46 protein-coding genes (1 of these 46 only partly in view) are annotated in these 53,400 nt (G+C 56.7%); 25 read left to right on the top strand and 21 right to left on the bottom strand.

Annotated features, from left to right (window positions below):
• On the top strand, nt 1-108 hold a 108-nt coding region (locus CHB88_RS09880; protein ID WP_217900150.1), incomplete at its 5' end, for a hypothetical protein.
• 117 nt (nt 109-225) lie between these two features.
• Here the strand turns inward: CHB88_RS09880 and CHB88_RS09875 are convergent.
• From CHB88_RS09875 to CHB88_RS25130, 3 genes are all read right to left on the bottom strand, one after another.
• Nucleotides 226-1,365, bottom strand: a complete 1,140-nt coding sequence (locus CHB88_RS09875; protein WP_245844868.1) for a choice-of-anchor Q domain-containing protein — start codon at nt 1,363-1,365, stop codon at nt 226-228.
• 362 nt (nt 1,366-1,727) lie between these two features.
• The gene (locus CHB88_RS09870; protein ID WP_143131206.1) at nt 1,728-4,316 is read right to left on the bottom strand and encodes a right-handed parallel beta-helix repeat-containing protein; all 2,589 of its coding nucleotides are present in this window, start codon (nt 4,314-4,316) and stop codon (nt 1,728-1,730) included.
• Between the two features lie 207 nt (nt 4,317-4,523).
• On the bottom strand, nt 4,524-4,826 hold the full coding sequence (locus CHB88_RS25130; RefSeq protein ID WP_176442398.1) for a hypothetical protein: 303 nt from the start codon (nt 4,824-4,826) through the stop codon (nt 4,524-4,526).
• Nucleotides 4,827-4,899: 73 nt separating this feature from the next.
• Here CHB88_RS25130 and CHB88_RS09865 point away from each other — a divergent pair, with 73 nt between their 5' ends.
• From CHB88_RS09865 to CHB88_RS09775, 19 genes are all read left to right on the top strand, one after another.
• Nucleotides 4,900-7,107, top strand: coding sequence for a polysaccharide biosynthesis tyrosine autokinase (locus CHB88_RS09865; protein ID WP_176442397.1), 2,208 nt, complete (start codon nt 4,900-4,902; stop codon nt 7,105-7,107).
• 198 nt (nt 7,108-7,305) lie between these two features.
• Entirely contained in the window at nt 7,306-8,754 is a 1,449-nt protein-coding gene (locus CHB88_RS09860) for an oligosaccharide flippase family protein (RefSeq protein WP_089399140.1), read from the top strand.
• A gap of 37 nt (nt 8,755-8,791) precedes the next feature.
• On the top strand, nt 8,792-9,769 hold the full coding sequence (locus CHB88_RS09855) for a GNAT family N-acetyltransferase (RefSeq protein WP_089399139.1): 978 nt from the start codon (nt 8,792-8,794) through the stop codon (nt 9,767-9,769).
• Nucleotides 9,769-11,142, top strand: a complete 1,374-nt coding sequence (locus CHB88_RS09850; RefSeq protein WP_089399138.1) for a polysaccharide deacetylase family protein — start codon at nt 9,769-9,771, stop codon at nt 11,140-11,142. The genes CHB88_RS09855 and CHB88_RS09850 overlap by 1 nt, the downstream gene beginning before the upstream one ends.
• Before the next feature lie 14 nt (nt 11,143-11,156).
• Entirely contained in the window at nt 11,157-12,533 is a 1,377-nt protein-coding gene (locus CHB88_RS09845; protein ID WP_143131205.1) for a hypothetical protein, read from the top strand.
• 55 nt (nt 12,534-12,588) lie between these two features.
• Nucleotides 12,589-14,136, top strand: coding sequence for a hypothetical protein (locus CHB88_RS09840; protein ID WP_143131204.1), 1,548 nt, complete (start codon nt 12,589-12,591; stop codon nt 14,134-14,136).
• 251 nt (nt 14,137-14,387) lie between these two features.
• Entirely contained in the window at nt 14,388-16,415 is a 2,028-nt protein-coding gene (locus CHB88_RS09835) for a polysaccharide biosynthesis protein (protein ID WP_245844867.1), read from the top strand.
• An 81-nt stretch (nt 16,416-16,496) separates the two neighbouring features.
• The gene (locus tag CHB88_RS09830; RefSeq protein ID WP_089399134.1) at nt 16,497-17,867 is read left to right on the top strand and encodes a nucleotide sugar dehydrogenase; all 1,371 of its coding nucleotides are present in this window, start codon (nt 16,497-16,499) and stop codon (nt 17,865-17,867) included.
• Nucleotides 17,868-17,885: 18 nt separating this feature from the next.
• Nucleotides 17,886-18,971 (top strand): Gfo/Idh/MocA family protein, encoded by a 1,086-nt coding sequence (locus tag CHB88_RS09825; RefSeq protein WP_089399133.1) that lies wholly within the window; start codon nt 17,886-17,888, stop codon nt 18,969-18,971.
• Between the two features lies 1 nt (nt 18,972).
• Entirely contained in the window at nt 18,973-19,632 is a 660-nt protein-coding gene (locus tag CHB88_RS09820) for an acyltransferase (protein ID WP_425436085.1), read from the top strand.
• Nucleotides 19,619-20,746, top strand: coding sequence for a DegT/DnrJ/EryC1/StrS family aminotransferase (locus tag CHB88_RS09815; RefSeq protein WP_089399132.1), 1,128 nt, complete (start codon nt 19,619-19,621; stop codon nt 20,744-20,746). The genes CHB88_RS09820 and CHB88_RS09815 overlap by 14 nt, the downstream gene beginning before the upstream one ends.
• Nucleotides 20,747-20,864: 118 nt before the next feature.
• Complete coding sequence (gene asnB / locus CHB88_RS09810) at nt 20,865-22,748, top strand: asparagine synthase (glutamine-hydrolyzing) (protein WP_089399131.1); 1,884 nt, start codon at nt 20,865-20,867, stop codon at nt 22,746-22,748.
• Entirely contained in the window at nt 22,745-23,866 is a 1,122-nt protein-coding gene (locus tag CHB88_RS09805; protein WP_089399130.1) for a glycosyltransferase, read from the top strand. The genes asnB and CHB88_RS09805 overlap by 4 nt, the downstream gene beginning before the upstream one ends.
• 261 nt (nt 23,867-24,127) lie before the next feature.
• Nucleotides 24,128-25,396 (top strand): glycosyltransferase family 4 protein, encoded by a 1,269-nt coding sequence (locus CHB88_RS09800; RefSeq protein ID WP_089399129.1) that lies wholly within the window; start codon nt 24,128-24,130, stop codon nt 25,394-25,396.
• Nucleotides 25,389-26,120 carry a class I SAM-dependent methyltransferase gene (locus tag CHB88_RS09795; protein WP_089399128.1) on the top strand — a complete coding sequence of 244 codons (732 nt, stop codon included), beginning with the start codon at nt 25,389-25,391 and terminating at the stop codon, nt 26,118-26,120. The genes CHB88_RS09800 and CHB88_RS09795 overlap by 8 nt, the downstream gene beginning before the upstream one ends.
• A 13-nt stretch (nt 26,121-26,133) precedes the next feature.
• On the top strand, nt 26,134-27,288 hold the full coding sequence (locus CHB88_RS09790; RefSeq protein ID WP_089399127.1) for a DegT/DnrJ/EryC1/StrS family aminotransferase: 1,155 nt from the start codon (nt 26,134-26,136) through the stop codon (nt 27,286-27,288).
• Nucleotides 27,285-27,896, top strand: coding sequence for a sugar transferase (locus CHB88_RS09785; protein WP_217900148.1), 612 nt, complete (start codon nt 27,285-27,287; stop codon nt 27,894-27,896). The genes CHB88_RS09790 and CHB88_RS09785 overlap by 4 nt, the downstream gene beginning before the upstream one ends.
• 251 nt (nt 27,897-28,147) lie before the next feature.
• Nucleotides 28,148-29,404 (top strand): NAD(P)-binding domain-containing protein, encoded by a 1,257-nt coding sequence (locus CHB88_RS09780; RefSeq protein ID WP_245844865.1) that lies wholly within the window; start codon nt 28,148-28,150, stop codon nt 29,402-29,404.
• Nucleotides 29,405-29,687: 283 nt separating this feature from the next.
• Nucleotides 29,688-30,899, top strand: coding sequence for an ATP-grasp domain-containing protein (locus CHB88_RS09775; protein WP_089399124.1), 1,212 nt, complete (start codon nt 29,688-29,690; stop codon nt 30,897-30,899).
• A 311-nt stretch (nt 30,900-31,210) separates the two neighbouring features.
• Here the strand turns inward: CHB88_RS09775 and CHB88_RS09770 are convergent, their stop codons facing one another.
• The gene (locus CHB88_RS09770) at nt 31,211-32,185 is read right to left on the bottom strand and encodes a LysR family transcriptional regulator (RefSeq protein ID WP_089399123.1); all 975 of its coding nucleotides are present in this window, start codon (nt 32,183-32,185) and stop codon (nt 31,211-31,213) included.
• A gap of 1,784 nt (nt 32,186-33,969) precedes the next feature.
• Between CHB88_RS09770 and CHB88_RS09765 the strand changes: the two genes are divergently transcribed.
• A complete protein-coding gene (locus CHB88_RS09765; RefSeq protein ID WP_089399122.1) occupies nt 33,970-34,551 on the top strand; it encodes a GAF domain-containing protein in 582 nt (193 codons plus the stop codon).
• Between the two features lie 120 nt (nt 34,552-34,671).
• Nucleotides 34,672-35,163, top strand: coding sequence for a hypothetical protein (locus CHB88_RS09760; RefSeq protein WP_143131203.1), 492 nt, complete (start codon nt 34,672-34,674; stop codon nt 35,161-35,163).
• A gap of 80 nt (nt 35,164-35,243) precedes the next feature.
• Here the strand turns inward: CHB88_RS09760 and CHB88_RS09755 are convergent, their stop codons facing one another.
• The gene (locus CHB88_RS09755) at nt 35,244-35,648 is read right to left on the bottom strand and encodes a hypothetical protein (RefSeq protein ID WP_089399120.1); all 405 of its coding nucleotides are present in this window, start codon (nt 35,646-35,648) and stop codon (nt 35,244-35,246) included.
• 247 nt (nt 35,649-35,895) lie between these two features.
• Between CHB88_RS09755 and CHB88_RS09750 the strand changes: the two genes are divergently transcribed.
• Nucleotides 35,896-37,896: a helicase-related protein gene (locus CHB88_RS09750; protein WP_089399119.1), complete on the top strand. Its 2,001-nt coding sequence runs from the start codon at nt 35,896-35,898 to the stop codon at nt 37,894-37,896.
• Nucleotides 37,897-38,941: 1,045 nt separating this feature from the next.
• Nucleotides 38,942-39,241 (top strand): hypothetical protein, encoded by a 300-nt coding sequence (locus tag CHB88_RS09745; protein WP_089399118.1) that lies wholly within the window; start codon nt 38,942-38,944, stop codon nt 39,239-39,241.
• A gap of 110 nt (nt 39,242-39,351) precedes the next feature.
• On the opposite strand, the gene CHB88_RS09740 is transcribed toward CHB88_RS09745, so the two are convergent.
• The 10 genes from CHB88_RS09740 to CHB88_RS09710 all read right to left on the bottom strand — a co-directional run bounded on the left by CHB88_RS09740 (nt 39,352) and on the right by CHB88_RS09710 (nt 44,042).
• Nucleotides 39,352-39,684, bottom strand: a complete 333-nt coding sequence (locus CHB88_RS09740; protein WP_089399117.1) for a hypothetical protein — start codon at nt 39,682-39,684, stop codon at nt 39,352-39,354.
• A 149-nt stretch (nt 39,685-39,833) separates the two neighbouring features.
• A complete protein-coding gene (locus tag CHB88_RS09735) occupies nt 39,834-40,142 on the bottom strand; it encodes a hypothetical protein (RefSeq protein WP_089399116.1) in 309 nt (102 codons plus the stop codon).
• Nucleotides 40,143-40,472: 330 nt separating this feature from the next.
• Nucleotides 40,473-40,952: a hypothetical protein gene (locus CHB88_RS09730; RefSeq protein ID WP_089399115.1), complete on the bottom strand. Its 480-nt coding sequence runs from the start codon at nt 40,950-40,952 to the stop codon at nt 40,473-40,475.
• Between the two features lie 34 nt (nt 40,953-40,986).
• Entirely contained in the window at nt 40,987-41,121 is a 135-nt protein-coding gene (locus tag CHB88_RS25855) for a hypothetical protein (protein ID WP_281255007.1), read from the bottom strand.
• A gap of 28 nt (nt 41,122-41,149) precedes the next feature.
• Nucleotides 41,150-41,641: a BON domain-containing protein gene (locus CHB88_RS09725; protein WP_089399114.1), complete on the bottom strand. Its 492-nt coding sequence runs from the start codon at nt 41,639-41,641 to the stop codon at nt 41,150-41,152.
• A 78-nt stretch (nt 41,642-41,719) separates the two neighbouring features.
• A complete protein-coding gene (locus CHB88_RS24380; protein ID WP_143131202.1) occupies nt 41,720-42,028 on the bottom strand; it encodes a hypothetical protein in 309 nt (102 codons plus the stop codon).
• Nucleotides 42,029-42,037: 9 nt separating this feature from the next.
• Nucleotides 42,038-42,172 carry a hypothetical protein gene (locus CHB88_RS25850; protein WP_281255006.1) on the bottom strand — a complete coding sequence of 45 codons (135 nt, stop codon included), beginning with the start codon at nt 42,170-42,172 and terminating at the stop codon, nt 42,038-42,040.
• Nucleotides 42,173-42,305: 133 nt separating this feature from the next.
• Complete coding sequence (locus CHB88_RS09720) at nt 42,306-42,626, bottom strand: hypothetical protein (RefSeq protein WP_143131201.1); 321 nt, start codon at nt 42,624-42,626, stop codon at nt 42,306-42,308.
• A gap of 219 nt (nt 42,627-42,845) precedes the next feature.
• Nucleotides 42,846-43,121 (bottom strand): hypothetical protein, encoded by a 276-nt coding sequence (locus CHB88_RS09715; protein ID WP_089399112.1) that lies wholly within the window; start codon nt 43,119-43,121, stop codon nt 42,846-42,848.
• Between the two features lie 417 nt (nt 43,122-43,538).
• Nucleotides 43,539-44,042: a phasin family protein gene (locus tag CHB88_RS09710; RefSeq protein WP_245844863.1), complete on the bottom strand. Its 504-nt coding sequence runs from the start codon at nt 44,040-44,042 to the stop codon at nt 43,539-43,541.
• A 228-nt stretch (nt 44,043-44,270) separates the two neighbouring features.
• On the opposite strand from CHB88_RS09710, the gene CHB88_RS09705 reads away from it, so the two are divergent.
• Nucleotides 44,271-44,969, top strand: coding sequence for an esterase/lipase family protein (locus CHB88_RS09705; RefSeq protein WP_089399111.1), 699 nt, complete (start codon nt 44,271-44,273; stop codon nt 44,967-44,969).
• Nucleotides 44,970-45,180: 211 nt separating this feature from the next.
• Here the strand turns inward: CHB88_RS09705 and CHB88_RS09700 are convergent, their stop codons facing one another.
• The 6 genes from CHB88_RS09700 to CHB88_RS09675 form a co-directional block, all read right to left on the bottom strand.
• Nucleotides 45,181-46,443 (bottom strand): TolC family protein, encoded by a 1,263-nt coding sequence (locus tag CHB88_RS09700; RefSeq protein WP_176442395.1) that lies wholly within the window; start codon nt 46,441-46,443, stop codon nt 45,181-45,183.
• A gap of 5 nt (nt 46,444-46,448) precedes the next feature.
• Nucleotides 46,449-46,766, bottom strand: coding sequence for a DUF3240 family protein (locus CHB88_RS09695; protein WP_089399109.1), 318 nt, complete (start codon nt 46,764-46,766; stop codon nt 46,449-46,451).
• Entirely contained in the window at nt 46,763-49,849 is a 3,087-nt protein-coding gene (locus tag CHB88_RS09690; RefSeq protein ID WP_089399108.1) for an efflux RND transporter permease subunit, read from the bottom strand. The genes CHB88_RS09695 and CHB88_RS09690 overlap by 4 nt, the downstream gene beginning before the upstream one ends.
• A complete protein-coding gene (locus CHB88_RS09685; RefSeq protein WP_089399107.1) occupies nt 49,849-51,006 on the bottom strand; it encodes an efflux RND transporter periplasmic adaptor subunit in 1,158 nt (385 codons plus the stop codon). The genes CHB88_RS09690 and CHB88_RS09685 overlap by 1 nt, the downstream gene beginning before the upstream one ends.
• Before the next feature lie 215 nt (nt 51,007-51,221).
• Nucleotides 51,222-52,205, bottom strand: coding sequence for an alpha/beta fold hydrolase (locus tag CHB88_RS09680; protein WP_089399106.1), 984 nt, complete (start codon nt 52,203-52,205; stop codon nt 51,222-51,224).
• A gap of 2 nt (nt 52,206-52,207) precedes the next feature.
• Nucleotides 52,208-53,400, bottom strand: partial view of a flavin-containing monooxygenase gene (locus tag CHB88_RS09675; protein ID WP_089399105.1) — the 3' portion only. Its footprint extends 391 nt past the window's final position; 1,193 of the gene's 1,584 nt are visible here — the last part of the coding sequence; its start codon lies off the right edge, out of view; it ends in the stop codon at nt 52,208-52,210.

Below are 53,400 nucleotides of genomic sequence, written 5' to 3'. Positions count from 1 at the left end.
CTGGAGAACCCGGGCAAGCTGCCGCTGGAGTTGATCGAGGTGCAGTCGGGCGCCTACCTGGGCGAGGATGACATCGTCCGCTTCGAGGATAAGTATGGGCGGGCGTGAGATGTGAAGGCGCCGTAATGGGGCATACGTGGACTAACCTGCCCGGTCCCACGGTAAAAGAGGCGGAGCCAACTGAAGCCCCCTTGTCGACATTCAGCGTCGAAGGTTCGGAAAACGTTATTTGAATTCGTAGGCGCCGATGTCGACACTCGTGCCTTGAGGTCGACGTGTTCCGTCGAGATCCGTGGAAGGGGACATGGTTGATGTGCCCTTGTCGATGGCGGGTGAGCCTGGTGAAAGATGATAGTCGCCGCCGCCCGATCGAAGATAGTTGATGAACAGTGGATCGAGATTCACGTCAGCAGAATGAACAAGGTCGTTCTGAAGTTCCCAGTCTAAGCCGCTATTCATGTACAACAGATTGTTGACGTATGTATTGTGTATCCCCGTGAATCCGGTTTCCTTGATTCCAAAGACGTTATCCATCACGATATTGTTTGAGACATGAATATTGTCGGCGGGCGCATCGGAATGATAAAAGTCGCCTCCGCCAACTAGAATCCCATAGGTGGAAGCAAACACCGTATTGTTCGTGATAACGATACTGGTCGCATCGTGCCAGAGATGGATTGCCGCATATCCGATCTGATACACAAGATTATTAGCCACCATTCCCGACGTTCCGGCGTAGACACCATGGATGAAATCGCAGCCGACAGAGCCGATGTGGTGAATGACATTGCCGACCACATCGTTATTGGTCCCGAAATAGTAGTGGTCGGTAACGACTGCAGCACCGCCATCGTTTGTGCATAGTGTGGGATCAGTCGCAATATCGTGTATGCGATTGTTCTTTACCGCGGAAAAAGAGCCGGGTAGGTAGATACCCGAGGTCCATGCCAGGCCACCGCGGAAATTGGTGCCGTCAATCTCAAACCCCTCTATGTCGACATAGTCTCCCTCATTGATCCATGCGGAGCGATCGGTCGAGTTTTCAGGGGGAACAATTTTTACAGACGAAGGAATATCGGCAATATAGCGGATGCGTGCCGCCCCCGTGCCGCTAGCCGATGTTTTAAAACTGCCTTCATATTCACCGGGGGCAACATGTACTGTAGTTCCAGGGACGGCAACCGTGGAGGCCTTCGATATCGTTTTGAACGGGGCTGCAAGCGTTCCTGAATTCGCGTCGGAACCAGACGTTGCGACAAAGATATCGGCTGGGCTATCTACGGCCGTAGTATCTCGTGTGTTCGCCGTTGAGTCGATGGGTTCTGGTCCATTCGATCCTCCACCGCAGGCGTTGAGAAAGAGCACTAAGAAAACGCATAAACCCGTTGGCTTGGCTGCTCGAATGGAACATGGATGAAACACATCAATGCTCCTTGGGTTGATGGTCGTTGTATAACGAGACTGATATCTGGGTCCTTAGTTCGGATAGATCCAAGAATTGGATCAACTTCGTAATATCGGCGAAATATTTGATTGATTACCCAATGTGCTGTTTAAGGAGAAATCCAAATAGGTTCTAAAATCGCGGGCGGTTTGAGGCATTGCCCACACCGGCCTTGAAATGACTAGGCGCCCGAGAATTCGTCATTCCTCATGTAAATAAGGCATTCCGGAGATACCCGGAATGCCTTACTTGGTCAGCAAACAGGTGATGTTGCGACGAAAGCTTACTGAGCTATGTACTCGTATGCACCGATGTCGATACCTCCGCCTTGCGGACGGGAGACGCCGTTGATATCGGTTGTGGGTGCATAGGTAGTGGCGCCTTTATTGATTGCCGGCGAGGTCGATTTCAGTCGATAGTCGCCGCCGCCAGTGCTTACATAGTTCATGAACTGCGGGTCGGCACTAACCGTTCCACTGGTCCGGGTCGAGCTTCCGCTGGTAAGGGAGAGATTGCTTCCTCCATTGCCATAGACCAGGTTATTGCGGTACGTGTTATTGGAGCCGATGCCCAACGGTCCGGCGCCTTCGCCAATACCTGTTCCCCTGTTGTTGACCACGATGTTGTTATGCACGTTGAAGTAGTCAGGGGCAGTAATCAGGTTGTAGAAGCCATTGGCGCTCATGATGATGCCGCGGTCAGCATTGAACACCGTATTGTTGATCACGTCGACATTCGTGGCATCGTGGTAAAAAACGATACCGTCGGAGCCGATTGCATAAACAAGGTTGTTCTTGACCTTCATGTAAGCGCTCTGGCCATAGATGCCGCTGATCGTGCCGCAACCTGAGAATCCGACGTGATCAACGGTGTTGTTCAGGATCGCATGATCGTGCTGCTTGTAATACCCGTCGGTCACAATGCCTGCACCGCCATTGCTATCGCAGGTGCCGGAGGTGTAGATATTGTGGACGTGATTGTTTTGCAGCACCGAATAAGAGCCTGCCATTCTCAAACCAATGCGCCAGGCGGTACCGCCTTGCCCGTCGACATCGAAACCGCTGATCGTCGTATAGCTGCCACTGTCATTCCAGGCCACGCTCGAACCACTGCCTGGGACAAGCTTCGCACCCCATAAGACGTCCGACACGTAATAGATTCGCCCAGTCGCCGTGCCGCTTGCTGTGGTGGACAAACCACCGGTATAGGTGCCAGACGCGACGTGAACGATCGTATCGGGCTTGGCGACACTCGAGGCCTTTGCGATGGTTTTGAAAGGCGCCGCTTTTGTTCCAGGATTGGAATCGGAGCCGGTGGTTGCAACATAAAGATGATTGGTTGCGGTAAAGCCCGAAGTTGTGCTGGTGGTCGGGGACGTCGTGGTCGTGGTGGTGCCCGACGGAGTGCCTGAGGTGGTGCCGGTGGTTGGCGACGTCGTGGTTGTGGTGGTACCCGACGAAGTGCCTGAGTTGGTGCCGGTGGTTGGCGACGTCGTGGTCGTGGTGGTCCCCGGCGTGGTGCCGGTCGAGGTCGATGCCGTCGTCCACTCATAAGCGCCGATATCGACCGCGCCGCCTTGCGGGCGGGCTATGCCGTTCAGGTCGAGCGTCGGTGCATTGGTCGGACTGCCCTTGTCAATTGCTGGCGAAGTGCTGTTCAGGCGGTAGTCGCCGCCGCCCGTGCGCACATAGTTGACGAACTGAGGCGCCGCATAAACAGTGCCGCTTTCATGCGGCTGGCTGGCGGTGGTGAGCGACATGTTCGTGCCGTTGCCAAAGACCAGATTGTTGTAATAGTAGTTATTCTGGCCGATGCCAAGAGGGCCCGATCCTTCACCGATGCCTGTCGACGCATTGTCGTAAACAATGTTGTTGAAGACGTTGAAATAGTCCGGAGCGGTGGTCAGGTGATAGATGCCGCCAGCACTGAGGATGATGCCGCGATTGCTGTTGAACACGGTGTTGTTGCCGATGTTTGCACGGGTGCCATCGTGGTAAAACACAATGCCATCCGAACCGATCGCGTAGACCAGGTTGTTTTTAACGTCCGTGTAAGCGCCTTGCATGTAGATGCCGCTGATCGTGCCGCAGCCGCTAAAGCCGATATGGTCGACGACGTTGTTCAGAACGCGGTGATCTTCTTGGCCGGAGTAACCATCGGAAACGATGCCACCGCCACCATTGGAATCGCAGCCTTGAGCGGAACTGCTCCATACATTATGCACGTGGCTGTTTTCCACCGTTGCATGTGAACCGGTGATATGTACACCGATTCGCCATGACGATGTGCTGCTTCCGTCAATATCAAAGCCGCTGATGGTCACATGGTTTCCGCTGTTTCGCCAGCCGATAGTCTCTGTGCTGCCGGGGACGATTTTTGCGCCCCATTTTACATCCGACACATAATAGATGCGGGCGCCGTCCAGGCCGCTCGCACCGGTGGTGACTCCGCCAACATACGTTCCTGGTGCAACGTGGACGATGGTATCAGGCTTTGCGACGCTGGCTGCTTTCGAGATGGACTTGAAAGGCGCCGCCTGCGTTCCTGCGTTGGAATCTGAGCCTGTCGTGGCAACGTAGAGATGATTGGTTGCCGTGTACGTTGTGGACGGGCTGGCGGTCGCGGTTACAAGAGCGGTATCGGTGGTTGGAGAAGTCGTTGTGGAGCCGGTCGATGTTCCCGGCGTCGTGGATCCGGTGGACGCGTTCTTGCCATTTACACTGCTTCTTGCAAGAAGCTCGGCGTCGCCCTGTGCGGAGGTGTCTGTGGCGGTATCACTCCCTCCGCCTCCGCATGCAGCCAATAATACTGCTGCGCAAGCGCATGAAAGCGCACTCATCGAATATGAATGGAATGATTTTGAGAAAGGCAAAACGGATCTCCCTGATGAAACGGCGACTAGGTGCGCCTGTATGAAAACAGTTCATCAGAGCAATGACGCGAGGAAATAGTTCCAGGAGGAATCAGTTAAATCGCTGCGTTTTGCAACGATTTGTAAGCACAATCGCAGAAGAAGGACGAACTATTGGTACATGAGGATATTAAGAGGCGAGAAGAAGTGGCGTGATTCGGTTTGCGCCTATTGCCTGACTGAAAAATATTTCTGACAGAGAGCACCGTTGGGAGTGATGGAAAAGGCGTGCGTGACAGCAGTCACTGATGGCAATGCGGCTACGGGGCCGATTAATCCAAAAAACGGATAAAAATCTGTGCAGAGGGCGAGAACCATCGAAATTTCATCCTTAAATTTCGCTTGCGGGATCACTACATTAATAGAACCGGCCGACATGCCCTCGTCCTTGGTCGACCTATCGCTCTTCACTGCCAGAAACCAAGACCAGATACAAGCCAACCTCCTTGGGAGACTCGGCTCATTGTCCATCAGCCATTTTCAGCCCTCTCGAATGAAACAGCCGCGTCAACCATTGGTACCGCACGGATTGGCATCCCAGCCAATGTCGATCACATACGAAGAGAAAGACGACACATTAGATGCCGCGAGCTATCTGAAGTCATTAATCGAACATCGTTGGCTGATAGGATTCATTGCGGTTTTCGTTACGCTGCTCGGATTTGCCTATACCCTTATCGCAAAGCCGGTGTACCAGGCAAACATGCTGGTACAGGTCGATGAAAACGTAATACAGAGCAGAAGCATACTTACCGACATCAATGGCGTATTCGAGAAGAAGGTCGGGGTGAGCACTGAGATGGAGGTACTTCGCTCCCGCAATGTGTTGGACGGCGTTATCAACAACACCCATTCATATATTGTCGTGGAGCCGAAGTACTTTCCTGTAGTGGGCGCTTGGATCGCGCGCCTTCACCCCTACCTTTCAATGTCGGGGCTGCACGGAATGCAGAGTTTGGAGAGTTATGTATGGGCAGATGAGCAAGCGTTGGTTTCGCGATTGGATGTCCCGGATGATTTCGTGGGAAAGGAATTTTTACTCACCTTCCTGGGGGATGGGAAATATCGCCTGCGAGAGCGAAGACACGATATTGACATTACAGGAAGGGTAGGAGAGCTGCTTCAGGTTCCATATAGCAAAGAAACCATTGAAGTCATGGTCGATCGCATCATAGCCAAACCCGGAACAGAATTTAGCCTCAAGCGTATTCCCCAGATCGACGCTATCGAGCGCCTGCAAGATTCACTCAAGATTTCGGAAAAAGGAAAGCAGTCGGGGATCATCAACGTCGTGTTGGAGGGAAGCGATCCGAGGCGCACCAGCAGGATCGTGAATGAGATTGGACAGGAATATATCCGGCAAAGCGTCGATCACAAGGCTGATGAGGCGGAAAAGTCGCTTGTCTTCCTGAACAAGCAACTACCAGAGCTGAAACGTGAATTGGAAAATTCCGAAGCGAAGTACAACCAGATCCGAAACAGCTATGGAACAGTCGATCTAGGCGAAGAGGCCAAGATGATCGTGCAACAGGCAGCGTCGAATCAAACAAGGCTGGTTGAACTGCGACAAAAGCGGCAGGAATTGCTGAGCCGATTCGCCGATGAACACCCGGCCGTGAAAACCATCAATCAGCAAATCCGGGACATTAGCGTCGAACTCAACCTGATCAATGGAAAGATAAAGCGCATGCCTGCCATTGAGCAAGAGGTGTTGCGCGTTAGTCGAGACGTCAAGGTCAACACTGAGCTTTACACCAATCTGTTAAGCACGGCACAGCAGTTGCGGCAGGTCAGTGCAAGCCGTCTTGGCGGAGCGCGATTGCTTGACATGGCAGCGGTTCCCACCAAACCGGTCAAGCCGAACAAGCCAACCGTCCTATCGGTATCAGCCTTGCTGGGTATTGCGCTGGGCGTCGCCGCCGCTTTCATCAGAAAAAGAATGAGTGGGGAAATGCCCGACCCATACACGGTGGAAAACCGGCTTGGATTAGCGGTGAGCGCCACCATCCCGCATAGTCAAGACCAGGAGCGGATGTACGCACAGATTCACAAAAAGGCCAAAAAGGTGTCGCTGCTGCCTTACGATGCGCCGTCGGACAGCGCTGTAGAAAGCTTGCGCAGCTTCCGGACGTTGCTGCAGTCGGCAATATCAGATTCACAAAACAACATCATTCTGATTACCGGCCCGACGCCTGAAGTAGGCAAATCGTTCGTTTCGGCGAACTTCGCCGCTGTGCTCGCTTCAATTGACAAGCGGGTGCTCCTTATCGATGGCGACATGCGTACCGGGTACCTGCACCGCTATTTCGGCTTGGAACGCGAGAATGGACTCTCGGAAATTCTCGGCGGAACGATCAAAGTCGAGCAGGCAATCCATCAGCAAGTCGTCGAAAACGTGGACTTCATATCCACCGGCGAGCTTTCAACGCGCCCAGCCGAATTGCTCGCTCACAAAAACTTCGAGGCACTGCTCGAGAATCTGTCGCCGCGCTACGATTTCATCCTGATCGATACCGCACCTGCACTCGCTTTCGCTGACGCGATGATCGTCGCTACTCATGCAAGCACTATCTACAACGTCGTACGGGATGGCATTAGTACGGTGGACGAAATTGAAGAAACCGTTCGACGCCTGACGAAAGCCGGCGGTACGGTTACCGGCACAGTGTTCAACGATTTAAAAGGAAAGACAGCTAGCCGGTATGGATATGGGTATGGAGTGAAATACGGAAGATATCGAGATGCACGCTAAGCAAGAAGATCAGTTTCCGCTTCACGGTGGATTTGGATCCATGTAACCGAAGACGCTCTAGCCGTAACAACCATAAGAGAATAATTCGAAGGTTACCAGAAACGGAAACCGCTTAATGGCTGCAGAAAATTTGCTCTGGCATCCGTCCAAGATCAATCAGGACCAATCACCGTCAGCGCCAAAGCGGGATGAGAAGCCTTGAGCCAGCTTACGCACATTGTCCGTCGCATGCTGCCGAAAAACCCCTTTGCGCGGGGTGTTTCCGTGCTGGTTGCGGGTACCGCCAGCGGGCATCTCCTGACCATATTGGTAGCGCCGGTTCTAACACGCCTTTATCAACCGGAAGACTTTGGTCTGCTGGCTGTGTTCACAGCGTTGGCCGGAATCGTTAGCAATATTGCCAGTCTGCGCTATCAAGCGTCGATTCCATTGCCGGATAGTGACGAAGAAGCCGATGCCTTGCTTATTCTTAGCTTGGGAATCGTCGTATTGATTGCAGGAGCTTGCGCGGTGCCGTTGATTAAGTATTCAGATCGGATCGCCCATCTCCTCAATACTCCAAAACTCGCAAGATTTCTTTGGCTGCTGCCACTGGGAATTTTTTCGATTGGCATATTCAATGCCTTTCATAGCTGGGCCATCCGCACCAAAGCATTTGCACCCATTGCGAAAACCAGGTTGAGCCAGTCGGCGGCTACGGCGGCCATCCAACTGGGGGGGGCAACGATTGGCCCAGCGGCGCTGCTGGTAGGCCAGATTACCGGATATGCCATTGGAGCGGCATCTTATGTGCTTCGCGTGGTGCAGGCACGCTGGTCGCACCTAAAAAGAGTAAGGTTCTCCTCGCTATCTGTGGTCGCGATACGATATAAGCAGTTTCCATTGTTTTCAACATGGGGTTCGCTCTTCAACACAGTTGGCGCAGAGCTGCCTTCGATTCTATTTGCCGTGCTTTTCAGCCCTGCGGTTGCCGGCATCTACGCTCTCGCCAACCGCGTCCTATCGGTTCCCATGCAATTGCTTGGCCAAGCAATTGCAGACGTGTTTTTTTCGGACGCAGCCGACGCGAGTCGCGAGGGCCGGTTGGAACCGTTGATTGCCGTCATGCACTCGCGGCTGGCGCACATCGCCATGCCCCCAATTCTGGTGCTCTTGGTAAGCGGACCAGACATATTCAGCCAGATATTCGGCCAGGAGTGGCGCGAAGCCGGCGTTTTCGCGCAGTGGCTCGCACCGTGGCTCTATCTTGCTTTCATTACCTCGACGTTTTCATCCTTGTTCGCTGTGCTTGACAAGCTTGGCATGCTGCTTGTTTTCGAAGCGGTTTCACTCGTGGTGCGTGCGGCGGGGATAATTGCCGGCGCCTCCATTGGCGGCATGATTACGGCCGTTGCACTGATGGCGGTTGGCAGCGTTACCTGCCGCGCGATCATGTTCGTATATCTGATGCGAGTGTCGGGCAGCCGCTGGCATGAAATCGGGAAACCAACGTTGAGCGCATTAATCTGGGCAATTCCTTTAACCGGCCCTATCATTGTGGCGAAGATGTGGGGCTTAGGTCATCCGTTCTGGCTGCTAGGACTTGGAACGGCAACAATATTTATCGCTGCTCGGTATGCCTGCTTGATGAAAGAAGCGTGGGCATAAATCGCTAAAGTATGCGGCAATTAGCATTGGCAAGGGGTTGGCTTTGAAATCCGCAAAGGACCAGTATCGCGAAATCTCTGCAAAGGAAGAGTCCATTCCAATTTTTTCGCGAGCGTGGTGGCTAGACGCTACCGCGGGAGACGAGAACTGGAACGTCGCGCTGGTGACCAGCGGTGGACAAATCAAGGCCTCCATGCCTTACGTCATGCGTAGAAAGTTCGGCATGAAAGTGGTTAGTCAGCCTGCGCTGACCCAAACACTTGGTCCATGGTTGCGTCCGCTAAATGAAAATGCTAGTCATGCAAAAAGGCTTTCACAGGACCAGGAAATGATGGAAGAACTGATCGCACAGTTACCGCGCTTCGATTACTTCACTCAAAACTGGCATTACAGCCAAACAAACTGGCTGCCATTCTGCTGGCAGGGATTCCAGCAAACTACGCGTTACACCTACATACTGAATGACTTGCAAGACATGGGCAATGTTTGGGCGGGCTTTCATAACAATGTCCGACGCAACTGCAAGTCGGCATCCGAGCGGCATCAGATTACACTGCGCGACGACTTGCCATTGTCCGACTTTCTATCCTTGAACCGCATGACGTTTCAGAGACAAGGATTGAAGGTGCCCTACTCGGACGAGTATGTTCGCCGGATCGATGAGGCATGCCAGAAGCAAAACTGCCGTAAATACTACATTGCAGTTGACCGCGAGGGACGGAGGCATGCGGGATGCTATGTGGTGTGGGACAAGAACAGCGCATACGGCTTGATCAACGGTTCCGATCCCGCACTGCGTTCCAGTGGCGCGTTGAGCCTGTGCCTTTGGCAGGCAATTCAGGATGCAGCCCGCGTAACGCAGAAGTTTGATTTCGAGGGATCGATGTTGCAGCCAGTCGAGCGTTTCGTTCGTCACTTCGGTGCAGTTCAGACGCCTTATTTCAACATCAGCAAAATGCCGTCCCGTCTGCTCCGGGTAAGGCGAGCCCTGCAATCGGGGATCAAGGAGGAGTGATGTTCACCTTGACGTTTCCAGAGGGATGTCGACAGGAACGCCGGTGGATAAGCTCTGTATTGTTCCATGAGTTCCTTGGCATCGATCATCAAGTGCAGTTCGATCACCATGCGTCGGTTAGGATTAGCGCCGAGAACAAAGTGCTTGAGCTGCCGGACGTATTCTTCCGGATGGCAAGCGTGGAATGGCTCAGCCCGAAAACCCTTCCCTCGCAGCCAGTGAAATGGTGGTTTCTGCCGGCAACCAGCAATCTGGATCCTAAACTGATTTCACCATTTGTCCCCATCATCTTCGGGCAGCCGGGGTTCCACGCTAACGTGGGATCTGCATCCCTTGGGATTGATGTCTTCGGCTCTGCCTTTTATATGTTGTCCAGGTATGAAGAAGCGGTGAGCAAGGAGCGCGATATACATGATAGGTTTCCCGCGAAGGCGTCGCTCGCCTTTCAAGAAGGTTTCCTTGACCGTCCGGTCATTGACGAGTACGTCGAGATACTATGGTCCGCGATGTCGCATCTATGGCCGCAACTCAAGCGTCGTCCTAAGCAATACAAGATGATCGTCAGCTGCGACGTCGATTATCCCTTGCATCCCTCGGCAAAATCATTCAATCGAATGGTTCGCTCGACGGTAGGCAAAGTTGTGCATGACCGCCACCCTATGGCGATGTTGGGGCCATTTAAGAATTATCTGTCCCATCGATTCGGAGACTGGCACCGCGATCCATACTATCTGGCAGTTGATTGGATCATGGACATCAATGAGAAAGCCGGCAATGCGGTCGTATTCAATTTTTTGCCTGAAATCACCGACCCGCTCTTTGATGATACATGCGAAATCACCAGTGGTGCGGTAGCGGCGATGATGAAGAGAATCGACGACCGTAGACATGAGATCGGTCTACACCCGGGATACCGCTCATATCAGAGCGTAGGAACCACGCTTTCCGGATTGTCAAGACTGCGAGAGGCCCTGGACAAGGCGCATGTCAAACAGAACATCAATGGCGGGAGAAATCACTATCTAAGGTGGTCGACGATAACACCGGCGGTATGGAATGCGACCGGTCTGCGTTACGACAGCACTCTTGGTTTTGCAGATCACACCGGATTTCGTTGCGGTACTTGCATGGAATTCACCATGTTCGATCTGCATAGCCGTCAGCCGCTGGAGGTCAAGCAGCAGCCATTGATATGTATGGACTGCTCGGTGACTTCCTATATGGGATATGGTTTTACGAATGAAGCGTTAGAGCACATCAACAAATTGAACAATGCAGTACGGGAAATGAAGGGCAGGTTTTCATTGTTATGGCATAACTCGAGCCTGGAAAGCCTCGCCGCAAGATCGCTTTATTGTGAGGTGGTCAAATAATGTACCGCCGATTCATGCTCCTACTCCTGAATCTGGCTATGTTCGTAGCCTTGACCTTCGGATATGAAAACTTCATTGTGCCCTTATATGGTTATGAAGGGTATGTATTTCAGCCAGACATCACAAATGGGTATGCTGCAGTGATCGCGATCATAATATTGTCGATCATCATTCCCGCAACTTTCAAAAAACCATCAACACTGTTCTTCCAGTTGACTATGGTTTTTATATTGATTCCGATGATGGTATTGTTTTATGCAGAGGGAAAAAGCTGGGAATATCCGGCGCAGGTCGTTACGGCCTTCGTCTTTTCCGTTGGCTTATTGCGGTTCATAAAAATCGATCGCCCGCGATCCTTCTTCCTAAGTATGGATGCCTTGCAGCGCTTGTTGCTGTTCATGGTACTGATATACCTGGGCTCGATCTTTGCAATGGGGGGCGCTGCTTATCTCAATTTCGACTTATCCAAGGTTTATGACTTTCGAACGGATGCGGCGGACAATCTGCCAGGCATATTTGGGTATATTTCTCCTCCTATGGGGAAAGTCGTCGTGCCTATCGGACTGGTATTGTCACTTTTGTACAGAAAGTATGTGTTCGCGTCGCTCTACGTGATCTTCGGATTTCTCATTTTTGGGCTCACCGCAAACAAGGCGCCGTTGTTCAATCCTTTTCTTGTCCTCTTCATCTATCTCATTTCCTCGAGCAAAAGTCTTACGATCAAATTTAATCTGGGAATCTTGCTGGTAATACTGCTTTCAATCGGAGACTTTTGGCTGGCGTTCAACCTGGAGAACAGTGACGGATTATTTGGGTGGCTCGGAACCTTGATGCTCGCAAGAATGTTCTTTCTACCTCCCGAAATCAACTACATGTATCACGAATTTTTTTCGAGCCATGACTGGGTACTTTTCTCAGACAGCAAGATCACACTTGGTCTTTTGCGTTATCCCTATCCGCTTGACGCGCCCCATATGATCGGAAGGTACTACTTCAATAGTGACCTGACCGGCGCCAATACTGGGTGGATCGGAAGCGGCTATATGCATGCGGGCTTCGCTGGCATGCTCCTTTATGCGGCCATGACCGCCGTTATATTCAAGTACGTTGATTCTTGTGCGCGTAAAGCCGGTGATCGAGGCGTTGAATTAGTTACTGCCGCGACCGTCATTCCAATATTCTCGCTCATTACCTCCTCGGACCTGCCAACTACATTCCTCACGCATGGCTTGTGGGCAAACATGATACTGATTGCATGTTTCCGAAATCGCTCACCGAATGACTATGCGGAGCTAGTCAGGATGCGATCCGGGGTGAAGCCATCAAGCACAGTTCAAAAAGGTGCGTTGTTAAATCCAAGAGAGCACAACACCTATCTGAAAAGGTCTTGACGCTGGGCGATGGTTAAAATGTCTTCCGTTGAACGGCAAGAAAAGAGCATCTAAAGTGGCCGCCATGGTAAGGGCGCTGGGTTTCTTTCTGATATTGGCGTCATGGGGAGGATATGGTTTAAGCGCCGACCTACGATCGCTTGAGCTTGATCGTGGCAATCGTCCTGCTGAGGCTGGAATTTTCATATGTGGCGGCGAAGTCGAGCAAGCGGTCTGGACGAGTTGGGAGACAAGCGTTAAGCGCTATCTTCAGCAGGATCTCCTAGAGCACCGCTTATTGAACCACGGAGACGTTTACGCGCTATATGACTTCGAGATTTTTGCGCACAACATGGTGTTGATGGCACGGCGCTGCCATCGTACGCATCGCCTCCGGGAAGTTGCTGAGCTGATCAATAAGAGCTACTCGGCACTAACCGAAGGTACCGCTCTCTCGCCGGGCCGGCGTTGGATTTGTCGAGGGGGAAGCGTGTGCACCAACAAAAATCATCTGCTCGATAACGAGGTCATTCTATGTAGCGTCCAGTTTCTGGCGATGGCAGCCTCGGTTGCGAATGCGCTCGCAATTCAGGAACGGTCCCTTACCCGGGAAGACAAGGCCTTCATCAAGGAAACGGTTAGCGTCGCTGCAGATCACTTGCTTCGCTGGGGCGGGTGGGTCACCGTGTACCGTCTCAAATGGCAGGCTGCTGCAAGCGCGGATGACGTTACCAATTCATCATCAGCACTCTTTTTCACCGATAAATCCCTATGGATGATCACCATCTATTCTGAGCTATCGGGAATCGTCCGGAACTTGAGCCCGGCTGCAGCCGCTTTGCCTTCTGGTTTCGCTGAGAGGCAACGGGCTCATTTGAAAGCATTGCTTCGACTATTCAAGTCACGCGTCACGATTCGGCATTTGCCTTTCAGCCGAATTGGACCGGTTGACGTTGCTGACATTGACCGTGGTTACTGGCGGTTGTATGCGGACAATCAATATGCAGGGTACGAGAACGAAAAAAAACCGGCGTTATGCACGATAGGCAAGGAGGCTGGCAGCACGCAAAAACCGGAGTTGCAAATTTCGCCAAGCGCGGTTACCAGACGACAGGATACTGGGTGGGACTTCAGTCATGCACGCCGTCTGGTGCCTGCGCTGGATGCGATAGGGCGCAATCGGGAGGCGCTGCAAATCCTATTTGCTCTCTCCAGGGACGACTTGCCCGGCAACGATTTGGCAACCAGCTTTGCCAATAATCTGCTCGCGGTGATCTGGAATGGCGATGTGGCCAAACCCCTGTTTGCGAATTATTGGAGCGGAGCGAACGGCTGGTTTCGGGTTGCGTATGACAATGGGACAGGCGAATGCAGGGAAGGATACCCTCCCTATGGACTGACAGACGCCTTTGCAACAGGCGGATATGCGGCTTGGACCCGATATCGTCCTGAAATCGGCTTGCCGGCAAAGGCGCTGTACTGGCTTTTGCGAGATGAAAGCCGGGAAAGCAAGGCCTTCATTGCCAAATACTACCCAAGCTTCTCCGACAACGAAGATGGTCGAATAACAGCGCTTACCCAATTCGCCTTTCAGGCTAGCTTGGTAGCGGTCGGCATTCCATGAGGCAGTGAAAGTCACGTTGCTGACGTGCTCGCCAAAAACCTACTTCGCAGGGCCTCCATGATCCCCGGATAGCTGCTAATCCGATGATGTACCCATCGATTTCCCGCTTCCAGCCTTTTGCATAAACAAACATCGAAAAACTGGAAGTAAATCTCGTCTTCCGCGGCGCACCCATCGAAAATTCGGACTTATTTTTTTAGCGCCAGCAACTAAATTGATAATGAGCCGGCACACAGCGACGTTGGCGATCAATGAGCAGGATATCGAGATCGGATCTGGCGACAAAAATTATGCTATTGGCAAGCGCATCGAGTAACCCGTTTAGCGTAAAGATGGTTGAAATGAGCAGACCTGCCAAAATCGGCCTTATGTTGTTGGTCGATTTGGTGGCGTTACCTGCATGCTTCATGCTTGCCTTGTTGTTGAGGGTTGGAGAGGCACAAGCCATCACACGGTACGGCCTGCTGCCGTATCTGCTGGTAACGGCGATCACCATCGGCGCATTTGCCGCAACAGGACTGTACGGCGCGGTAGTCCGCTTCATTGATCAATGCCTCCTCATTGCAGCCGGAATCGGACTTGCGCTTGCTATCGCGCCGATCTACCTCTTGTCCTCCTATTTCAATTACTTGAAGATTCCGCACAACGCGTTGATGATCTACTGGTTCGTCGCATTTTCCCATGTGGTCATGTCACGGATGACGGCACGTGCGCTTCTGCGGGACAGTCAATTCGAAAAACGCAAGCGCATGGGACCGCTGGTTGCCGTTTATGGCGCCGGTGAAGCTGGGGTCAAGCTCGCGCGCGCCATTCGCGTCAGCGATAAATATAGGCTTGCCTGCTTTTTCGACGACAAATCGGTACTGAAAAACCGCAATGTTGCCGGACTGCGGGTGTTTTCTCCGGACCTCGTGGTTGATGTCGTAGCACACCATCACATCGACCTGATCATCATCGCCATTCCCTCCGCAACGCCGGAGCAGCGCAAAGCGATCATTGCCAATGCACAGAAATCGGGCGCGCAGGTGAAGACGCTCTACAATTTGATGGAACTGGCCGATGAGCACATCACGACGCGCTCCATCCGGGACCTGAAAGTCGACGATCTCCTGGGCCGGGAGCCTATCCAGCCTGACATGCACCTGTTCAAGAAATGCGTACACCACCAGAACATCCTGGTTACCGGCGCTGGTGGCTCGATCGGCAGCGAGCTATGTAGGCAGGTATTGACACTGGACCCTTTATCACTGCACTTGATCGATCATTGTGAATATGCGCTTTACAACATTCAGCAGCAGTTGAGGGATCGGTTTCCGCGGGCCGTCGTACACGCCCACCTTGGCTCGGTATGTGACGCCCGCCTCGTTGACCGAGTCGTTGCCGACAACAAGATTGACACCATTTACCATGCCGCCGCGTACAAGCACGTGCCACTTGTCGAAGGAAACATGGCGGAAGGATTGCGCAACAATATTCTCGGTGCGGAAATCGTTGCGAATGCCGCCCAGCGATTCAAGGTGAAAACCTGCGTGCTCGTTTCCACCGACAAGGCGGTCCGGCCAACCAGCATCATGGGCGCCAGCAAACGCATCGCCGAACTGATTTTCCAGGCAGCCGCGGTCAAGCAGTCCGGAACAAAATTCTGTGCCGTGCGTTTCGGTAATGTACTCGGCTCCTCCGGTTCTGTCGTTCCCCTCTTTAAGCAACAGATCGAGCGTGGCGGGCCGATAACCATAACCCACCGCGATGTGGTGCGCTATTTCATGTCCATTCCCGAGGCCGCGCAACTGGTCGTTCAGGCTGGCGCCATGGCGACCGGGGGCGACGTATTTGTTATGGACATGGGATCGCCGGTAAAGATTGTCGACCTTGCGCGAACGATGATCGCAATGTGCGGGCTTACTGAAAAATGCCCGGAAAATCCTAGTGGCGATATTGAAATACAGTTCATTGGTCTGCGTCCCGGCGAAAAGCTCTTTGAAGAGCTGTTTGCGGGAAATGATGCCATTCCTAGCAGACATCCTCGCATCATGACAACGACCGAGTATGTAATCGAACCTGACGTGCTGTCACAACAAGTCGCCTATTTGATGGTGGCTTGCGCCACAAACGATACCTCCATGCTGAAGATTTTGGTGAGAAAGCTTGTTCATGGCTATGCACGAGATGCGACGAAAGAAGCGGCCCTCGTGCCGGGCCAGGCAGATGACACGGAAACCTTGCCGACATTGCCGTTCATGCCGATTCGAATGATGGGCCGGACAGGCCTGAGGCATTAGCCGCGGGATCGCCGGTCGAAGCAAAGCACCAAAAACTGCAGACACCGCCTTGGAACTGCGTATTAAGAAGAGGAGCGATTCATGTCTTACCTTGAAGAGCAGGGCAGCATGCTACAGGGACCAACTGTCGTCGAACGTGAATCAAGCCTGTTGGATGATTTAGTCTCGAAGTTCGAAGACCGCACCGCCGTGATAGGCATAGTGGGACTCGGCTATGTCGGTTTGCCTTTGCTGCTGAGGTATTCCTATGCAGGCTTTAGGGTAATTGGCTTCGACATCGAGCAAGGGAAGGTGGATAAGCTGAATAATAGTGAAAGCTATATCGAACATATTTCTGAAAAATCGATTGCGTATGCGCGTCGCAATGGCTCCGAAGCAAGCTCCGATTTTTCGAGGGCTTCGGAGGTGGACGCGATCATCATTTGTGTGCCAACGCCCTTGAATGCCTATCGGGAGCCCGATCTGAGCTTTATTCTTGGTACGGTAGAGGCTTTGGTACCACACCTGCGCATCGGCCAAGTACTGTCTCTGGAAAGCACAACCTATCCCGGCACGACCGATGAGGAATTGCGCCCTCGTATTGAATCCAAGGGCTTCACGGTAGGTGAGGATATCTTTCTTGTTTTTTCTCCTGAACGCGAAGATCCGGGCAATCCCAACTTCAAAACCCGGTCCATTCCCAAGGTATGCGGCGGCGCCACGCCGGCATGCTGCAGGGCTGGGATCGCCCTGTATGCATCTGCCATCGATGAAGTGGTGCCGGTCAGCTCGACGCGCGCCGCGGAATTAACGAAGCTGCTGGAGAACATTCACCGAGCGGTTAATATCGGCTTGATCAATGAAATGAAGATCATTGCCGACCGAATGAATATCGACATTTACGAAGTCATCAATGCGGCGGCTACCAAACCGTTCGGGTTCACCCCGTACTATCCAGGGCCGGGGCTCGGGGGACACTGCATTCCGATCGATCCATTTTATCTGACATGGAAAGCACGCCAGTTCGGCTTGCATACCCGCTTCATTGAATTGGCGGGCGAAATAAACAACGACATGCCGCAATGGGTGGTCAATAAGGTAGCGAGCGCATTGAACGACCGTGGTCGATCGGTCAAGGGCAGCAAGATCCTGATATTGGGAATTGCCTATAAAAAGAACGTCGACGACATGCGCGAATCCCCTTCCGTGAAACTAATGGAAATATTGCGCAGCAAGGGCGCGGAGATCGCTTATTCCGATCCTCATGTCCCGGTTTTTCCAAAGATGCGCGAGCATCACTTCGATCTGGAAAGTGTCGATCTGACCACCGAAGCAATCGAGTCTTATGACTTGATACTTCTGGCAACGAACCATAGCTCATTTGACTATGGCTTGATACAGAAGCATGCCAAAGTTATCGTCGACACACGCGGCGTCTACCCAGGTCACTTGCACAACGTCGTCAAGTCCTAACGCTCTGAAAGGCATGACATGCAATACCACTCCGCACCTCTCGCAGAAGGCGCTTTCATCCGGCGAATCGACAGAAAGATCCGATTCGCACTGGTCGGCTGCGGCCGCATCTCCAGAAACCATTTTGCTGCACTAAAACAGCATCAAGATCGCTGCGACCTCGTCGGGGTTTGCGACACGGATTCGCGCGCGTTGGAAGAATCCGTCGCCATTACCGGCGCACGGCCTTATAAGAGCCTTAGCACCATGCTTTCCGAATCTGATGCAGACGCTTATATCCTTACTACACCGTCAGGTCTGCATTCGCGGCAAGCGATAGCCGTTGCCGAAGCGGGCAAGCATGTCGTGACGGAAAAACCGATGGCAACTCGATGGGAAGATGGAAAGCGCATGGTGGCCGCCTGTGACGAGGCACGTGTTCACCTGTTCGTGGTAAAGCAGAACAGGCGTAATGCGACGCTGAAGCTGCTGAAGAGGGCAGTGGAAGAGCACCGCTTCGGCCGCCTCCACATGGTCAATGTCAATGTGTTCTGGACACGGCCTCAGGAATATTACGACAGCGCGCGGTGGCGCGGTACCTGGGAATACGACGGCGGCGCGTTCATGAATCAGGCCAGTCATTATGTCGACCTGCTTGAGTGGCTGGTCGGACCGGTAGAGAGCCTGCACGCCTATACCGCTACGCTGGAACGCAACATCGAGGTGGAGGACACCGGCGTCATGAGTCTGCGCTGGCGAAATGGAGCACTTGGCTCCGTGAATGTCACCATGCTTACGTATCCGAAAAACCTGGAAGGCAGCATTACCATTCTTGGTGAAAAGGGAACGGTACGCATCGGCGGCGTAGCGCTCAACGAAGTGCAGCATTGGGAATTCGAGGATCATTGCGCAGATGACGCCAAGGTGCATGAAGCCAGTTACCAGACCAACTCGGTGTACGGCATGGGCCACGCCCAGTATTACGAAAACGTCATCCAGGTGCTGCAAGGAGAGGCCGAACCGGAGACCGACGGGCGGGAGGGCTTGAAAACGCTGGAGGTTTTGATCGCGACTTACTTGTCTGCGCGTGACGGAAAACGCATAGCGCTACCCATGGAGTACTGAGATGAATATGGCGATTCCGGATGCAATTCACCCAAGTGCAATTGTCGATCGCGGGGCCACCATCGGGCATGGCACGCGGATATGGCACTTCTCACATGTCTGCGGCGGTGCCCGTATCGGCAAGTCGTGTTCGCTCGGACAAAACGTGTATGTGGGTAATGACGTAGTGATTGGCGACAATGTCAAGATTCAAAACAACGTGTCGGTCTATGACGCAGTCACTCTTGAGGATGACGTGTTTTGCGGACCCAGCATGGTGTTCACCAATGTCTACAATCCTCGCGCCGCCGTGCTCCGGAAATCGGAATATCGAAAGACCCTGATACGACGCGGCGCCTCGTTGGGCGCAAATGCCACCATCATATGTGGCGTGACGGTGGGCCAGTATGCCTTCGTTGCTGCAGGGGCGGTCGTCAACCGCGATGTCCCCGACTATGCACTGATGACCGGCGTGCCCGCACGTCAAATCGGCTGGATGAGCCGCTATGGTGAAAAACTTGAATTGCCGCTTCGGGGCAATGGGGAAGCCGTTTGTCCCCACACCGGAGACCATTACATATTGCAAGACGGTCTCTGCGTTATCAGCGGTGATCCTGAGAAAGTTGACATATCGGCAAACACAAACAACCATGAGGCTGAAAAACGATATGGAATTCATTGACCTTAAATCCCAATATGAAGCACTCCGCCCGAAAATCGGCGCACGGATTCAGTCGGTTCTTGACCACGGAAATTACATCATGGGACCGGAGGTGGAAGAGTTGGAAGCGAAGCTTGCCAGCTATACCGGGGCGCGCCATTGCATCACGGTTGCTTCCGGAACCGAAGCGCTGCTTATTGCATTGATGGCAATCGGCATCAAGCCGGGCGATGAAGTGATCACCACGTCGTTTTCCTTCATAGCGACTGCCGAAGTCATTGTCCTGTTAGGCGCGACACCAGTCTTTGTCGATATCGAACCGGATACCTGCAATATCGACGCATCACTGATCGAGCAGAGCATCAGCGAAAGGACGCGCGCAATCATTCCGGTCTCTTTGTATGGCCAGCCTGCCGACATGGATGAGATCAATGCCATCGCTGACAGATACGGAATTCCAGTAATCGAAGATGGGGCGCAGAGCTTCGGCGCCGTTTACAAGGGACGAAAAAGCTGCAATTTATCGACAATTGGCTGTACCAGCTTTTTTCCAAGCAAGCCACTCGGCTGCTATGGCGACGGCGGCGCGATTTTCACCAATGATGCTCAGCTGGCGCTTGCCATGCGTGAGTTGCGAATTCACGGACAGTCGAAGCGTTATGTACATACGCGCGTTGGCGTTGGCGGACGCATGGATACGATTCAGTGCGCGATCGTGTTGGCGAAACTGGAACGCTTCGATTGGGAAGTCCAGCGCCGGCAGGAATTGGGGTCGTACTATAGCGGCGCGCTGAGCGACTACATGGAAGTCATGCAAGTTCGGCCGGATCGCACCAGCGTTTTTGCGCAGTACACCGTGGCCGTTGAGGACCGGCAGTCAGTGCAGTCAATGCTCAGGGAAAAGGGCATTCCTACTGCAGTGCATTACCCTGTCCCGATACCGCTCCAAGCGGCCTATGCGCAATCTTGTCTTATGGAGCAATGGCCGGTCGCCATCGAGATGTCACAGAAAGTCATGAGCCTTCCGATAGGTCCGTATATGGATGAAGGAGACGTCGCATTTATTAGCGACGCGCTGCTTGCGACCCGCCGAAGACCATTAGTGCCTGCGTTCAAGACGACGCTGCACGCATAGCGCATTCCTCTCGAATGGATAGAAGCCAAGAAATGTGAAGCCGCCTGCTGGCAATGCGTTCTGCCGGCCTTCGACGACATTTCGTTCGAACCACTCATTATTTCGTAGGCCTCCTGCAATGTGCGGAATCGCTGGATCAGTCGTCAGGCAGAGTATGAGCCATGGGCGGCAAATTGTTCCCTGGGACGAACTTGCACTGATCAATGCTAGAGGGCCTGACAGCCACGGCATCGAGAACTTTCAATGCCGCGGATTTGACGTGTCGCTGGCACATGCCCGTCTTTCGATCATCGACCTGTCGGCGCTGGCGCATCAGCCGATGCATGATACGGCATCCGGCTGGTGGATCACTTACAACGGAGAGATCTATAACTATCCCGAAATAAGAGGAGAGCTTGTAAGTCTGGGATGGTCCTTTCGATCGTCAGGCGACTCCGAAGTGCTATTGAAGGCCTGGGCGCAATGGGGCCTTGATGCGCTACCCCGTTTCAACGGCATGTTCGCGTTTGCCGCATTCCATCCGCTGTCGGGCGAATTGTGGCTGGTAAGAGATCGATTTGGCGTCAAGCCGCTGGCATGGGGAAATCTGCCTGAAGGAGGAATCGTTTTTTCTTCTTCGGTCTCTGCCGTTGCCGGTCAAGTTGGCGGGGAGATTGATACCGAGTATTGTGCTCGCGGTGCACGATACAAGGTATTTGAAACTGCGGAAACCGGCACGCCGTTCATCAACGTGCGTAGTGTCGCGGCGGGCAGCTGGACCCGGATCCGGATCACAGAGGCAGGAACGCACGTGACCGAGGGAGCGTGGTATGACTTGCGGAAGCGGGTCGCCATGGCTGCCGAGTCGGTCCTCTCCATGACTGACGATGAATTGTTTGAGCGCTGCAAGCACCTGCTGGAAGATGCAGTGCGCGTCCGGCTGCGTTGCGATGTGCCTGTCGCGGTGTCGCTAAGCGGCGGATTGGATTCAACCACGGTCGCTTCGCTTGCTTCGAAAGAAGTCCCGCAATTGCGCGGATTTACTTATGGATCACCAACGGCACAAGCGTCGGAAGGTCCTGCCGTTGAGCGCTTCGGGCGGGAAACCGGCATTGACGTCACCTATGTCTGGCCCAGTGTCGGGCGCAGAGCGCTTGGCGATGCGCTCGAGCGGACCATGGGATTTCAAGAGGCGCCATTCTCCGGACTAAGCTTATTAGCCCAAAATCAAGTGTATCGAATCGCTCGGCAGGCCGGCTTCAAGGTACTGCTCGGCGGTCAGGGAGGGGATGAGCTGTTTGCCGGCTACCGAAAATTCTTCGTCGTTGCTTTGCGGGAGGCAGTACGCAGGCACGAGTTCCAGAATATCGTCGGCTACGTCTGTTCATTCGGGTTGATGATGCTGCACGAGGCCAGCCAGGCGCGCATGTATTGGGAAAACCTGAACCGCTACCGTCGCAATGCCGATGCGGGTTTCCGTTTGCTGAACTGGCAGTCGACCCTCGAAAACTTGTGGGGCGCCCACGATCTTACCTTGTCTGCCAGGCAGATCGACGATGTGCGCCAATGGAGCCTGCCGACCCTGCTGCGCTATGAAGATCGTAATTCCATGGGCTACGGCGTGGAGAGCCGATTACCGTTCATGGATTATCGCCTGCTCGAGATGGCGCTGGCGCTTCCTGCCAGGCTGAAGATCAGCAACGGCTACGGCAAATGGGCTTTGCGCAAGATCACCGCGGGGACTGTACCGGATTCGATCAGGCTGAATCGGAAAAAAAGAGGGTTCGATGTGACGCAATCGTGGATTCAGAACGGCATCAGTACTCGCCTGAGATGCCTGATCTTCGATCACCGGCGGATATTGACCGGCCATTTGCAGAAAGGCGCCGATCTCGACCACCTGTTGTCGGATGCGGCCCTTTCAAGCGACAGCAATCTACTGGATGAAGCCTTGATGCTGGCATGGCTAGCCAAGCCGGTCAGAGCCAACGCGGCGGAAAAAGCGGTAGCGAGGGTGTCATGAAAAAAATATGCCATATGTCCTCGGCACATCATGGCCTGGATATTCGCATATTCCGCAAGGAGTGCGTGTCGCTAGCGGCAGCTGGCTTTGACACCCATCTGGTCATCAATGCAGCTGCGGCCGATGTATCAGAAGCCGCCGGCTACGGCGTGACCTTGCATCCCCTGACTTATGTACCGGAAAGTAGACGATTCTCCAGAATGTCGGTTCACGCGTGGCGTTGTTACTCGGCTGCGAAGAAACTTGATGCGGATATCTACCACTTTCATGATCCGGAGCTGATGCCCTATGGCCTGATGCTGGCGCGCGCCGGCAAGCAAGTGATCTTCGATGCGCATGAAGATCTTCCCGGTGAGATTCATTCCAAGGATTGGGTACCGCTGCCGGCGAGGTGGATACTGGCCAGTGCCGCCCGATGGCTTCAGAACTTTGGGGTCGCACGCCTTGCCGCTGTTGTCGCAGCGACGCCTTTCATCGGATCGCTGTTCGATGGCATCGCGAAGCGGGTCGTGGTGATCAACAACTTTCCGCTGATCGGTGAACTCAGCCCGCAGTCCGAAGATGAAACCAATCCGCGTGACAGTGTCTGCTACGTGGGCGGGATCGATGAAATTCGAGGCATCCGTGAAGTTGTGCAGGCGATTGGTAGGACACAGTCACGCCTGCTTCTCGCTGGAAAATTTGCAAAGGACGCAGTCAGAAATGAAGTCATGCGTTACGTCGGATGGAGCAGAGTAAAAGAATACGGTTTCGTTGACCGTCAAAAAATATCGGAAATCATGGCAAGAAGCTTTTCTGGATTGGTTACGCTGCACCACGTTCCCAATTTCGTCAATTCACAGCCAATCAAAATGTTCGAGTACATGTCAGCAGGAGTGCCTGTCATCGCCTCAAACTTCCCATTGTGGCGTGAAGTAATCGAGGGCAACGAATGCGGCATTTGTGTTGATCAGAATGATCCGGAAGCCATTGCCGCGGCGATCAGGCATTTTCATGAACGCCCGGAGGAGGTTGCGCGCATGGGCAAAAACGGCCGTCTCGCCGTTGAAAGCAAGTATCGCTGGGATTGCGAAGAGAAAAAGCTGGTTGCGTTGTACCGGGATTTGCTTGGCTATTGATTCACTTATCCAGCGATGGAGGGGATGGACGTTGTGCATATCGTTATCGTACAAGGGGATGGCGTCCGACGCATCAAGGAATCGCTTGTCGACCAGGTGAAAACCTGCAGCGAAACTCGGCGAAGGGGCAAAATCGGCATTGCTTTGCGACCCGCCTATTCACGAAGAGATATCGATCGGGTTGTCGATGGAAAGCGCTGTTCCGCCATCTTCCAGTTGACTGCTGGTTCGCGTTTGACAGCAAGGGAAGGGTAGAGGGACATGCGTATCCTCTATATCAATCATTACGCCGGCTCGCCATTCCACGGGATGGAGTATCGCCCCCATTATCTGGCACGTCACTGGGTACGTGCTGGTCATCAGGTTAGTGTCGTGGCGGCGAGCGCGTCGCATGTGCGCAGCAAGGCGCCTGAGATGTCCGGCAAGGTAAAAGAAGAGTCGATCGATGGCATCCGCTACATCTGGCTGAGGACGCCTTCCTATTCTGGAAATGGCTTGCGCCGGGCCGTGAACATGGCTTCCTTCGTCAATCGGCTGTATCGGATGCGATCTTTGCTGGCGCGCCGCTTTTCGCCTGATGTGGTGATTGCTTCCTCCACCTACACTTGGGATATTTTCCCGGCCAGCGCAATCGCTCGACTGAGCGGCGGCAAGCTGGTCTATGAGGTACATGACCTTTGGCCATTGTCGCCGATGGAACTGGGAAAGATGTCGGCTTTACATCCTTTTGTCCTCAGCCTGCAATTGGGCGAGGACTATGCCTGCCGGCGTGCCGACTCGGTTGTGAGCATGCTCCCTTTTGCTGACAAGCACTTGTGCGAGCGAGGCATGGTACGCGAGAAGTTTCATTACATCCCCAATGGTATCGAACTCGACGAATGGCAAGCTGAGGCAGGGGAGCTGCCGCTGGAGCATTGCGCAGTGCTTAAGGAATGTCGCGACAAAGGCAGGTTCATAGTCTGTTACGCCGGCACCCATGGTTTGGCTAACGCGCTTGATGGATTGCTCGATGCGGCGAAGCTGCTGCTCGACCATCCCGTGGACTTCGTTCTTGTCGGACAGGGGCCGGACAAGCAAATGCTGCAACGCAGAGCGCGGGAGCTGGGTTTGACCAACGTCCATTTTCTTGCTCCGGTTCCCAAGCGTTGCATTGCTGAATTGCTACGCGCAACAGACGCTCTGTTTATCGGTTGGAAGCGGCAGCCACTGTACCGGTTCGGCATCAGCCCCAACAAGCTGATGGATTACATGGCTGCTGGCAAGCCGATCATCAATGCAGCCGAGGTTCCCAATGATTGTGTTGCCGATGCCGGTTGCGGTTATAGCGTAAAGCCAGAGGATGCCCCGGCGCTAGCGGATGCGATAGCACGATTGATGCGATTGGCGGCGCCGGAACGGCAGCACATGGGACAGCTCGGAAAACGTTATGTCCATGCACATCATGACTACGCCGTGCTTGCTCAAAAATTTCTGAGTGTCATGCAAGCGGCACGGATGCCCAACAGCCTGGCAGGAGCGCCCAATGAGTAATAGTGAAAGCCATGCGGAAGTGAATGCGATCGTTTCGCGCTATGCCGTTCGGGATGCCAGAGAGGATGCGCAGCGTTACTCTTGGCTAAGGCCGGATGTGCACCTGGCCAGCATGGAGTCCGAACGACTGATGCTGAAACTGTTCGCGGAGGCAGGTTTAACTGATCTGTCACGAGTGTCTCTACTCGAAGTGGGGTGTGGCGGCGGCGGCAACCTGCTTCGATTTTTGCGCTGGGGTTTCGATCCCGCCAATCTGGTAGGCAATGAGCTGCTGCCGGCTAGCCTCGAAAGGGCACGCAGACACTTGCCACAGGAGCTGGCGCTGATTGGTGGAGACGCGTCGGAACTGGACTGCGAACCGTTCGACATCGTCTATCAATCGACAGTGTTCTCGTCGATCCTAGACCAGGGTTTTCAGCATAAGCTGGCACAGCGCATGTGGGACATGACTCGTCCGGGCGGCGCGATTCTCTGGTACGACTTCTGCTACGACAATCCGCGAAATCCGGATGTACGTGGGGTATCGATGCGGCGAATCCGGGAGTTGTTTCCCATGTCGTCTCCGGTAATGCGACGCGTCACATTGGCGCCGCCTATCAGCCGCGCCGCGACGCGGCTGTCGCCGCGCTTATACCCCGTGTTGAACGTCTTTTCATTTCTGCGTACTCATGCGTTGTGCTGGATACCGAAGCCAGCCGCAAGCGACGTGCATTCAGCCCAATAGATGGAGCCATGCCATGAATAGCCCATTTCTCCCCTTTGCGCTCCCCGATATTGACGAACGTGAAATCAACGCTGTAACTGAGTGCCTGCGCTCGGGCTGGATTACGACCGGCCCAAAAGCCAAGGAATTTGAACAATGCTTTGCCCGCTATCTCGATTCGAATGCGGAAGCCGTGTCAGTCAACTCTGCAACCGCTGGCTTGCATCTGGCGCTGGAAGCGCTCGGCATCGGGCCGGGAGATGAAGTGATTTTGCCGACGCTGACGTTCACGGCCACTGCCGAGGTCGTACGCTACCTTGGCGCTGATCCGGTGCTGGTTGATATCGATCCGATCACGCTGAACATCGATCCGTCTCGGATCGAGGGTGCCATCACGCGGCGAACCAAAGCGATCATGCCGGTGCATTATGGAGGCTTGGCATGCGATATGGACGAAATCATTGATATCGCCAGGGTCAACAAGCTTTATGTGGTGGAAGATGCAGCGCATGCTTTCCCTACCCGTTACAAAGGCCGCCTTGTCGGCACGCTTGACAGCGACGCCACCGTCTTCAGCTTCTATGCCAACAAGACGATGACAACCGGGGAGGGTGGAATGGTTGTGACCAAAAATCCTGAGATTGCGGAGCGCGTCAAAATCATGCGCATCCATGGCATCAGCCGGGATGTATTTGACAGATTCGTCTCAACCACTCCCAGCTGGTTTTACGAGGTTGTGGCACCGGGCTTCAAGGACAACCTGACCGATATTGCGGCGGCAATGGGCATCGAGCAATTACGCAAGATTGATCGGTTTCTCTTGCGCCGGGAGAGAATGGCTGCCCGCTACAACGAAGCGCTGGCCGACCTGCCGCTGGTCCTCCCGGCTGACGCGGACGGGGATAGCCAGCACGCGTGGCATTTGTATGTTGTCCGGCTGACGGAGGAGGCGCCCATAAGTCGTAATGAACTGATAGAGCATCTCTCCAGGCAGGGAATCGGTACCAGCGTGCACTATATTCCCCTTCATAGGCATCCGTACTGGCGCCAACGTTACGGACTGGAGCCGGACCAGTTTCCGGAGGCGGAAGCCGCTTATCAAAGCATGCTGAGTCTACCGCTTTATACCAAGATGACTGACGAGGACCAGACACGCGTCATCGATACCATGCGTGAACTACTATGCTGACGAAACGAATATTTGACTTCGTCGCGGCCCTGTCGGGCCTGCTCATCCTGTCGCCGATCCTCATCCTCATTGCGGCAGTCGTCAAGCTCGATTCGCCCGGGCCAGTCTTTTTCCGTCAGGAGCGTGTGGGGATTCACGGTAGCGTATTTCGTATCTATAAATTTCGAACCATGACGCTCAATGCCGAGGCGAAAGGACAACTCACTATCGGCGAGGATGAGCGGGTCACCCGCGTTGGCCACGCGCTGCGCCGCTTCAAGCTTGATGAACTGCCGCAGCTAATCAACGTGATACTCGGTGACATGAGTCTGGTTGGACCGCGTCCGGAAGTGGTTCGCTATGTCGCGAAATATCCGAAAGCGTTGCGCGATGCGGTGCTGTCGGTTCGGCCGGGCATCACGGATTGGGCATCGATCGAGTTCAAGGAAGAAAATGCAATTCTCGGGAAATCTCACGATCCTGAGCGAAGCTATGTTGAAACCATCATGCCAATCAAACTCGATTACTACGTCCGATATGTTCATGAGCGCAGCTTCGTAATGGACCTGAAGATTATCGGCCACACACTGCTAGCAGTCGCCAGTCTTCATAGAAAGCGCGATCCTTGAGTATGAACTTGATCCAGCTTTTTTTCTAGCCTTCCATCGAACCGGACTGTCTTCGTCGATCCGTCCATTGAAGTCATCGGCTGCCAGAACTTCCATGGCGTCTGATCAGCCGCAAGACGAAGCGCGGGAGACTTCATACGCTGTAAATAAGGTCGGGTTTTTAGTGTGGTCAAAAATATGAAAATCGTACCGAGATTCCTTCAATTTCTTCTCTGCGCAATTTGTTGTCGTACTCCGATTAAGAAAGGCGAATGATGAGCCGGGAAACTGATGTCACCATTGTAGGAGCTGGTCCATATGGTTTGTCGATTGCCGCGCATCTTCGAAAATATGGCGTGGACTTTCGCATTATTGGCAAGCCGATGCATGGATGGTTCGCCAATATGCCGAAGGGGATGTTACTGAAGTCCGCCGGCTTTTCATCCAGCCTATATGATCCGGATAGGAGCTTTCCGTTAAGGCAGTACTGCAAAGAGCGCGGCCTGCCTTATGAGGATATTGATTTCCCCATCCCGCTCGAAATTTTCTGCGATTACGGTCTCACCTTCCAAAAGCGTTTTGTCCCTACTTTGGAAGAAGATAACGTAGCGGCTATCACACCCTCTGGCCACCACTATCAAATTCGGCTGCAAGGCGGTGAGGTGTTTGTCACATCCAGAGTGGTAATCGCCGTGGGCCTGGATTACTTCCGCCATATTCCTGAAGAGTTGCAGTCCTTGCCTCCGGAACTGCTTTCTCATAGTGCCGAAAATTCGAATCTACAAAAATATCGGGGAAAGGAGGTGGCAGTTGTTGGGAGTGGATCATCCGCATCGGATATTGCCATTCTGCTGCATGAAAACCAGACAAAGGTGCAGCTGATTGCTCGCAAGCCGCAGATTAATTTCGGTAGTCCGTGGGGCGATGGTGCGAGATCCTTCTTGAACCAGTTGCGTCTGCCTATTTCCGGGATTGGCCCAGGATGGGAAAGCAAGATTTGGTGCGAAGTACCATGGATCTATCGTTATTTACCGAATGAAAAGCGAAGCGTGTATGCAAACAGGTATCTCGGCCCGTCTGGAGGGTGGTTCATGAAAGAGCGTGCCCGAGATTTGGCTGTGCTGTCAGGCTGTGAACTGATAGACGCGAGGGTGCATGATGGTCGTGTGCAATTGGAGCTGGCATCCATGGACGGCGTGCATCGATATATCAATGTGGACCATGTGATTGCGGCAACTGGATATAAGGCCGATGTCGGCCGTATACCGTTCTTGAGTGACGTGCTTGTCGACCGGCTCAAACTCATAGGCCGTGTCCCTGATTTGTCTGTGCATTTTGAATCTTCCATACCTGGGCTGTTCTTTACCGGGCCCATTGCGGCAACGTCATTTGGACCGGTCATGCGCTTTGCTGTGGGTGCCAATTTTGCATCGCGCAATATCGCCAAGCATCTTGCTCGGTCGCAGGGAAGGAGACGAAGCCGGAACAGACAAAAGCCTGGTGAAACGATGGTATCCCACCATACTTGAAAGAAAAGAGGGAACATGAATTTCAGTAATTGCCGGCCTGCCCGACACCTCGAAAATATGGTAGTCACGACGGTTCACGGCAGGCATGGCGATGCGACAGTGAGATTTCTTTGTGTCGATCGAATCCATGGCGGAGGACGGAAGTACATTTTTACCTGCCAAGCGTCACATTACGTGATTTCCGGTTGGCGCCAGGCTCATCATGCTAGTGTAAAACGGGAGTATGCCTGACAGGACGTATGATTGGCGGCGGCGGATTGCCGAACTTTGATCGTTGAAATTCATGGCTAGCGGTGAAGATTTCGTTGTGGTAGGAGCCAGAAGAGGCCTTCTAATCCAAGTGCTGCTCGCTCTCCATGCCTACACTGATGCAAATTGCATTGCGGTGTGCGCCCGTGGAACGCGCTATCTGCGCCTGACGCACCTTTGCTCCGGTCAACTGGAAACGGACTTCGATGGAGCGGAAGATGACCGGTTTGTGAATGCAGTGAATCAGCTTTGCGAAGCCATGCCAAACTTGGTGATGTTGTGCTCCGACTGTGAAGGCGCGCGTCTAATCAGTCGCGTGCGCCGTCGCTTAAACGTTCGCATTGCGCCTACTCCTGACGGTTCCATGCTGGATCGATTTGATAATAAATGGCGTTTTTATGAATTTTGCCGCGACCATGGCTTGCGAGTGCCAGAATCGCAATTGATAGAATCGAAGGAGAAGCTCAATTTCTCTGCCGTCGCGCAAAAGATTGGCTTGCCATTCATTGTGAAGCCGCTTGACCAGCAGGCTTCCACGGGAGTACACCTGATTTTCAATGAACTGGATTACCGGGGGCGCATTGTTGCCAATGATGCTTATCAATACGCCCCTCTCGTGGTGCAGCGCTTTATCAAGGGCGTTGACGTTGGTCTGAATCTTTTATCCATCCAGGGACAAGTCCAAGCAATCGCAATTCAGCAGCGCATCTATCCTCAGAACGACGAGGCGAAAATCATATTCATTGAAAACGATTACCTGGAGCAGGCGGCCTATACCATTTGCAAGGAAAGCGGATATGAAGGGGTCATGAATGTGGATGGGCGTATCGAAGAGCATACCGGGAATGTGTATCTTTTCGAATCCAACCCGCGTTACTGGCGCAGTCATGCAGCTTCAATCTGGTGCGGATTAAATTTTGTGGCCGAAAGCGTAACGCGGTTGCAGCCTAGGCCTGAGCCATGCGTCATGACTTCAGGCTGCGCCGATACCTTCTATCATCCTCTTTTTCGTCCCATGATCTGGCCTTATATTGCCTTTGGAGTTGGACTTCGCGGGCATATGTCACGCCTCATGATGATGGATCTTTGCTCGCTCGCGAGTCAAACGCGGGCAAGTTTAAAAAATCACATGAAAAAACGGGTACCTCCGAGTTCAATCATGGCGGAGGATGATGAACATATGAGCCGACTGCTAAAAGCATGTCGTTCTCACGGAAAGAATGCTTTTGATTCGGATGCGCATTGATTCAAGGAAGAAGCAATATCAAGTGTCGCTTGCCACGCGAAGTCGCAATAAATCTTACTTGCTGATTTCCGCACTCGGATGGTCTCCGAATGCGATCCCCAAGCATCTGGTCCGAAAAGTGCTTCTTATGAAGACCCATGGCGAACGACCATGGTGGTCTGGTTTTTGGCAATCAGACCAGGATCGTATGCGCCATGAAAAGGTGTAAGTGGTTCGTCTGCTTCGATGGCGCTCGATTTCGCCGTATTAACGCTGCGTCGATGATCTTTCTTGCCTTCCTGTTCGAGGTCCTTATTTTTTGAAGAACGATTTCATCGCAATGCGAGTGAGTTCATCATGTTGCTCGTACTCGCATGCTTTAGCATCCCGCAGAATGCTTTTGCTTGTCGTGCCTCGGGGCGTGCGTAGATGGCAAAGTATTGAACCATGCGAACCTGACCTTCTGCTAGAGGCAACAGCGCCAATTGTCGTCTTTTGATGGCGGCTTCGACACGCATCATCGGTAGCCACGCATAGCCCAAGTTCTCCATTACTGCAGCTTCTACCGTCACGATGCTGTTGACTTTCCATTGTATGCCGGCTGCGGCGAGCAAGTCCGGATTGGCCTCGCTCAAGCCACTGCGATCGGTCACGATTTGCACCTCGCGCTCGAGGTCTTCCTTGATCAACGGGCGGTTTAGCTGATGAAGCGGATGGTCTGGATGCGCGACGGGGACATATTTTGTTTCCAGCAGATGTTCGCCCAGGAATCCGGGCGGGATTCTGCATGCAATGCCCAGATCGATGGTTTGAGCGCAAAGATTTTCTTCAAGCCCCCGACTGCTCAACTCTGTAAGCCTGATTCGGCTGCTTCCATTTTCAAGCGAAAATTTCTTCAGCTTGGGGAGCAGCCAATCGATGAAAAAGTCAGATTCAACGCCGATAGCCAGGACAGGTCGAACGCTCAACCGTATCGATTCGGCAGTTCGCTCCAAAGCCGCTGCTTGAAGTAACAAGTGGCGCGCCCGTTCCAGCAGAAAATGTCCGGATTCAGTCAGTTCGGCGCGGCGCCCCTTATGCTGCAGCAGGCACATGCCCAACTGATCTTCCATTTTTGCAATCGTGTAGCTGATTGCCGGCTGGCTAACATTGAGATGGCTCGCTGCGTTAGCGAAACTTCCATGCCGAACAACCGCCAGCAATGTTCGCCATTGCTTCAAATCGGTCTGGAACCTCGGAATATGACCGGGTCCGTGTTCTTCTGCGGAAAGTGTGGCTTCGTTGTTAGTCATAGAGTGGACAGGCATACGTTCTTCTCCTTCATTTAAGGACACAGTCGCTTATCGGCTTGCACTGTGATGGTTTTCCTGTCTCGAAATGAACTGCAGCTTGCTCTCTTTTTCCTGTTGAGGGACTTAGTCTATGACGTCATGGTTAAAAAAGTGACATCATCCAGATAGGTTGTTTGATTTACATCACCTGCATTACGTGAAGCATTTCTCTTTTATAAGGTGTCTTTTAGAGAAGCTTCCATGTGTAAAGATGCTGTATGGATGCTATATAAATTTATCTTATAGATGCGTTTGTTGCAGATTGAATCGATAAAAAAATTTGGTTAAAACGGCTCTTGTCATCCGCATTTTATGAAATTGAGTTGAAACACGAAGGTAGAATTGCTTTCTGATTGCCTGCAGTCGTTTAGGAAAGACCGGTCGTTTAGAAAACTCGATTCGATGCGGCCGTTGTCTTCAGGAGACACCGACTTTGCATCAAGTAAGTCCAATTCAAACTATTCGTTGCCGACGGCTCACTGATTCAAATACAACTACGGCGACTGGGCAATACTTCTCCGTTGGCTTCAAGGAATGATTTTCTGCAATATGCAATGTAGCGGCTTTTTTAGCGGCATCACTAGTGTGGACCGATGTGGAACGTCTTCCTCTTTGCGGGTTAAAAGACATGAGTCGTTCCCGTCGGTAGTTCTGTTTTGTTTTTATAACGTAACGTGATTTTTTGCGAATGTGGCATCCTACATAGCAGCTGAGAGCAACTGACATGAGTTTGAGCCGCTATAAATAATTTGTATTTTCAGGCATCGAATTAAAAGCGCTGAGATGCAGTAGGCTCATACAACCAAATATCTTTTAATAAAAGAAGTTGTGCTTAATTTTGTTCTGGCTTATCTATTTTTTAAAAGTTGCTTCCATTTATGTTCAAACAAATGTCTCAAGCGCTTATTGATTCATGTGATTCTCGACATGGGCGGATACGAAGATTAATGTTGGTCTGTGCCGCATTGCTTCCAGAGCAAATTCAAACGGATTTGATACACAGCATGCATACCGTTAGTCTCGGCTGCATTCAGGGAGACGGGTCAGTTAACTCCCGCCGCGCGACTGAGGGAGAAGTCCGGAAAGCGTTATAGGCCATGGGAGTTTGACGTGAAGCGGGACACAAGGCGCACCGCTCGAAGAACTTGAGCACATCAGCGTTCAACTGCGGGATATCAATACATGCCAGGCAGCAGGGAATAGGCTGAAGCCGGATTATTGCCCTGAAGAGGCGTTACAATGATGAATCGCTTAACCTCACAGCCTGAATCCCCCGGCCAAGCGCCCGTTCTCCCGGAAAAACAGCCACCTTCGCCGCAGCCTGAACGCCCGCCGGTATCTGAGCCCGAACCGGAATTGCCGCACCCTGAAGAACCTACGCCGGAAGAACTGCCATTTCCGCCTCAATTTCCTATCGCCTAGAGAATCCGATCGGCAAATCCCTGGCTGGCATTTCCAATGGCGGCGTGTTTTGCCAACCTTGACACTGTCAACTGGGCCGCTTTGCCCAAGTTGTTACGCAGCACTTGGCCAGGGCAGGCGCGGTGGGCTTGAAGGTCATCCACCTTCGAAACGAACGCGAAGACGTTAATCCGTCCAAAGCGGATTTGCGCTTCATCAACACCTGCTTTTCCATAATCAACTTTACTTTACGTAAAACATGTGAATGAGGAAAGGTAGTCGCTTGCGATTGACAATGACAAATCGATAGCCTGCCGGGCGTTATCGCGCCGAGGCGGCTGCGTACAGGGGAGGGGAGAATGCAGGATGATGCGGTTCGGCTGAACGATGTCGTCATTACCTACGAACTTCTGGCACGCGGCGGGCGCATGCCGGATCTGCGCGCGGAGCGATCCGCTTTTACCCATCTGGCGCGACAGATGTCCTATGGACGAGGCGCCATTCTCGACGCGCTTTGCCAGCTGAACCTGAAGCTGTGCCGCGCCGGATCTTCCGGGGTCAGCCTGCTGCGCGGCGCCGGGCGGGATCAATACTTCGTCTGGGAAGCGGTGGCCGGCAAGCTGCAGAAACAGCGCGGCAGCCGGCTGAGCTGGAACAGTCCCTGCGGCTTCGCGCTGGAACGGAATTCGGCCCAGCTCTTTCATTATCCCGACCGTTATTTCACCTGCATCCGCGACATGGAAGTGCCGGCGCATGAATGCCTGGTCGTGCCGCTGTTCCGCGAAGCTCACCAGTCCTATGGCGCCATCTGGGTGATGTCGCATGATGACACGCGGCAATTCGACCGTGAGGATCTGCGCATCGTGACCGAACTTGCGGCCCATGCCACCAGCGCGCTGCGCATACAGAGCAGCCAGGGCGCGTGGGAAGGCGAGGCTTGAGCGGCAGGCGTGGCCTGTTCCGCTGCAGGAACGCGGGAACGTTGGACTTCGGCGAGCGTCCATAAGGAATCGACAACATTGCCCCGGCTGCGGGGCGTCGCCGTTCCGGAGGACGATTTCATGAAACGCATTCTCATGTCCTGGCTGCTGCTGTTTGCCTGTATCGCGGTTGCCTTGCCCGAAGCGCAGGCGCAGCGCATGGGCGGCAAGCGGTCGACGGGGCGCCAGTCCTCTGCAATCAACCGGCAGGCGGTGCCGCCTGCGCCGTCACGGTTGCCGCCGCAATCCCAGCCCCAATATGAACCACCGGGCCGCTATGCCAGCCGGCCTGCGCCGGTACCGACCGCCCCCTACGGTCAGGCCTTGCCGCCGCAGCGCATGCCGCAGCCGGTGCCGCAGCGCCAGGCCAGTCCATGGGGCGGCGTGATGGGCGGCCTGCTGGCGGGCATAGGACTGGGCTCGCTGATGTCCCATGGCACGGCAGGTGCCGCGCCGGGATACGGCCAGGGCTATGGCGACGGCGGTGGAGAGGGCATCTCCTTCCTCGGCCTGATACTGATCGGTCTCGTCATCTTCCTCGTGATCCGCTTCCTGCGACGCCGTCGCTATTGAGCAGGGCAGAGCCGCCGCATTGAGCGGCATCCCTGCCTCGATCAACCCGCCGTCTTGTCAGCAAAACGGCGATCGAGGGTTCAAATGCGCCGTGCGCTGGCAGCGTCCGGATGAGCGCGGCGATTGCGCGCCTCCACATCCAGCCCGCCGCAGCGCTCCATGATGTCGGCCGCCGCGGCCAACTGGCGCTCGTCATCCATGGCCACGGTCATGATGTAATTGCCGTTCCAGATGGGCGTCGAGTTGTTGTAGGCGTCCGTACGGTCCGCGCCGCCGGGAAGAATTTCGCGCACCAGGCTGCCGCCGGTCGGGCCGTGACCGGTGTCCTTGTCGTCCAGATAGCCGTTGCCGACGACCGGGCCGGCCTCGTCGCCGGTGGCGGTCAGGTCGATACAGTCTCTGGGAATGCCCATTGCCAGCAGTTCATTGCGTGCCCGCTCGGCGTTTTCGGTGAGGTCGAATACCCTGACGAGGGTGGTAGCCATGATGATTCTCCTGTTAATGTCATGATCCGGCATCCAGGCTGCCGCCTCGACGCCGCAGTGACGGATGCGCTTGTTCTGTATAGGTGGCCAAGACAGCCCAAAGTTCGGCCCCGGCCCGGATAAAATTGCCGGTTCACCCATCGCGGTCCCACCAGTCCCATGACAGAGGCTGGCCGAACCACGAGGGCTTTCCATGGTCACTCGGGATGACCCAAGGACACGACACGAACAGGCAAAGGACAAGCGCATGCAAAACGAGGTTGATCAGCTGAACGGCGACATCGACCCTGGCGAGACGGCCGCGGACGACGCCCCAAGCGAGGTGGACGGCCTGGCGGCTGAACGCCATGTGGAACAGCAGGGCGCCGACCTGGTGAAGCAGGATGGCCGGGTGCTGGTGCGGTTCGCGGGCGAGGTCGTCATCGGCCCGGAAAAGCTGCGCGTGCCCTATGACCTGGTGCCGCCTACCGGCGTGCTGGCCAAGGCTGGCAAGTGGCGCAACATGAAGCCGGAAGCGCGGCTGCAGCTGGTGCAGGAGCGGGTGAATGCGAAAGTCGCTTCCGCATTGCATGCCAAGGTGCAGGACTTCGCCATGCTGATTGCGGAGCAGGCGGCGGATTATGGCCTCGATCCCATGCCCTTCCTGCGCTCCCTTGCCGTCAAGGAAGTGTCGGAGCCGGTCGACCATGTGATGGGCCGCATCGAGCAGCGCCTGGAGCATGCGGTCGAGCGGCAGCAGGAAGAGGACAGGGCGCTGCGCACCCGCCAGAGCATCAACCTGGCTGAATATCCGGAGTCTTTCGAGATGGCGCGGCGCCTGCCGCGCAAATTCATTGCCTTGCTCGGCCCGACCAACTCCGGCAAGACCCACCAGGCGATGGAAGCGCTGGCCAAGGCCAGGAGCGGCGTCTACCTGGCGCCGCTGCGCCTGCTGGCGCTGGAAAATTACGAACGCCTGCTGGAAGCACGGCCGCACGGCGAGCCCCTGAAGGTGAACCTGGTGACGGGCGAGGAGCGGCGCATGGTGGAAGGCGCCACCCATGTTGCCAGCACGGTGGAAATGCTCGATACCAAGACCCGCGTGGATGTGGCGGTGATCGACGAGATCCAGATGCTGGCCGACCGCGACCGCGGCGCTGCCTGGACCGCGGCGGTATGCGGGGCGCCAGCTACCACGGTTTATCTCGTCGGCGCACTGGAAGCGCGGCGCGCCATCCATGCGCTGGCCGAGCGCATGGAAATCCCGCTGGAAGTGCACGTCCTGAAGCGCAAGGGGCCGCTGTCGATGGAACACGGGCCGGTGCGCAAGCTGCGCAACCTGCGACGGGGCGACGCGGTGATCGCCTTCTCCCGCCGCGAGGTCCTGATGTGGCGCGATCTGATCACCGAGGCCGGCTTCTCCGTCTCCACCGTCTATGGCAATCTGTCGCCGGAAGTGCGGCGGGCGCAGGCGGCCCGCTTCCGCGAGGGCGAGGCCGACATCGTGGTCGGGACCGATGCGATCGCCATGGGCTTGAACCTGCCGATCGAGCGGGTGGTGATGACCAGCGTCAGCAAGTTCAACGGGGTGGAAGAGGAAGAACTGTCGGCGGCGCTGGCGCGCCAGATCGCCGGCCGCGCCGGCCGCTACGGCGTGCACGAGGAAGGCTTCGTCGCCGGCTACGACGAAGAAACCCATTACGTCATGCGCTCCTTGCTGCAAGAGCGGCCGGCGCCGGTGCCGCTGGTGGGTTTCGCGGTGGCGCCGACGCTGGAGCATCTGAACCGCATCGCCTCGGTGACGGGCGAGCAATCGCTGTCCAAGCTGTTGAAGCGCTTCGCCTTCAATATCGATGTGCCGGACGGATTCTTCACGCCGCGCATCACCGAGGAACAGGCGGAACGGGCACTGTGGCTGGACACGCTGCCGCTGTCGGTGGCGGACAAGTTCACGCTGTCGCTGGTGCCGGTATCGTCACGCGTGCCTTCGCTGCACCAGGCCTGGCAGCAGTGGGCGAGGGCACTCGCGCGCAAGCATCCCTACCTGCTGCAGCGCCATGCGGAGCTGCAGAACTGGAATCACAATCTGCAGGAAGTGGAGGACAGCTGCCGGCTGTTCTCGGCCTATGCATGGCTCGGGTATCGCATCCCGGCGTATTTCCCGGACATCGAACTAGCGCAGCGGCTGGCGCGGGAGGCGTCGGAGCGGGTGGATGGCATCCTGCAATCGCAGAATGCGACGATGAGGAAGAAGCGGAAGCGATTTTGATCAGAAGACCAGGGAAGCGTTGACGTCGATCGGCGCCGCTGCTCTCTGGCAGAGCGGCGTTCAACTCAGAAAATACCTATGGGCAGCGGCGTGGATTCACCGCCTTGTCTGCTCGCCGACTAGCCGCAGCGCCATTTCAACGGTCGTAAAGCAAATAAAACCCCGGCGGCTTTGGATTGACCGACGGTGGATCGTGCATGGGCCGTGATCACTTGCCAGCAAGCTTCACCAGTGCGTTCATCTACGATGGTGCAGCCGAGCACAGTTAAACCCTATCCATGGCGGTGGTGGAAAACACCCACCACAAGTATCGGGCGGCTAGCTTCCGGCGACGAACATGGAGATGGCCGCGTGTGCGGCACGGTTGACCCAATACCTGATTCGTGGCGGCGTCGAGGCATGTCACAGGCATGAGATCAACCGGCGAATAACAAAAATAGTTTCATAAGCTCAGGCACAACTTTGAAATGAGCCTATAGTGACCTTAGGTGTACACCTCTCAGCATATGACCGGCATGAGCGAAGTGTCACTTCAACTGGCTGGAGCCAACTATGGAAACGCCGAAACCGATCCCGATGCAAGCGGAACCCTCCGAAGTTAAGCAAGACCCTCCCGTGAAGGCATGGGGAGTGATGACTGGCAAGGAAAGATGGACTTATACATGGCATGTAATCGTAATGCTGTGCACCGGCGGCTTCGTTTTTCCAAATGCCATAATTTCGTAACTCCGCAAAAAATGAAAATATAAGAGCTTCGATTCCCTGCGGGGGCTGACAGAGGCAACCCGACAAGGCCTGCCTCAAGTCGACCGGCTTCCGATAACTTGGTCAATAGTGTCGCTCCCAAGGGAATTGAGCGCTTGCTTTCCAGAGCTTGCCTATCCAGTTCGGCCATTAACGGGCCAGTAAGAGAAAATCCAGCCATCTCCATACGGCACTGCATTCGGCGCACTTGACTACTTGTTCCGCAGGTGAGGATCCTGTTCCAACCAGTTTCACCTGGCCATGGAAATGTGGTTGCCGAGTCGGATGACGCTTAACGACGATGAACATCACAACGATACTTATTCAGAGCTGCCAGCAACCTGACTCAGACAATGCGCTGACACGCCTTTTCGGCCTTCATAAGGAGCATGAGGCTAGCCAGGGATCTGTCATGTGGCTTGGGGTCGAAAACGAAGCCGGCCAGATCTATCGCTTGATCGGGGTCGAGGGCATTGCCGAATACGTCGCGATGCTCAAGCGATTGGACGCTGCAGGATATTGGGTACAGTCAATCGAGGCCGATGTAAGCAGCGCCTTGCATGCAATCGTCAGAGCGCCGGGAGACGTCCAATCGCCATGATGACCGATTGCTTGAAGCACTGCTGGTCCACGGCGCGCTTTCGCTTCCGAGAATAGTCACTTCCGCGCATGCTCAAGTGCGGCGGGCCTGGGACTGCGGCATCGGGTAGGTCAACGTGTCAGGGCCGCGTACTTGACGGCATCCGCCAAGCGGTCATACCGAAACTCGGCATAGTGGTAGTACCTGCCATCGAAGGTCACGCCGAATTCATCCATCCGTCTCAGCTCTTCTGCCGTCGGCATTTCAGGAGGAACCCATACCGGCGCCATTTCCGGCGGTGGGCGATGATTCGACTCCTTTTGCTCGAGTCGGGCATAGTTGATCGCGTCCTTCAATTGCTCGTAGCGGTACTCCCGATAACGATAATCTCGACCGTCGAATCGAATTCCGAGTTCCGACATCAGCGCAATGTCGGCGCTGGAAGGGGTGTGCGGGGCGATCATTGCCTCTACTCCTTGGGGCTGCGTTCACGGGACGAATGCGCGCGTTTCGGCCAACTCCGTTCACCGAAACGCGAGGAGAACGGACCATCGCGGCTTCCCTGCAGGCGTTTGTCTTCTGAATTGCCGGCACATCCTGCGTTATGCGGAAGCTATATTTTTCCCACGGGATCTTGGAGACGGCCCAAGCGCTTACGCGTGAAGCCGTGGAGGTAATTTTCGAAGGCGCTGGTGAGCATGGGATCCGCCAGGAACCTCAGCGCTGCATCGACGGAGTCGAACGTCGAAACGAGGCTGTCACCTCGGTTCAAGTCGAAGGTCAGCTCCTCGCTTCCATCCTGGCGTTCGATGATGTCGATGGCGCCAATACGGTAGTCAAAAGCACTATCTTTAAGCCACTCCCTGAACAGTCCAACCTTCCCGAGCTGCATGACAATCGGATTGTCACTGAAGGCGCTCATGGCTTCATCTCCTGACCGCTGGTGGGTAAGCGCGCCGGTAAGCAGGTGCGGGCCGACGGTGCTTCGTCTGGGCCAACCGAAATAGAAGGGTACCGATTATTGGTTGTACGCCGGTTTGAAACAATTTGCAACAATAAGCTGAGCTGGCGGCACTCCTGGTTTTTTCAAGCACTGTGCCGAAAATCCGCAGCATCAACCTGTGTGAAAACCGGTTTTTATTCGTTGCAGAGAAAACGCTCGCTAAACGCCCCGCATGGGGTTACGCCATCGCTTGCGCGCCCGCTGGTTGACAAGGTGTTGCCATTAAATCAAGCCGCAACTGCTCGACACTTAGCGCCTTTGGACGTCTTTTGTCAGATAGATGGCCTGGTTATGCGGACTGCGCCTGACGAATACAACCTTCGGCGAATTATTTTTTGGTTCACTCATGGCGGCGTGGCTTACGGATTGTTCGTCAACCCGCCGCTTGAATGCTTTTCCAATCATGGCTCGAATACCATGGTCAAGTTCGTTCCAATCTGTCGTGAAAGGCTTTTGCTTGTAAAGCGCCTCAACCAGGTACTCGTTGCTTTCGCGTGCGCCTTCTTTCCCGATCGCGCTGACAGGCTTGTCAAGCGCATAGAGAAATATCTCTTCGGCTATCTCTGTGGCGGTTTGCTGCGATTCCGCCGGCTGGGTGCTGATAGATTGATCAAGCGGAAAGCTCAAACGCCATTCAGCGTATTCACTGAAGGTCATGCCAAGGCTAGCCGCCTGACCAATTGCCTCGCATGCGACTCTTTCGTCCATTGAAACCAGGATGCTGATCATTTTCACCGCCTCACTAGCACTAGCTACACATCAGTCACAGAAAATCCGACGGCGACGCCCTAGAGGTGCTCAACAAATCTGCAAAATCCGAGACATCGACCACCAGCCCGCGCCGGTCAAAGCCGTCATTGCCGTCGACCGGATTTCGGCCAGGCAGAGCCGATTCCATTCGCAGCGCTGCGGAGAATCTTCCGCTGTTAGATCAGTAGGATGTCATCGATGACTTCCTTGATTCCCTGCGTCGACTCGGCAGCATTCCTGGCAGCGCGCCGTTGAGCCGGGGAATGCACGAATCCGCTCAGCGTAGCCCGCTTCTGCTCGACCTTGACGCCAACATCAGCCGGGGCAGGGCAGGCTTCATCAGCCAAGGCGATGCTGACGTTTCCCCTGACCTCGTCTTCCAGGTCCAGATTCCGCACGCGGATCTGAGCGTTGACTCCGAGGACACCAGGAACGCTGCTGACGGCTTCCTCTGCTGCCCAGCGCTCGCCGCCATGGGCAACGGTACCCGACAGCATTACCCATCCGGACGTCACCATGACCGTGACCTCCAGGTCCCTGCTTGCCTTTATTTTTTCCAGTGCGTGTTCACACCGGCGCTTGATATCGGCGTCGGTGACAAACATCTTACTTGCAATGGGAAGCGCGTCATTGCGTTTCACCACTTTCGCCAGCCGGTAGAAGTTCATGGCAGCGCTCCTTGGAAATGAGGGTTCGGCGATACGGCGAATCCTCGTATTGCGGAAATGCGCTTCGGTAGCCGGGAATCAGCTTCCGTCTGCCGCTATGGCGCGGGTCTTCTTGGGGGTGACTCGCCCAAGGCTAATTGCGACCGGATCGCTTGCCGGAAAAGATTCCATCAATGCCTCGTCAAGCGTATGCTCGCGACGCAGATCGTCGCTTTCCGGCACGCCGTCGCGATGCGCTTCAGGTAAATGTTGCGCACCGCTTCGAATCAGGTAATGCGCGTAAAAACCGCTGAACATTGCATTGTGCAGTCTGCACATATGCTCCACGATGGAGCAATGAAGCGCGGCGAGCTGCCCGCCAGGCAAGGTGCTCAGTCGATTTTTCACGTTGGCCCCTCAGCGGACGATTACCCGGGACAGGTCCGGACCGTGGCTTTTGGCCTGCTTCGCCGATTTGGCCGCCTTCTTTTCCCTCGGCGTCAAGATTGGCTTCTTTTTTGATTCCTTGTTGCTTTGTCTGATCTTGCTCATCGTATTTCCTTGGGTGGGTACTGATTAAGTGCAAACCAGATGACACGGCCTTTTGCCGGCTATCCGGTTTGGTCGAGGGTATTCGTTACGCAGTTGCACCACGCTGTTCATGACTCGCAGCCAGGCTGCGCACTCAATATCGGTAGTATTGGTCCCTGTAGGGAATGTTCAAATCCGCCAACAGGTGTCGCTCCGCCTCCGTGGGCTGCTCAAGATTGGCATGCACCTGGTAATCGGTGGAATCAATGAAGAACATGGACCTGGAGCCGTCCAGCGGCTGATGATTGCTGATATCGCTGCGAAATGAAAACAGGCCAGGTTGCTTCCTGCTCCGATTTTCGACCACTTTTTCATGGTCAAGCGTCGAAGCGGCCTCCGGGGCTTCGCAGGGCACTGCGGTGCGGCTCAAGCTGCTGGCATTCGCACAGTGAGGGGCTTGCTTGTTATGAGACATGATGTGCTTTCTTGGTTGTAAACACCATTACTGGCGAGTTTGAAGCGGTTCGGCAAATGCCGGCGGCTGGTGCAGATGCGCGCCCGGCAGGGCGTCGCATGCGCTGCTGCGTACGCTCCAGCTCGCGTCTCGCCTGCGAACCTGAAATGCAGATTCCTTCTTCGTTAGAGGAAGCTCTGTATCAAGCCAGGATGTCGCGGCCGGAAAACTGAACGCGCATTAGTTGAGCGGGAGCGCCTGAACCCGGCCATCGATGATATCTCTCCCATACTCCATCGCGAGATCGATCGCCTTGTCGCTGTTGTCCGGAAAGCTGGCCGTCGAGCTCAACTGATAGCGCTGAGCAGCGAGTTCATCCATGCGGCTGCTGTCGATCCGCACTACGGCGGAAAACCGCCTTGGACCGCTCGCATACGGATCGTTGTGCGTCGGGTAGAGCTTCTGCGAATAGGCACTTAGGAGGAAGCCCCGGTACTCAAGGGTAGGTATGGTCATGGCGGTTCCTTGCGCGGAACCGACCGTCTGGAAGGTCGTAATTTACCGATGCGGAGACGGGCGGTTAGCGGCATCGGACTCATTAAGAGTGGGCCTAAAGACACCGGAAGGCAAGCTTTATTTATATTTATATTTTTGGAAGCGGCCGGCGAGGCGAGATGCGGGATGTGGACGATTATTTTCCTGCGGTCCAAGACGCGCATCGCACTCCTTGCTATCGGCGCGATTTCATCGCCTTGCATCCGCGCTGCACGATTCGCTTGCCAGGATTGAGGCATTCGTCATGTTCGGGAAAGCCGACTTTGCGGTTATGCCGCTGGATACCGCCGACTGCTCGCGAAGAGTTGCAAGCTTGGCGCGCACAATAAAAAACCGCAGCAGATGCCGCGGCTTTTGCATGCATGCGCTCCAGGAAGATTATTGCGCGCGAGTGCTGCCGTTAGGTGACTGATTGCGTTCGCCAGTCCCGCGAATCGGCGTGGTCAGCTTATCCAGTGCTTCCTTCTGCCGCTGTGTCACCTTCGCCGTCTGGTCGGAGGCTTTTTGCGCCACTTCCCTGACGACTGCCTCAGCCGTGCGGGTGGCGTTCGGCGTATGCGTTTCGGCAGTCTTCGCTATGCCGACCTGCGCTTCAGCGAGGATGGCTTGCACGTGCTGGTTGTAGGCACGGACTTTTTCTGCGGTTGGCTGTGCCTGGCCGGCAGCAATCGACAAGGCCTCGATACGATCCTCAGCCTGCATCACCTGCCGGGTGCTGGACAGCGTTTCTTCCATCAAGGTTTGCCCGACCTGTATGTTGAGCTCGTTCAGCTTTTGCATGCTTTCGAACATTTTCTTCGACACGTCGGCATAGAACGCAAATTGCGCTTCGATCTGCGCATTCACTGCGGGGGAGGAGAACGATTGAAAGAAGTTATTCATTAAAATTCCTAATAAAATTTTTATACAGGCGGTTATCTGTACAAGGGGCCAACGTAAGGTCAGAGAAGCCAGTTAGCGGAACGTTCAATATATATTTTTGCAATGCAGCAAACCAAGAGTTTCATTGGTGATTTAAATAGTTCAGCAAATATATATCGCGTAATTCTTCCGCGACGCAGCATAATAGGCATCCGAACTCAATGCTCATTCGAGCTTCCATGGAGCATTATGCATATCACCAATATTCCGCCGTCTTCAGCGATGCTGTTCGCTTTCGAGCCAGTGCGCTCAATGATCGACTTTTTCGCAGGGAATGCGCTTTCGCTCGAGCTCCTGCCAAAAGGGGATGGACATTCAGTAATCGTTTTTCCCGGTCTTGGCGCCTCCGGGAGCGCCACCGCAGTGCTGCGCTCACGTCTGCAGCAACTTGACTACGAGGTTCATGATTGGGAGCACGGCGTCAACCAGCTTCCGGGGGGCGACCTGGAGGCCTGGATCACGCAGCTGGCGACGCAATTGCGGCGGCTGGCGGAACGGGACGGGCGAACGGTGACGCTCGTCGGCTGGAGCCTGGGAGGCCTGTATGCCCGGGCACTTCTGCAGCGCTATCCCGCCTACATACGCCAGATAATCACGCTCGGCACACCTTATGCCGAGCTGCGTCACGCCGGTGCCGCGCCAGCGAGCCATCACGGAATCGATGATGATGCGGTCGCCGCCGTCCCTGCCTTCTCGATCTATTCCAAGTCGGATGGATTGGTGGCATGGCAGGGTTGTGTTCCATCGGCATTGCACAACCATCACGCCATCGCAGTCGATGATGTCAGTCACATGGGGCTCGTGCACCATCCGGAAGTACTGTCGATTATCGCTGGCTTGCTTGCCCGATGCGGCGGCGATGCTGTCCATGCACGGGCAGTGAGATGATCGAAAATTTTTCAGGGTGCCAAGTGTGCAGTCGCCCAGCGCTTATTCCGCTGCCACGCGAGCGATGACGGTGCTTGCACCGGAGACCTAAAACGGATGCGGCCTTCTTCCTGCCGGCTCGTAAGCTGGCAGGTTCGCCGCGCCGTGTCGTGTCTTGTACCAGCTTCGCAGGTATGCCGCCATGCGATGACCAAACACCGGCTCCCTTCGATCATGGTCTTGACTGGGTCGGCGCATCCTCCTGCGCCTCCCAGAACAGATGCGCATCCAGCATCAGCGCCGCCCGGGCCTGCAAGGCCTCCACCTGGGCGGCTTCGGCGCTGGCTTCCGCCTCCAGGGACTGGCGCCGCGCCAGCAGCGCTTCGCCTATCGTTACCTCGCCCAGCGAATACGCTTTCGACAGCAGCGCGGCAGTGTCCCGCGAGCGCTGCGCCAGCCGCGCGAGGCTTGCCCAGTTGTCGTAGGCGGCGCGGGCGCTCATGGCCGCTGCGGCAGCCTCGCGCTGCACGCGGAAGCGTACGCCTTGGGCTTTTTCAGCCACCACCGCCGCTTCGGCTGCGCTGGCGTCGGCCTGGGCGGCGCGGACGGCGCCGGGGAGGGGAATGGAAACGGTGACGCCGACGATCTTTTCCTGGCGGTCGCGCTCCTGCATCATGTGCACGCCAACGGTCGGGTCCGGCGTTCGCTCCAGGCTGCGGCGCTGCGCCGCCAGTCTGGCGAATGCGGCCTGGGCATCGGCCAGTTCGATCTCGTGGTTTTCCGAGACGATGCGCTGCACCCATTGCTCGATGCCGGTCGCGTCGGCATTTGGCGCCGGCACCTGTGCCGGCATGGCCAAGGGCAATCCGGGATAGCGGCTGTCCAGCTCCAGCCTGGTGCGCTCGGCGCGCTGCATCGCCTGCTGCTGAACGGCGAGCAGGCGGTCGCGTTCGGTCTCCGCCAGCATCATGTCCATGCGCGGGGCATCGCCTGCCTTGACCCGCTTGGCGGCGATGCCGGCCTGCTGCTCGAGCAGCTTCACCTGCTCCTGGAGCAAGGCCGCGGCGCGCGCTTCGCGAATGGCGTCGAACCACAAGCGCAGAAAGGCGCGGCCGGCTTCATGCCAGGCATCGGCATAGGCGAACTGCGCCACCTGCAGCTGCTGGTCGGCCAGCGCGCCATCCTTGCCGGCCTTGCCGAACCAGCGCACCGGACGCTCCAGCGCCACGCCCTGTTCGCGGTAGCGCAAGCCATCCGCCTCGGTGCGGCGCTGCACGGTGGCGCGCGCCACCCATTCATGCGCGCCGGTGCGCAGGCGCCGCGATTCGGCGCTGTCGAAGTCGATGCGGGCGCGGGCGGCGCGCACTTCCGGCGTCCGATCCAGTGCGGCGCGCACGGCGGGTTCCGGCGGCAGCAGGGCGGGATAATCGTCCTGCGCCCGCGCCGCCGCGCCCAGCAGCAACGCCAGCGCTGCGCAACCGCGCCTGACCGTCATGCGCTTCATGCAAAGCTACCGCAGGCGACCAGCGGCGTCATCCAGTAGGACATCTGCGGATTGCGGAATGCCTCGCGCAGGCTGGCCAGCAGCGCGTGGGCCTGGTCCTGCCGCAGCGGCAAGACGATCTGTCGGCGGGCGGCGCGGCCGCGCACCTTTTCCAGCGCGGCTTCGAGCATGATGGCGCTTCCGTAGCCTTCGGCGGTAGTCACGCTGAAACCGTCCACCCACTCGGGATGCGCCTGCAGATGATCGAGCACCGCCTCTTCAAGGCGTGCCGGGATGGCGAGGGTCAGCAGGCAATCGGGGGCGGTAGGCGTCATGAGGTCCTCGCAGGCGCGCCGGCTTGCGGCATGCCGAATTTCTGAAACAGGATGGGCAGCAGCACCAGCGTCAGCAGGGTGGAGCTGACCAGGCCGCCGATCACCACGATAGCCAGCGGGCGCTGAATCTCGGAACCCGGGCCGGTCGCCAGCAGCAGCGGCACCAGGCCGAAGCCGGCGATGCCGGCGGTCATCAGCACCGGACGCAGCCGCCGCAACGCGCCGTTGCGCACCACCTGCGCGCCGGGCACGCCGCGCGCCAGCAGCTGGTTGAAGTAATTGATCATCACCAGGCCGTTCAGCACTGCCACGCCCATCAGCGCGATGAAGCCGACCGAGGCCGGCACCGACAGATACTCGCCGGCGGCGGCCAGGGCGACGATGCCGCCGATCAGGGCGAACGGAATGTTGGCGAATACCAGCAGGGCCTGGCGCAGGGATCCGAAGGTGGCGAACAGCAGAAGAAAGATCAGCGCCAGCGCCACCGGCACCACCACGGCCAGCCTCGCCGCGGCCCGCTGCTGGTTCTCGAACTGGCCGGCCCAGCCGATGCGGTAGCCGGACGGCAGCGGCACTTCCTGCGCGACCCGCTGCTGAGCCTCGCGCACGAAACCGACCAGGTCGCGCCCGCGCACATTGGCGCGCACCACCACCATGCGGGAGGAATTCTCGCGCTCGATCTTCACCGGGCCGTCGACCCGCTGCAGCCGCGCCAGGTTTTCCAGCGGGATGGCATCGCCGTCGGCACGGGGGATGCGCAAGCTGCGGAACAGCTCCGGCGACATGCGCAGGTCCTCGCCGCCGCGTATCGTCAGCGGCAGGCGCCGGCCCTGCTCGATGACGGTGCCGACCACCCGGCCTTCCACCATCACCCGCAGGTCGGCCTGCACGTCTTCCACCGTCAGGCCATGGCGGCCGGCGGCGGCGCGGTCGATTTCCACCTGCAGGTATTGCACGCCTTCATTCTTCACCGTCAGCACGTCCTCGCTGCCCGGCAGCGACTCCAGGATGCGCACGATCTTCGCTGCCAGCGCATCCAGCTGGTCGAGGTCGGTGCCGTAGATCTTGATCGCCAGGTCGCCGCGCACGCCGGAGAGCATTTCGGAAGTGCGCATCTCGATCGGCTGGGTGAAGCTCAGGTTCATGCCGGGAAATTCGGCTGCCACCTCCCGAAGACGGTCGATCAGCTTCTCTTTGTCATCGTCGCGCCATTGCGCGCGCGGCTTCAGCACCAGGAAGGTGTCGGTCTCGTTCAAGCCCATCGGATCGAGACCGAGTTCATCGGAACCGGCGCGGGCGACGATGCTCTCGACCTCCGGCACGGTGGCCAAGATGCGCGCCTGCAGCGCCTGATCGATGGCGGCGCTGCGGGCGAGGTTGATGGAGGGCACCTTCTCCACCTGCATGATGATGTCCCCTTCGTCCAGGCTCGGCATGAAGGATTTGCCGATCAGCGGATACAGCGCCAGCGCCGCCGCCAGCGCCAGGCCGCCCGCGACGAGCACCGCCTTCTGGCGCTGCTGCGTCCAGTCCAGCACCCGGCCATACAGCGCTTCGAGCTTTCGCGCCAGCCAGGGCGAGTCGTGCGGATTTCGCTTGAGCAGGAAGGAGGCGAGCACCGGGATCACCGTCAGCGACAGCACCAGGGAACTGGCCAGGGCAAACACGATGGTCAGCGCCACCGGCGTGAACAGCTTGCCTTCCAGGCCCTGCAGCGTCACCAGCGGCAGGAACACGATGATGATGATGACCATGCCGGAGACCACCGGCACCGCCACCTCCTGCACCGCGCGGTAAATGACCTGCAAATGGGGTCGCGGCGCGGCGGCGTGCGGATGGGCATGGTGCGCTTCGATGTTCTCGACCACGACCACCGCGGCATCGACCAGCATGCCGATGGCGATCGCCAGCCCGCCGAGCGACATCAGGTTGGCGCTCAGGCCGAACCAGCGCATCAGCAGGAAGGTGGAGAGCGCCGACAGCGGCAGGATCAGCGCCACCACCAGGGCGGCGCGCAGGTTGCCGAGAAAGGCGAACAGCAGCAACAGCACCAGCACGATCGCTTCCAGCAGCGCCTTCGATACGGTATTGACGGCGCGGTCCACCAGGTTGCCGCGGTCGTAGAAGGGCTTGACGGTGACGCCCTTCGGCAAGGCTTTCTCGACGTCGGCGAGCCTGGCCCGGACCTGGCTCACCACGTCGCGCGCATTGGCGCCGCGCAGCCCGAGCACCAGGCCCTGGACCGCTTCCTCCCGGCCGTCCTTGGTCACCACGCCGTAGCGCGTCAGGCTGCCGATGCGCACGTCCGCCACATCGCCGACGCGGACGGTGACGCCATCGCGCCGGATGACGGCGATCGCGCCCACGTCCTGCACGGTTCGCACGTTGCCGCTGCTGCGCACCAGCAGGGACTCTTCGTTGTCGGCCAGCCGGCCGGCGCCGTCGTTGCGGTTGTTGGCTTCCAGCGCCGCCTGCAGCTGGGCCAGCGACACCTGGCGCGCCGCCAGCGCCGCCGGATCGGGCACCACCTCGAAGGCGCGGACCAAGCCGCCGAGGGCATTGACGTCGGCCACGCCGGGGATGCTGCGCAGCTGCGGCCGGATCACCCAGTCGAGCAGGGTGCGCTTTTCGGCCAGCGACAATTCGCCCTCGATGGTGAACATGAACATCTCGCCGAGCGGCGTGGTGATCGGCGCCAGGCCGCCGGAAACGCCGGGCGGCAGGTCCTTGAGCACGTTGCCGAGGCGTTCGGCGGCTTGCTGCCGCGCCCAGTAGATGTCGGTGCCTTCATGGAAATCGAGAGTGATGTCGGCGATGGCGTACTTGGATTGCGAGCGCAGCACCGATTGGCCGGGAATGCCGAGCAGTTCCTGTTCGATCGGCGCGGTGATGCGGTTCTCCACTTCCTCCGGCGTCATGCCGGGCGCCTTGAGGATGATCTTCACCTGGGTCGAGGAGACGTCCGGAAAGGCGTCGATCGGCAGGGCGGTGAAAGCGAGCGCGCCGGCGCCGGTGAGCAGAATCGCTAGCACCAGGACCAGCAGGCGCTGCGACAGCGCGAAGGCGATCAGGCGCGACAGCATCATTTGCCTTCGCCGGCCGGGCTGCCGAGGCCGAGCCACATTCCTTTCAGCGCCGCGAGGCCGCCGGTGGCGACTTCATCGCCCGCACGCAGGGCGCCGCGCACCGATGCCGAGCCGGCGTCGCGCCCGACGACCTCGACTTCGACCGGCTTGAATCCGCCCTTCTGCCGCAGGAAGACGACATTGCGCTCGCCGCTGCCGGCGATGGCGGCGCCGCTGACCCGCAGCGCGCCTTCCGGCGCGGCGCGGGTGCGCACCACGCCTTCGACATGCTGGTTCGGGCGCACGCAGTCGCTGGCCGAGGGCAGCGGCACCCGCACCGTCAAGGTCTGGCTGCTGGCTTGCAGCTGCGGGCTGATGGCGCTGATTTTCCCGGGCCTGGCGCAGCCTTCGACTTCAACCGCATCGCCTTCGCGCAGCAGGGCCGCCTGCTGGCGGGTGGCATGCAGTTCGAGCCAGAGCTGGGAATCCTGCGCCACCTTGGCCAGCGGCGCGCCGGCGTCGACGCGCTGCCCGATCGCCGTCATCTGCTCGATCACTACGCCCTTGCGCGGGGCGGAGATGGTGAGGGTAGAGGACAGGTTGCGGCTGTCGGCGAGGGCTGCGATGCCCTTGTCGCTCATGCCGGCCAGTCGCAGCGACTGGCGCAGCTCGTTCTGCGCCGCTTCGAGCTGGAGAAAACTGGAACGGCTTTCCTGCAGCCGGCTCTCGGCGACGATGCCTTCCCTGAACAGTTCCTGGTCGCGGCGCAGCTTTTCGCCGGCGAGCCGGGCTTGCAGCGCCGCCTGCAGGTACTCCCGCTGCCACTGCAGCAGCTGCGGGCTGCGCAGCGTGACCAGCGCCGCGCCGGCAGCCACCGCTTCCATCGGCTCCGCCTGGATGGATTCGACCACGCCGGCGGCGGGCGCGCTCAGCAACTGTATCGCCCGGGTGGGGAAGACCGCGCTGCCCGGCAGGCGCAATACCGCGCCCGTTCCGGCCGCGGCGGCGGTGATCTTCTCGACGCGCACGCCGATATTGGTTTCCTGCGCCGGGGTGAGCGGAATCGTCGGATAGTCAGCGGCGCATGCGGCGGACGCCGCGCACAGCATCGTCGCGGCAATCAGGGTGGAGCGAATCGATGCGGACCGATTCCTGTTCTCGTTTGGCTGGATCATAGGAAAGACATGGGCGAGGCGCGGCCCATATTACGGAGAGGGCGGCAAACATGCAACCCGATGAATCAGGATCCGCCAGGGAAGATTTCCCGCCATGCGCCGAAAACTTGCCGGATCACGTGCCGGTGCAGCGAGCGCGCCAGGGCAGGCGGGCGATGTCGCCGTTCAAGGGCATCGCGTTGGATGCGGCACCGGGGAGCCGCGAGCGTGCGGCGCTACGAGGCGCGCGCCACCGTTTCGCGCCGCGCCTTCTCGGCTTCCGCCGCCATGGCCCGGATGAATTCGGCGGTGGCGTCCGGATTGGTCACCGGCAGCATGTGGCCGCCTTCGACGGTCTTCAGGTTCAGCTGCTTCACCTTGTCCCGCATCGCTTCGCCGTGGCGGCGCCAGTCGAGGATGCGGTCGCCGGTGCCGTACAGGATGCCGACCGGCAGGGAGAGTTCCGGATAGCGCTGCATCATTCCCGGCAGGTCGTGCTCGATCGCCTGCATGTCGGCCGCCGCGGCGAGGTAGGCGGCCGGGCGCAGGCTCATCAGGCCGCCGCCCGCGGTGGGGAAGTCGATAGGCGCTTCCTCCGGGCCGAATACCACGTCCATGGTCTCCTTGCGCTTGAGGATGGCCAGCGGCAGCAGCAGGGTGCGGCTGAACAGCGCGCGCATGCCCGGCGAGCGTATCGCCAGTGCGCGGAACGGTGTCGGCACATCCTCCTGGAAGTGGGTGAGCGGCGCCACCAGCGCCAGCGCGGCGATGCTGTCCGGGTGATCCAGCGCCACCGACAGCGAAATTGCGCCGCCGAGCGAGTGGCCCACCAGCAGCGGACGTTCGAGCTGGAGAGCCCGGATCACGCCGGCCACCAGATCGCCCTGGTGCTTGATGCGGGCCGATCCGCTGGCCAGCGGCGAGGAATGGCCGGAACCGGGGCGGTCGATCAGGATCACCCGGTACTCGCCGGTGAGCCGGCCGGCGAGCGAATGGGAGAAATTGCGCGATTGCCCGTTCAAGCCATGCACCATGACGATGGGCTGGCCGGCGCCTTCGTCGACGTAGTGGATGCAGGTACCGTCGATGTCGATGAAGCGGCCGTGCGGCGGAAAGCCCTGGTTGATCTTCTTTTCGATCATGGAAGCGAAGAGGGCCAGCCCGAGCAGCGTGAGGGCAGCGGCGATGACGATGGCGAGGATGACGGAGAACAGGATCATGGTTAGGTGGCGGTGAGAGGGGCAGGGTCGACAGGTTGGGCGGCTTTGGTGTCCGGCATGGCGCGGCCGAAGCGCATCGTGCCATCGTTGATACGGGAGAAACGCATCGCCAGCCGGTCCCTGAGGTAGTTCTGGTAGGCGCGCCATGGCTGGCGCGCGCCTTGCCTGGGCAGGACATCGGCGCCACGCCGGACGTAGCCGGAACTCAGGTCCAGCACCGGCCTTTCCGGCATGCTGCCCGTTGGCCGCTGCGGCATGCACCAGTGCAGCTGCCGGCGCTCCATGTGGCGCAGCAGGCGGCAGACATACTCCGCCGTCAGTTCGCAGCGCAGGGTCCACGAGGCGTTCACGTAGCCGAAGGCGGAAGCGAGATTGGGAATGCCGCTGTACATCATGCCCTTGTACACCAGCGACTCGGCAACATTCTTCTCCACCCCGTCGACCGATACTTTCATGCCGCCGAACAGCTGCAGCCTGAGGCCGGTGGCGGTAACGATGATGTCGGCTTCGAGCCGTTGGCCGGAACGCAGCAGCAAGCCGGTCGGGGTGAAGCGCTCGATCTCGTCGGTGACGATGGACGCCTTGCCGTCGCGCATGGCGCGGAAAAAGTCGCCGTCCGGCACTAGACAGAGGCGCTGCTCCCAGGGGTTGTAGCTCGGCGTGAAATGCCGCGCCTCGTAATGCGCGGCGAGCTGCCTCTTTACGCCTTTCTCGATCAGGCGGCGGGTGAAGCCGGGTTTGCGGCGCGCGATGTTGAAGAAAGCCGTGCCGAGCAGCACGTTCTTCCAGCGCGCCACGCTCGCCGCCGCGCCCGTCGGCAGGCGGCGGTAGAGCCAGCCTGCCAGCCTGTCCTCGGCCGGCCTGGACACCATGTAGGTGGGCGAGCGCTGCAGCATGGTGACATGGGCCGCCTGCTGCGCCATGGCGGGCACCAGGGTGACGGCGGTGGCGCCGCTGCCGATCACCACCACGCGCTTCCTGCGGTAGTTCAAATCGGCGGGCCAGTGCTGCGGATGAACCAGCGTGCCGGCATAGTCTGCCATGCCGGGCCAGTCCGGCAGGTAGCCGGCGCGGTAGTCGTAATAGCCGCTGCACATGAACAGGAACTGGCAGGTGAAGGCGACCGGGATGCGGGTGTCGCCTTCGGCACCGACCTCGGCGCGCAGGCGCCAGGTGGCGCTGCCGGAGTCCCATG

It is taken from the genome of Noviherbaspirillum humi (genome assembly GCF_900188095.1).
In the GTDB taxonomy this organism is placed as follows: domain Bacteria; phylum Pseudomonadota; class Gammaproteobacteria; order Burkholderiales; family Burkholderiaceae_D; genus Noviherbaspirillum; species Noviherbaspirillum humi.
Note: the sequence above shows the minus strand (reverse complement) of the source record. Positions and strands in the feature narration are given on the sequence as shown.

Excerpts from the sequence above, each read along its gene's own strand:
- CHB88_RS25130 (WP_176442398.1), bottom strand. The coding sequence starts at position 4,826 with ATGGACAATGAGCCGAGTCTCCCAAGGAGGTTGGCTTGTATCTGGTCT.
- CHB88_RS09865 (WP_176442397.1), top strand. The coding sequence starts at position 4,900 with ATGTCGATCACATACGAAGAGAAAGACGACACATTAGATGCCGCGAGC.
- CHB88_RS09850 (WP_089399138.1), top strand. The coding sequence starts at position 9,769 with ATGTTCACCTTGACGTTTCCAGAGGGATGTCGACAGGAACGCCGGTGG.
- CHB88_RS09845 (WP_143131205.1), top strand. The coding sequence starts at position 11,157 with ATGCTCCTACTCCTGAATCTGGCTATGTTCGTAGCCTTGACCTTCGGA.
- CHB88_RS09835 (WP_245844867.1), top strand. The coding sequence starts at position 14,388 with ATGAGCAGGATATCGAGATCGGATCTGGCGACAAAAATTATGCTATTG.
- CHB88_RS09830 (WP_089399134.1), top strand. The coding sequence starts at position 16,497 with ATGTCTTACCTTGAAGAGCAGGGCAGCATGCTACAGGGACCAACTGTC.
- CHB88_RS09825 (WP_089399133.1), top strand. The coding sequence starts at position 17,886 with ATGCAATACCACTCCGCACCTCTCGCAGAAGGCGCTTTCATCCGGCGA.
- CHB88_RS09820 (WP_425436085.1), top strand. The coding sequence starts at position 18,973 with ATGAATATGGCGATTCCGGATGCAATTCACCCAAGTGCAATTGTCGAT.
- CHB88_RS09815 (WP_089399132.1), top strand. The coding sequence starts at position 19,619 with ATGGAATTCATTGACCTTAAATCCCAATATGAAGCACTCCGCCCGAAA.
- asnB (WP_089399131.1), top strand. The coding sequence starts at position 20,865 with ATGTGCGGAATCGCTGGATCAGTCGTCAGGCAGAGTATGAGCCATGGG.
- CHB88_RS09805 (WP_089399130.1), top strand. The coding sequence starts at position 22,745 with ATGAAAAAAATATGCCATATGTCCTCGGCACATCATGGCCTGGATATT.
- CHB88_RS09800 (WP_089399129.1), top strand. The coding sequence starts at position 24,128 with ATGCGTATCCTCTATATCAATCATTACGCCGGCTCGCCATTCCACGGG.
- CHB88_RS09795 (WP_089399128.1), top strand. The coding sequence starts at position 25,389 with ATGAGTAATAGTGAAAGCCATGCGGAAGTGAATGCGATCGTTTCGCGC.
- CHB88_RS09790 (WP_089399127.1), top strand. The coding sequence starts at position 26,134 with ATGAATAGCCCATTTCTCCCCTTTGCGCTCCCCGATATTGACGAACGT.
- CHB88_RS09780 (WP_245844865.1), top strand. The coding sequence starts at position 28,148 with ATGATGAGCCGGGAAACTGATGTCACCATTGTAGGAGCTGGTCCATAT.
- CHB88_RS09775 (WP_089399124.1), top strand. The coding sequence starts at position 29,688 with ATGGCTAGCGGTGAAGATTTCGTTGTGGTAGGAGCCAGAAGAGGCCTT.
- CHB88_RS09770 (WP_089399123.1), bottom strand. The coding sequence starts at position 32,185 with ATGCCTGTCCACTCTATGACTAACAACGAAGCCACACTTTCCGCAGAA.
- CHB88_RS09765 (WP_089399122.1), top strand. The coding sequence starts at position 33,970 with ATGCAGGATGATGCGGTTCGGCTGAACGATGTCGTCATTACCTACGAA.
- CHB88_RS09760 (WP_143131203.1), top strand. The coding sequence starts at position 34,672 with ATGAAACGCATTCTCATGTCCTGGCTGCTGCTGTTTGCCTGTATCGCG.
- CHB88_RS09755 (WP_089399120.1), bottom strand. The coding sequence starts at position 35,648 with ATGGCTACCACCCTCGTCAGGGTATTCGACCTCACCGAAAACGCCGAG.
- CHB88_RS09750 (WP_089399119.1), top strand. The coding sequence starts at position 35,896 with ATGCAAAACGAGGTTGATCAGCTGAACGGCGACATCGACCCTGGCGAG.
- CHB88_RS09745 (WP_089399118.1), top strand. The coding sequence starts at position 38,942 with ATGAACATCACAACGATACTTATTCAGAGCTGCCAGCAACCTGACTCA.
- CHB88_RS09740 (WP_089399117.1), bottom strand. The coding sequence starts at position 39,684 with ATGATCGCCCCGCACACCCCTTCCAGCGCCGACATTGCGCTGATGTCG.
- CHB88_RS09735 (WP_089399116.1), bottom strand. The coding sequence starts at position 40,142 with ATGAGCGCCTTCAGTGACAATCCGATTGTCATGCAGCTCGGGAAGGTT.
- CHB88_RS09730 (WP_089399115.1), bottom strand. The coding sequence starts at position 40,952 with ATGATCAGCATCCTGGTTTCAATGGACGAAAGAGTCGCATGCGAGGCA.
- CHB88_RS25855 (WP_281255007.1), bottom strand. The coding sequence starts at position 41,121 with ATGGAATCGGCTCTGCCTGGCCGAAATCCGGTCGACGGCAATGACGGC.
- CHB88_RS09725 (WP_089399114.1), bottom strand. The coding sequence starts at position 41,641 with ATGAACTTCTACCGGCTGGCGAAAGTGGTGAAACGCAATGACGCGCTT.
- CHB88_RS25850 (WP_281255006.1), bottom strand. The coding sequence starts at position 42,172 with ATGAGCAAGATCAGACAAAGCAACAAGGAATCAAAAAAGAAGCCAATC.
- CHB88_RS09720 (WP_143131201.1), bottom strand. The coding sequence starts at position 42,626 with ATGTCTCATAACAAGCAAGCCCCTCACTGTGCGAATGCCAGCAGCTTG.
- CHB88_RS09715 (WP_089399112.1), bottom strand. The coding sequence starts at position 43,121 with ATGACCATACCTACCCTTGAGTACCGGGGCTTCCTCCTAAGTGCCTAT.
- CHB88_RS09710 (WP_245844863.1), bottom strand. The coding sequence starts at position 44,042 with ATGAATAACTTCTTTCAATCGTTCTCCTCCCCCGCAGTGAATGCGCAG.
- CHB88_RS09705 (WP_089399111.1), top strand. The coding sequence starts at position 44,271 with ATGCATATCACCAATATTCCGCCGTCTTCAGCGATGCTGTTCGCTTTC.
- CHB88_RS09700 (WP_176442395.1), bottom strand. The coding sequence starts at position 46,443 with ATGACGGTCAGGCGCGGTTGCGCAGCGCTGGCGTTGCTGCTGGGCGCG.
- CHB88_RS09695 (WP_089399109.1), bottom strand. The coding sequence starts at position 46,766 with ATGACGCCTACCGCCCCCGATTGCCTGCTGACCCTCGCCATCCCGGCA.
- CHB88_RS09690 (WP_089399108.1), bottom strand. The coding sequence starts at position 49,849 with ATGCTGTCGCGCCTGATCGCCTTCGCGCTGTCGCAGCGCCTGCTGGTC.
- CHB88_RS09685 (WP_089399107.1), bottom strand. The coding sequence starts at position 51,006 with ATGATCCAGCCAAACGAGAACAGGAATCGGTCCGCATCGATTCGCTCC.
- CHB88_RS09680 (WP_089399106.1), bottom strand. The coding sequence starts at position 52,205 with ATGATCCTGTTCTCCGTCATCCTCGCCATCGTCATCGCCGCTGCCCTC.